This window comes from Achromobacter mucicolens (assembly GCF_902859725.1).
In the GTDB taxonomy this organism is placed as follows: domain Bacteria; phylum Pseudomonadota; class Gammaproteobacteria; order Burkholderiales; family Burkholderiaceae_B; genus Achromobacter; species Achromobacter mucicolens.
Genome location: NZ_CADIJP010000016.1, coordinates 1 through 57,273, shown reverse-complemented (window position 1 = coordinate 57,273; position 57,273 = coordinate 1). Strand labels below are relative to the sequence as shown.

Annotated in this window: 51 protein-coding genes and 1 pseudogene (1 of these 52 only partly in view); 21 read left to right on the top strand and 31 right to left on the bottom strand. The window is 65.5% G+C overall.

All coding sequences use genetic code 11. The features are described 5' to 3' along the window. Both HV786_RS19740 and HV786_RS19735 read left to right on the top strand, forming a co-directional pair. Window positions 1-1,307 carry the 3' portion of a M23 family metallopeptidase gene (locus HV786_RS19740; protein ID WP_056327841.1) on the top strand. Its footprint begins 103 nt before the window's first position, so only the last 1,307 of its 1,410 coding nucleotides appear in the window; its start codon lies off the left edge, out of view; its stop codon occupies window positions 1,305-1,307. An 85-nt stretch (window positions 1,308-1,392) separates the two neighbouring features. After that, window positions 1,393-2,526 carry an anhydro-N-acetylmuramic acid kinase gene (locus HV786_RS19735; RefSeq protein WP_175211620.1) on the top strand — a complete coding sequence of 378 codons (1,134 nt, stop codon included), beginning with the start codon at window positions 1,393-1,395 and terminating at the stop codon, window positions 2,524-2,526. A gap of 75 nt (window positions 2,527-2,601) precedes the next feature. Here HV786_RS19735 and erpA read toward each other — a convergent pair whose 3' ends face one another. From erpA to pmbA, 12 genes are all read right to left on the bottom strand, one after another. After that, window positions 2,602-2,973, bottom strand: coding sequence for an iron-sulfur cluster insertion protein ErpA (gene erpA, locus HV786_RS19730; RefSeq protein WP_056327840.1), 372 nt, complete (start codon window positions 2,971-2,973; stop codon window positions 2,602-2,604). Window positions 2,974-3,059: 86 nt separating this feature from the next. Then, on the bottom strand, window positions 3,060-3,806 hold the full coding sequence (locus tag HV786_RS19725) for a DUF6776 family protein (protein ID WP_128829908.1): 747 nt from the start codon (window positions 3,804-3,806) through the stop codon (window positions 3,060-3,062). Between the two features lie 42 nt (window positions 3,807-3,848). Continuing rightward, a complete protein-coding gene (gene argC / locus HV786_RS19720) occupies window positions 3,849-4,913 on the bottom strand; it encodes an N-acetyl-gamma-glutamyl-phosphate reductase (RefSeq protein ID WP_056327838.1) in 1,065 nt (354 codons plus the stop codon). 196 nt (window positions 4,914-5,109) lie between these two features. Then, the gene (rpsI, locus tag HV786_RS19715) at window positions 5,110-5,502 is read right to left on the bottom strand and encodes a 30S ribosomal protein S9 (protein WP_008163098.1); all 393 of its coding nucleotides are present in this window, start codon (window positions 5,500-5,502) and stop codon (window positions 5,110-5,112) included. Window positions 5,503-5,511: 9 nt separating this feature from the next. Then, the gene (gene rplM, locus HV786_RS19710; RefSeq protein WP_008163100.1) at window positions 5,512-5,940 is read right to left on the bottom strand and encodes a 50S ribosomal protein L13; all 429 of its coding nucleotides are present in this window, start codon (window positions 5,938-5,940) and stop codon (window positions 5,512-5,514) included. Between the two features lie 308 nt (window positions 5,941-6,248). Then, a complete protein-coding gene (locus HV786_RS19705; RefSeq protein WP_056327837.1) occupies window positions 6,249-6,959 on the bottom strand; it encodes an ABC transporter ATP-binding protein in 711 nt (236 codons plus the stop codon). Then, window positions 6,956-7,744, bottom strand: a complete 789-nt coding sequence (locus HV786_RS19700; RefSeq protein ID WP_062841598.1) for an ABC transporter ATP-binding protein — start codon at window positions 7,742-7,744, stop codon at window positions 6,956-6,958. Before HV786_RS19700 ends, HV786_RS19705 begins: the two co-directional genes overlap by 4 nt. After that, on the bottom strand, window positions 7,737-8,612 hold the full coding sequence (locus HV786_RS19695) for a branched-chain amino acid ABC transporter permease (RefSeq protein WP_056327835.1): 876 nt from the start codon (window positions 8,610-8,612) through the stop codon (window positions 7,737-7,739). Before HV786_RS19695 ends, HV786_RS19700 begins: the two co-directional genes overlap by 8 nt. A gap of 3 nt (window positions 8,613-8,615) precedes the next feature. Continuing rightward, window positions 8,616-9,497 carry a branched-chain amino acid ABC transporter permease gene (locus HV786_RS19690; protein WP_056327834.1) on the bottom strand — a complete coding sequence of 294 codons (882 nt, stop codon included), beginning with the start codon at window positions 9,495-9,497 and terminating at the stop codon, window positions 8,616-8,618. A 168-nt stretch (window positions 9,498-9,665) separates the two neighbouring features. Then, window positions 9,666-10,820, bottom strand: a complete 1,155-nt coding sequence (locus HV786_RS19685) for an ABC transporter substrate-binding protein (RefSeq protein ID WP_056327833.1) — start codon at window positions 10,818-10,820, stop codon at window positions 9,666-9,668. Window positions 10,821-11,075: 255 nt separating this feature from the next. After that, complete coding sequence (locus HV786_RS19680; RefSeq protein ID WP_128829907.1) at window positions 11,076-12,170, bottom strand: TRAP transporter substrate-binding protein; 1,095 nt, start codon at window positions 12,168-12,170, stop codon at window positions 11,076-11,078. Window positions 12,171-12,334: 164 nt separating this feature from the next. Then, entirely contained in the window at window positions 12,335-13,699 is a 1,365-nt protein-coding gene (gene pmbA, locus HV786_RS19675) for a metalloprotease PmbA (RefSeq protein WP_128829906.1), read from the bottom strand. 58 nt (window positions 13,700-13,757) lie between these two features. Here pmbA and yjgA point away from each other — a divergent pair, with 58 nt between their 5' ends. The 6 genes from yjgA (at window position 13,758) to HV786_RS19645 (ending at window position 18,728) form a co-directional block, all read left to right on the top strand. Next, window positions 13,758-14,309 (top strand): ribosome biogenesis factor YjgA, encoded by a 552-nt coding sequence (gene yjgA, locus HV786_RS19670; protein ID WP_056327830.1) that lies wholly within the window; start codon window positions 13,758-13,760, stop codon window positions 14,307-14,309. Window positions 14,310-14,326: 17 nt separating this feature from the next. Continuing rightward, the gene (locus tag HV786_RS19665; RefSeq protein WP_128829905.1) at window positions 14,327-15,001 is read left to right on the top strand and encodes an alpha/beta hydrolase; all 675 of its coding nucleotides are present in this window, start codon (window positions 14,327-14,329) and stop codon (window positions 14,999-15,001) included. A gap of 365 nt (window positions 15,002-15,366) precedes the next feature. Continuing rightward, window positions 15,367-16,371 carry an ABC transporter substrate-binding protein gene (locus tag HV786_RS19660; RefSeq protein ID WP_128829904.1) on the top strand — a complete coding sequence of 335 codons (1,005 nt, stop codon included), beginning with the start codon at window positions 15,367-15,369 and terminating at the stop codon, window positions 16,369-16,371. Then, the gene (locus tag HV786_RS19655) at window positions 16,371-17,186 is read left to right on the top strand and encodes an ABC transporter ATP-binding protein (RefSeq protein WP_056327928.1); all 816 of its coding nucleotides are present in this window, start codon (window positions 16,371-16,373) and stop codon (window positions 17,184-17,186) included. Before HV786_RS19660 ends, HV786_RS19655 begins: the two co-directional genes overlap by 1 nt. Before the next feature lie 3 nt (window positions 17,187-17,189). Then, complete coding sequence (locus HV786_RS19650; protein ID WP_056327827.1) at window positions 17,190-18,026, top strand: ABC transporter permease; 837 nt, start codon at window positions 17,190-17,192, stop codon at window positions 18,024-18,026. Window positions 18,027-18,035: 9 nt separating this feature from the next. After that, window positions 18,036-18,728, top strand: a complete 693-nt coding sequence (locus HV786_RS19645; RefSeq protein WP_128829903.1) for a cysteine hydrolase family protein — start codon at window positions 18,036-18,038, stop codon at window positions 18,726-18,728. Window positions 18,729-18,750: 22 nt separating this feature from the next. Here the strand turns inward: HV786_RS19645 and HV786_RS19640 are convergent, their stop codons facing one another. Then, window positions 18,751-21,192 (bottom strand): bifunctional acetate--CoA ligase family protein/GNAT family N-acetyltransferase, encoded by a 2,442-nt coding sequence (locus HV786_RS19640; RefSeq protein WP_175211618.1) that lies wholly within the window; start codon window positions 21,190-21,192, stop codon window positions 18,751-18,753. Window positions 21,193-21,326: 134 nt separating this feature from the next. On the opposite strand from HV786_RS19640, the gene gltX reads away from it, so the two are divergent. After that, window positions 21,327-22,733 carry a glutamate--tRNA ligase gene (gene gltX, locus HV786_RS19635; protein WP_128829902.1) on the top strand — a complete coding sequence of 469 codons (1,407 nt, stop codon included), beginning with the start codon at window positions 21,327-21,329 and terminating at the stop codon, window positions 22,731-22,733. 92 nt (window positions 22,734-22,825) lie between these two features. Here gltX and HV786_RS19630 read toward each other — a convergent pair whose 3' ends face one another. From HV786_RS19630 to HV786_RS19620, 3 genes are all read right to left on the bottom strand, one after another. Further along, a complete protein-coding gene (locus tag HV786_RS19630) occupies window positions 22,826-24,025 on the bottom strand; it encodes an MFS transporter (protein WP_128829901.1) in 1,200 nt (399 codons plus the stop codon). A 98-nt stretch (window positions 24,026-24,123) separates the two neighbouring features. Continuing rightward, complete coding sequence (locus tag HV786_RS19625; protein WP_128829900.1) at window positions 24,124-24,630, bottom strand: hypothetical protein; 507 nt, start codon at window positions 24,628-24,630, stop codon at window positions 24,124-24,126. 204 nt (window positions 24,631-24,834) lie between these two features. Beyond that, the gene (locus HV786_RS19620) at window positions 24,835-25,719 is read right to left on the bottom strand and encodes a LysR family transcriptional regulator (protein WP_128829899.1); all 885 of its coding nucleotides are present in this window, start codon (window positions 25,717-25,719) and stop codon (window positions 24,835-24,837) included. Between the two features lie 84 nt (window positions 25,720-25,803). On the opposite strand from HV786_RS19620, the gene HV786_RS19615 reads away from it, so the two are divergent. Together HV786_RS19615 and HV786_RS19610 are read left to right on the top strand one after the other, a co-directional pair. After that, the gene (locus HV786_RS19615) at window positions 25,804-26,643 is read left to right on the top strand and encodes an alpha/beta hydrolase (RefSeq protein WP_175211616.1); all 840 of its coding nucleotides are present in this window, start codon (window positions 25,804-25,806) and stop codon (window positions 26,641-26,643) included. A gap of 66 nt (window positions 26,644-26,709) precedes the next feature. Beyond that, on the top strand, window positions 26,710-27,675 hold the full coding sequence (locus tag HV786_RS19610) for a Bug family tripartite tricarboxylate transporter substrate binding protein (RefSeq protein ID WP_128829898.1): 966 nt from the start codon (window positions 26,710-26,712) through the stop codon (window positions 27,673-27,675). Window positions 27,676-27,738: 63 nt separating this feature from the next. Here HV786_RS19610 and HV786_RS19605 read toward each other — a convergent pair whose 3' ends face one another. Beyond that, entirely contained in the window at window positions 27,739-28,188 is a 450-nt protein-coding gene (locus tag HV786_RS19605; RefSeq protein ID WP_008159001.1) for an Lrp/AsnC family transcriptional regulator, read from the bottom strand. A 130-nt stretch (window positions 28,189-28,318) separates the two neighbouring features. Here HV786_RS19605 and HV786_RS19600 point away from each other — a divergent pair, with 130 nt between their 5' ends. The 5 genes from HV786_RS19600 to HV786_RS19580 all read left to right on the top strand — a co-directional run bounded on the left by HV786_RS19600 (window position 28,319) and on the right by HV786_RS19580 (window position 38,094). Further along, window positions 28,319-31,825, top strand: a complete 3,507-nt coding sequence (locus HV786_RS19600) for an indolepyruvate ferredoxin oxidoreductase family protein (protein WP_175211614.1) — start codon at window positions 28,319-28,321, stop codon at window positions 31,823-31,825. A gap of 304 nt (window positions 31,826-32,129) precedes the next feature. Further along, window positions 32,130-35,060: a ribonucleoside-diphosphate reductase subunit alpha gene (locus tag HV786_RS19595; RefSeq protein WP_128829897.1), complete on the top strand. Its 2,931-nt coding sequence runs from the start codon at window positions 32,130-32,132 to the stop codon at window positions 35,058-35,060. A 20-nt stretch (window positions 35,061-35,080) separates the two neighbouring features. After that, a complete protein-coding gene (locus tag HV786_RS19590; RefSeq protein ID WP_056327816.1) occupies window positions 35,081-36,280 on the top strand; it encodes a ribonucleotide-diphosphate reductase subunit beta in 1,200 nt (399 codons plus the stop codon). 351 nt (window positions 36,281-36,631) lie between these two features. Continuing rightward, a complete protein-coding gene (locus HV786_RS19585; protein ID WP_063951937.1) occupies window positions 36,632-37,345 on the top strand; it encodes a histone H1-like DNA-binding protein in 714 nt (237 codons plus the stop codon). A gap of 188 nt (window positions 37,346-37,533) precedes the next feature. Continuing rightward, complete coding sequence (locus HV786_RS19580; protein ID WP_056327927.1) at window positions 37,534-38,094, top strand: YggT family protein; 561 nt, start codon at window positions 37,534-37,536, stop codon at window positions 38,092-38,094. 4 nt (window positions 38,095-38,098) lie between these two features. Here the strand turns inward: HV786_RS19580 and HV786_RS19575 are convergent, their stop codons facing one another. From HV786_RS19575 to HV786_RS19515, 14 genes and pseudogenes are all read right to left on the bottom strand, one after another. After that, on the bottom strand, window positions 38,099-39,547 hold the full coding sequence (locus HV786_RS19575) for a D-alanine--poly(phosphoribitol) ligase (RefSeq protein ID WP_062841583.1): 1,449 nt from the start codon (window positions 39,545-39,547) through the stop codon (window positions 38,099-38,101). Window positions 39,548-39,563: 16 nt separating this feature from the next. Continuing rightward, the gene (locus HV786_RS19570; RefSeq protein ID WP_128829896.1) at window positions 39,564-40,691 is read right to left on the bottom strand and encodes an MBOAT family O-acyltransferase; all 1,128 of its coding nucleotides are present in this window, start codon (window positions 40,689-40,691) and stop codon (window positions 39,564-39,566) included. Window positions 40,692-40,698: 7 nt separating this feature from the next. Continuing rightward, the gene (locus tag HV786_RS19565; protein ID WP_128829895.1) at window positions 40,699-40,872 is read right to left on the bottom strand and encodes a hypothetical protein; all 174 of its coding nucleotides are present in this window, start codon (window positions 40,870-40,872) and stop codon (window positions 40,699-40,701) included. Next, a complete protein-coding gene (locus HV786_RS19560) occupies window positions 40,869-42,056 on the bottom strand; it encodes a D-alanyl-lipoteichoic acid biosynthesis protein DltD (protein WP_056327812.1) in 1,188 nt (395 codons plus the stop codon). The genes HV786_RS19565 and HV786_RS19560 overlap by 4 nt, the downstream gene beginning before the upstream one ends. After that, window positions 42,034-42,273, bottom strand: a complete 240-nt coding sequence (locus tag HV786_RS19555) for an acyl carrier protein (RefSeq protein ID WP_008159625.1) — start codon at window positions 42,271-42,273, stop codon at window positions 42,034-42,036. Before HV786_RS19555 ends, HV786_RS19560 begins: the two co-directional genes overlap by 23 nt. A 408-nt stretch (window positions 42,274-42,681) precedes the next feature. Next, window positions 42,682-43,185, bottom strand: a complete 504-nt coding sequence (locus tag HV786_RS19550; protein WP_056327811.1) for an outer membrane lipoprotein — start codon at window positions 43,183-43,185, stop codon at window positions 42,682-42,684. A gap of 205 nt (window positions 43,186-43,390) precedes the next feature. Beyond that, window positions 43,391-44,332, bottom strand: a complete 942-nt coding sequence (locus HV786_RS19545) for a carbohydrate kinase family protein (RefSeq protein WP_128829894.1) — start codon at window positions 44,330-44,332, stop codon at window positions 43,391-43,393. Window positions 44,333-44,344: 12 nt separating this feature from the next. Beyond that, complete coding sequence (locus HV786_RS19540) at window positions 44,345-45,397, bottom strand: DUF3426 domain-containing protein (RefSeq protein WP_254599497.1); 1,053 nt, start codon at window positions 45,395-45,397, stop codon at window positions 44,345-44,347. A gap of 321 nt (window positions 45,398-45,718) precedes the next feature. Next, window positions 45,719-45,823 (bottom strand): annotated as a pseudogene (locus tag HV786_RS27495) (MJ0042-type zinc finger domain-containing protein); the annotation flags it as partial. A 24-nt stretch (window positions 45,824-45,847) separates the two neighbouring features. Then, window positions 45,848-46,780, bottom strand: a complete 933-nt coding sequence (prmA, locus tag HV786_RS19535) for a 50S ribosomal protein L11 methyltransferase (protein ID WP_128829892.1) — start codon at window positions 46,778-46,780, stop codon at window positions 45,848-45,850. A gap of 111 nt (window positions 46,781-46,891) precedes the next feature. After that, entirely contained in the window at window positions 46,892-48,238 is a 1,347-nt protein-coding gene (gene accC / locus HV786_RS19530; protein WP_056327807.1) for an acetyl-CoA carboxylase biotin carboxylase subunit, read from the bottom strand. Between the two features lie 9 nt (window positions 48,239-48,247). Further along, window positions 48,248-48,703, bottom strand: a complete 456-nt coding sequence (gene accB, locus HV786_RS19525) for an acetyl-CoA carboxylase biotin carboxyl carrier protein (RefSeq protein ID WP_063951929.1) — start codon at window positions 48,701-48,703, stop codon at window positions 48,248-48,250. 88 nt (window positions 48,704-48,791) lie between these two features. Beyond that, window positions 48,792-49,226, bottom strand: coding sequence for a type II 3-dehydroquinate dehydratase (gene aroQ / locus HV786_RS19520; RefSeq protein ID WP_056327805.1), 435 nt, complete (start codon window positions 49,224-49,226; stop codon window positions 48,792-48,794). 89 nt (window positions 49,227-49,315) lie between these two features. After that, a complete protein-coding gene (locus tag HV786_RS19515; RefSeq protein WP_128829891.1) occupies window positions 49,316-49,849 on the bottom strand; it encodes a TlpA family protein disulfide reductase in 534 nt (177 codons plus the stop codon). Window positions 49,850-49,946: 97 nt separating this feature from the next. Between HV786_RS19515 and mpl the strand changes: the two genes are divergently transcribed. The 5 genes from mpl to HV786_RS19490 form a co-directional block, all read left to right on the top strand. Then, a complete protein-coding gene (gene mpl, locus HV786_RS19510) occupies window positions 49,947-51,317 on the top strand; it encodes a UDP-N-acetylmuramate:L-alanyl-gamma-D-glutamyl-meso-diaminopimelate ligase (RefSeq protein WP_128829890.1) in 1,371 nt (456 codons plus the stop codon). A 110-nt stretch (window positions 51,318-51,427) separates the two neighbouring features. Beyond that, on the top strand, window positions 51,428-52,027 hold the full coding sequence (locus HV786_RS19505) for a YqiA/YcfP family alpha/beta fold hydrolase (RefSeq protein WP_175211610.1): 600 nt from the start codon (window positions 51,428-51,430) through the stop codon (window positions 52,025-52,027). Between the two features lie 75 nt (window positions 52,028-52,102). Then, window positions 52,103-53,998: a ribonuclease catalytic domain-containing protein gene (locus HV786_RS19500; protein WP_128829888.1), complete on the top strand. Its 1,896-nt coding sequence runs from the start codon at window positions 52,103-52,105 to the stop codon at window positions 53,996-53,998. 1,190 nt (window positions 53,999-55,188) lie between these two features. Next, entirely contained in the window at window positions 55,189-55,860 is a 672-nt protein-coding gene (locus tag HV786_RS19495) for a response regulator transcription factor (RefSeq protein WP_056327800.1), read from the top strand. After that, the coding region (locus HV786_RS19490) for a sensor histidine kinase (RefSeq protein ID WP_175211608.1) at window positions 55,847-57,273 on the top strand (1,427 nt) is incomplete at its 3' end. The genes HV786_RS19495 and HV786_RS19490, both read left to right, overlap by 14 nt.

The following is a 57,273-nucleotide window of genomic DNA, read 5'->3' as shown; positions in this document are numbered from 1 at the left end:
GCACGCTTCTCGTCACCGCAATTGGTCTGTTCGCAGGCGCCGCCGCTCTCGGCATGGTGCAGCAACCCGACCGCACCGAACTCCCCCCCTCGCGCGTCATCCAGAGCATTCTGCCGCTGACCGCCGAGCAAGTCGAAGTCAGCACGCCCAGCGCCGCCCCCTACATCAGCGAAACCCGGATCCGTCCGGGCGACACGCTGTCGGCGGTGTTGCAGCGCCTGGAACTCGACGCCCCCAACCTCCAGTCCTTCCTGACCCACGACGCCAGCGCCCGCAGCATCTACAAGCTGTACCCGGGCCGCTCGGTGCAAGCCGCCACGGACGAAGCGGGCAACCTGGTGTGGCTGCGCTACATCCACACGCCCGGCAACGAGACCGACGGCCAGGTCGTGACGCGCATGCTGCACGTCGCCCCGTCCGGCGACGGTTACAAGGCCGAGGAAGTCACCGAAAGCACGGAACGCCAGACCCGCGTCGCGGTCGGCACCATCAAGTCCTCGCTCTTCGGCGCCACGGACTCGGCCGGCATTCCCGACTCGGTCACCATGCAGATGGCCGACATCCTCAGCGCCAAGATCGACTTCCTGCGCGACCTGCGCCAGGGCGATCAATTCCGCGTGGTCTACGAAGTGCGCTCGCACGACGGCCGCTACGCCGGCGCCGGCCGCGTGCTGGCCCTGGAATTCATCAACGGCGGCAAGACCTACAACGCCGTCTGGTTCAGCCCCGACGAAAAGACCGGCTCCTATTACGACTTCGACGGCACCAGCCTGCGCGGCGCCTTCCTGCGCACCGCCCTGAAGTTCAGCCGCATCAGCTCGACCTTCGGCATGCGCATGCACCCCATCCACAAGACCTGGACGGGACACAAGGGCGTGGACTACGCCGCGCCGTCGGGCACGCCGATCCACTCCACCGCGGACGGCACGGTCGAATTCTCGGGCTGGCAGAACGGCTACGGCAACGTGGTCATCGTCAAGCACCACGGCAAGTACTCGACCCTGTACGCGCACCAGAGCCGCATCGCCGAAGGCGTCACCAAGGGCTCGAAGGTGTCGCAGGGCCAACTGCTGGGCTATGTCGGTTCCACCGGCTGGGCCACCGGTCCGCACCTGCACTACGAATTCCGCGTCGACAACCAGCCCATCGACCCGCTGTCGGTGGACCTGCCCGTGGCCCGCGCGCTCGAACCCGCGGAAGTCCGCGCGTTCAACCAGGCGGTTGGCCCCTACAAGCAGCAGATCCAATTGCTGACGCAATTCCAGCAGACGCTGCCCGACGCGCTGACCAACGTGGCCAGCCGCTAAGGCAGGTCCGAAAAAACTGGCCCGCGCGCAGCGGGTGCGGCGGCGGGGCATCAAGCCCCAGCCGCCTTTTTCTTTGGAGGCGCCCGTGAATGCCACCCAGCCCATCCAGCAGGACCGCCGCACACTCTACATTGGCCTGATGTCCGGCACCAGCGTCGACGGCGTCGACGGCGTGCTGACCTGTCTGGACGAGGGCCAGGCGCCTCAGGTGCTGGCCAACGCCAGCCTCCCCATGCCAGAGAATCTGCGGCACGAGCTGCTGTCGCTGAACGAATCGGGCGGCGACGAACTTGCCCGCGCTGCGCTCGCGGCCAATGCGTTGGCGCGTGTCTATGCCCAAGCCGTGTCGGCATTGCTTGCGGATGCGGGCGTGGCCGCCAGCGACGTCAGCGCCATCGGCGCGCACGGCCAGACCGTGCGTCACCGCCCTGACCTTGGGTACACCCTGCAACTGAACGCACCCGCCCTGCTGGCGGAACTGACGGGCATTGCCGTCGTGGCCGACTTCCGTTCGCGCGACGTTGCCGCTGGCGGCCAGGGTGCACCGCTGGTGCCGCCGTTTCACGCCGCCATCTTCGGCGCCAGCCACGGGCGCGCCGTGCTGAACCTGGGCGGCATCGCCAACGTGACGCTGCTCGTGCCCGGGCAGCCGGCGCGCGGCTTCGACACCGGCCCGGCCAACGTGCTGCTGGACGGTTGGTGCCAACGGCATCTGGGCCGCCCTTACGACGCCGGGGGCCGCTGGGCGGCCTCGGGACAGGTGCTGGCGCCCTTGCTTGAACAACTCATCGGCAGCGAGCCGTGGTTCGGCCTGCCGCCGCCCAAATCCACGGGCCGCGACCTTTTCAACATGCAATGGCTCGACGCCCGCCTGGCGGAGTTCGACGGCGCCGCACCCGCGCCGGAGGATGTTCAGGCCACGCTGCAGCGGCTGACGGCCAGAACCGTGGCGGACGCCATCGACCGGGCGGCCGCGGGCACGCAAGAAGTCTTTGTCTGCGGCGGCGGCGCCCACAACGCCGGCCTGATGCAGGAACTGGCGTATTGCCTGCAACGCCCCGTCCGCGCGACCGACGCCCTTGGCGTGCCTGCGCAACAGGTGGAGGCCCTGGCTTTCGCCTGGCTGGCGCACGCGTTCATGACCGGCAAGCCGGCCGGCCTGCCCAGCGTGACGGGCGCGCGCGGCGCGAGGATTCTTGGAGCGCTGTATCCGGCCTGAGCGCGACCCATCACGCGCCCATGCAAAAAGCCCTTCGGCAAACCGAAGGGCTTTTTATCTTTCCTGCCTGGGTGATTACACCGAGAACGAGGAGCCGCAGCCGCAGGTGGTGCTGGCGTTGGGATTGCGGATGACGAACTGCGCGCCTTCCAGGTCTTCCTTGTAGTCGATCTCGGCACCGACCAGATACTGGAAGCTCATCGGATCGACGAGCAATTGCACGCCGGCCTTGTCCAGCACGGTGTCGTCTTCGTTGACGACTTCATCAAACGTGAAACCGTACTGGAAGCCGGAACAGCCGCCGCCCTGCACGAAAACGCGCAGTTTCAGTTCGGGGTTGCCTTCTTCGGCCAACAGGTCTTTCACTTTGGCGGCAGCCGAGTCGGTGAACACCAGGGGAACAGGCGGGGGGGCCTGAAGGTCGACGGTTTCGGTCACTGCATTCATGGTTCACTCCTGGCCGGTACGGCCAAAATTCAGTGAGCGGCGTCGCCGCTCGTATGGTGTCACTATAGCGCAGGGCTTGACCAGACTCAAAGTTCAAGCTTGACACTGCGCGAAGCGCGGACGGTTTCTCCCTCGAGGACGCTGACGGTCACGTTTTCGGGGACAAATCCGTCAGGCACGGCCAGGATGCCCTGACTGCGCTGATACTGGTCGAACTGCAGGGCGAGGGACGCGGCGGTCAGGTTTTCTCCGGTGGCCGTGACGGGGCCGGTCTCAGCCTTGAGCTGCATGGGCGCCAGATCCACCGTGACGGTTTCGCCCTTGAGCACGCCGGTGGCCTGAAAGCGCAGCGCGCCCGCAAAGGGCGTACCGCCATTGCGGCCACTGCGCATCAGCAGGACCTTGTACCGCAAACCGCCGCCCTCGCGGTCGATCTGCATGCTGCGAATGTCCACGGAGCCCTCAGGGCCGGGCGGCAGCAGCTGTTCATAGAAGGCAAGCTGGTCACGCACGCGGCCGAGTTCGGCTTGGGCGGCGTGAAGCTGGGTTTCGAGTTCTTGGCGGGCCGATCGCTCGATGACGAGTTCGCCATCGGCCTTATCGAGCTGGCCGCGAATGTAGCGCAGTTGCGTGGCCTGCTGACGCATGGCCTCGTCCTGCGCCTCGGCCTGCTGGACGCTGATGACCACGGCGTCCTGCGGACGATAGAGCTGGCGCGCGTGGAAGAACCCGGCGATCCCGCCCACCAGCACGCCCAGCAGCAGCATCGCGCACAGGCGCACGACTGCGCCGTGACTTCGCGATGGGGAACGGGCGGCGGGATCTGCGGGCATAAAGAGCAATATTGGCGGCCCGACAAACGGGCCGCCTTGGCGTTACGGCAGGATGGCGACCTGGTCCAGGCCCATCGTTTCGGGGATGCCGAACATGAGGTTCATGTTCTGCACGGCCTGACCGGCGGCGCCCTTGACCAGATTGTCCTGCACCACCATGACGATCAGCAGGTCGCCGTTGCCCGGGCGGCTGAGCGCAATGCGCAGGTTGTTGGACCCGCGCACCGAGCGCGTTTCGGGATGGCTGCCGGCAGGCATGACGTCGACGAAGGGTTCATCGGCGTAGCGCGCTTCGAACAGGGCCTGAAAGTCAGTGTCGCGCGCCTCGGGTTGGATGCGGGCGTAAATGGTGGAGAACATGCCGCGGATCATCGGCACCAGATGCGGCACGAACGTCAGGCCGACCTTGCCGCCGGCCAGCTTTTCCAGCTGGGCGGTGATTTCGGGGTGGTGGCGATGCCCGGCCACGCCGTAGGCCTTGAAGTTGTCGGACGCTTCCGAGAACAGCGAGCCCACCTCCGCCTTGCGGCCGGCGCCGGACACACCCGACTTGCAGTCGGCGATCAGCGTTTGCGTATCGACCAGCGCCTTGCCGCCTTCAAGCAGCGGCGCCAGGCCCAGCAGGACCGTGGTGGGGTAGCAGCCGGGGTTGCCGATGACGCGCGCCTTGGAGATGGCTTCGCGGTTCAGTTCGACCAGGCCGTATTGCGACTCGGCCAGGATGTCCGGGCAGGTATGGGGAATCTTGTACCAGCGTTCGAACGTGGGGATGTCCTGCAGGCGGAAATCGGCGGCCAGGTCGATGACGCGGGTGCCGGCGGCGATGAGCTCTTGCGCCTGCGCCATGGCCACGCCGTGGGGCGTGGCGAAGAAGACGACGTCGCAGTCAGTCAGCGAAGCCTTTTCCGGGGCCGAGAATGCAAGCTTCACACGGCCGCGCAGGTTCGGGTACATGTCGGCGACGGGCAGGCCGTCTTCCTTGCGGGACGTGATGGCAGTCAATTCCACGTTGGGATGCTGCGACAGCAAGCGCAGCAGTTCGACACCGGTGTATCCGGTGCCGCCGACGATACCAACCTTGATGCGGGTGTTCGATGCTTGGGCCATGATGAATGCTCTTCGGAGAACGAATAACGATTGTATCGCTCGGGAATCCCGGTAATGCGGCAGCCGTGCTGGAATTGCCACTGCAAACCTTTTTCCGACCGAACGCGTGGCGCGGAGTTCCGCGCGGGGCGGGCGATGACACGGCAGTGCCGGCCCAAAAACAAAAAGCCCGCCGAAGCGGGCTTTTTGCAGGGCATTAACGCTTGCTGAACTGCTTGCGACGACGCGCCTTGCGGAAGCCGACCTTCTTACGTTCGACTTCACGGGCATCGCGGGTCACGAAGCCAGCTTGCGACAGCGAGGGCTTCAGCGTGGCGTCGTAATCGATCAGGGCACGCGTGATGCCGTGACGGATGGCGCCGGCTTGGCCGGTTTCGCCGCCGCCGTGCACGTTGACCTTGATGTCAAACGATTCCAGGTGGCCGGTCAGTTCCAGCGGCTGGCGCACGACCATGCGGCCGGTTTCACGAGCGAAGAACTCGTCGACGGGCTTGCCGTTGACGACGATCTTGCCAGTGCCCTTCTTGATGAAAACGCGAGCCACCGAAGTTTTGCGACGGCCGGTTCCGTAATTCCAGTTACCGATCATGGCGTTTCCTTAGATATCCAGCGTCTTGGGCTGCTGGGCGGTGTGCGGGTGCTCGGCACCAGCATAGACCTTCAGCTTCTTGATCATGGCGTAGCCCAGAGGACCCTTGGGCAGCATGCCCTTGACGGCCTTCTGAATGGCACGGCCGGGAAAACGCTCTTGCATTTTCTCGAAGTTCGTTTCACGGATACCGCCCGGGTACGTCGTGTGGCGGAAGTACTTCTTGTCTTTCGCCTTGGCGCCGGTAACAACGATATCGGACGCGTTGATGATGACGATGTAGTCACCGGTATCAACGTGAGGCGTGAATTCAGGTTTGTGCTTGCCACGCAGACGACGTGCGACTTCGCTGGCCACACGACCGAGGACTTTGCCCTTGGCGTCGATCACAAACCAGTCACGTTGGACTTCATGCGGCTTGGCCACAAAGGTCTTCATGATGGTTCCTAAGAATAAAAATTTGCTCTGGCCGGAACATCCAGCCAGTGTTCTTTCCCAGACTAGGCCAAAATTTGCAGCCCTTCGGGTTGCAGCCCTTCAGGTACAAATTCCAGCCCATATCGCCCCCCGCCTAAGCGTTATGAATCCGCCCGTGCAAAGGTCAAAATGAGGGAAAGCCTGAAATTCTAACACGGCTGCTCAAAAAATGGGCAAGCGGACAGAATTCGGGCGATTCGCAGCGGCCATCCCTGGACAGCCGCCGCAAAATTCATCTGGGGACACATGCTGCCCCCCCCCCCTGCCCGTCAGGCGCCCAGGTAGGCTTCCAGGACGCGCGGGTGGCCGAGCAGTTCGCGGCCGGTGCCCGTCAGCGCCATGGCGCCGTTTTCAAGCACGTAGCCTTGCTGGGCAATCTTGAGCGCCTGGCGCACGTTCTGTTCGACCAGGAACAGCGTGAGGCCATCGGCGTTGATGGCGCGCAGCGACCGGAAAATTTCCTGCACGACGATCGGCGCCAGACCCATTGAAGGTTCGTCCAGCAAGAGCAGGCGCGGTTTGGCCATCAGGGCGCGGCCGATGGCCAGCATCTGCTGCTCGCCGCCGGACAGGTTGCCGGCCATGCCGCTGATCCGCTCTTTCAGGCGCGGGAACAGGTTGAACACGTATTCCAGATCGGACGCGACGTTCTTCAGGCCGCGGCGATAGGCGCCGAGTTCCAGGTTTTCCAGCACCGTCATGGTGGTCAGGATGGCCCGGCCTTCGGGCACCTGCACGATGCCGCGCGCAACCAGCTGGTTCGGCGCGAGGTTGGTGACGTCTTCGCCCTCGAAGAGGATGCGGCCGCGCGCCTTGGGCAGCAGGCCCGAGAGCGCAAGCAGCGTCGTCGACTTGCCGGCGCCGTTGGCGCCGACCAGGGCGGTGATTTCATTGGCGTTCAGGTCCAGGTCGATGCCGCGCACGGCTTCGATGTGGCCGTAGTTGACCTCGAGCCCGCGGACTTCCAGCATGGCGCTCATTTGGCGGCCTCCGCTTGTTCGGTGTCTTCGTCGTCTTCGCGGCCCAGGTAGGCCTCGATGACCTGTTCGTTGTTGCGGATGTCCTCGGGACCGCCGCACGCGATGATCTTGCCGAAGTTCAGCACCGCGATGCGTTCGCACAAGCCCATGACGAAGCGCATGTCGTGTTCGATCATGAGGATGGTGTAGCCGCGGTCGCGAATGGCCAGGATCTCGCGCATCAGTTCGGCGCGTTCGCCGGTGTTCATGCCGGCGACTGGCTCGTCCAGGAGCAGCAGCTTGGGCTCGGTGGCCAGCGCGCGCGCCAGCTCCAGGCGGCGCTGCTCGCCGTAGGACAGGTTGTCGGCCAGATCGTTGGCCTTGTGGTCCAGGCGCATCCAAGTCAGCAGCTCGTGCGCACGTTCGCGGGCGCGCTGCTCGTGTTCGCGGTAACCCGGCAGGCCCAGCAGCAGGCTGGGGAAACCGTAGTTCATGTGGCGGTAGGCGCCCACGACGACGTTTTCCAGCAGCGTCATCTCCTTGAAGAGACGGATGTTCTGGAACGTGCGGGCGATGCCCATGCGGGTGATGCTGTGCGGCTTCTTGCGCAGCACGCTCTCGCCCTGGAAGGTGATGGAGCCGCCGCTCGGCGGGAGCAGTCCGGTGATCAGGTTGAACACCGTGGTCTTGCCGGCGCCGTTCGGGCCGATCAGGCCGAAGATGGCGCCTTCGGGCACCGACAGGCTGACGTCATGCAGCACATGCAGGCCGCCAAAGCTCTTGGAGACGGAGGAGAGCTCAAGCATGGCGCTTTCCTCCCTGGCGGCTTTGACGCATCCAGCGCTTGAAGCGCGCCGGATCCCAGATGCCTTGCGGCAGGAACAACACAATCACCACCAGGATCACTCCATTCGCGATCAGGCGCAGATCCGCAAATCCGCGCAGCAATTCGGGCAGCGTCGTAATGATGAAGCTGCCCAGCACGGGGCCGGCCAGGCCGCCGATGCCGCCCAGGATCGCCATCGTCAGGATTTCGACGCCGCGGTCGAAGCCGTATTCGTTGGGACCGATGAAGAACGTCAGGTGCGCGTTCAACGCGCCGGCAAGACCGGCGATCACCGCGCCGGCCACGAAGGCCAGCATCTTGTTGGCGCGCACGTCGATGCCCATCATGCCGGCGGCGGTCTCGTCGCCGCGGATGGCGTCGAAGGAACGGCCGATCTTGGAGGCCCGCACGCGCCACAGCACGAACAGCACAATGATCACGGCCAGCAGCACATGCCACCACTGCGTGAGCTGGGGAATCCCGTTCAGGCCCAGTGCGCCGCCGGTGATGGACTCGGTGTTCAGGATGGTCACGCGGACCACTTCACCGAAGCCCAGCGTGGCCATCGCCAGATAGACCCCCGACAACCGCAGCGTCGGCAGGCCGATCAGGGCCGCGACCAGCGCCGGGGCGGCCATGCCGCCCGCCAGGGCGACCGCGAACGGCGCGTCGTAATTCATGGTGAGCAGCGCGGCCGTGTAGGCCCCGATGCCCATGAAGGCGGCGTTGGCCATGGCAAGCATGCCGCAGGCCAGCGTCAGCCAGATGGAGAGGGCCAGGAGTGCATTGGTGCCAAGCGTCAGCACCAGGTTGCCGTAGATGGCCCAGAAATTTTCGAATCCGCTCATACCTTAAGCCTTGCGTTGAACCACTTTGCCGAACAGACCTTGCGGGCGGACCAGCAGGATCAGGAACAGCAGGCCGAAAGCCACCGCGTCGCGCATGGTGGAGCCGATGTAAGCGACGGACAGCACCTCGGCGAAGCCCAGGAAGAGACCGCCCAGCATGGCGCCGCGGATGTCTCCCATGCCGCCCAGGATGATGACCGCGATGCCCTTGTGCAGCATCGGCTGGCCCATCAGCGGGAACAGCGCGTTCGAGTACAGGCCGATCAGCACGCCGGCCACGCCGCCCAGGGCGGCCGCGGCGAACGAGGTGGTGATGAACAGCTTTTCGACGTTGATGCCCAGCAGCCAGGCGGCCTTGGGCGATTCGGCGATGGCGCGCAGCGCGCGGCCGAACTGCGTGCGGCGCATCACGAACATCAGCACGGCCATCAGCGCGAACGACAGGAAGATGATCCCCAGTTCGATGACGGTCAGGTGCAGGCCGGCGACTTCGATGACTTCCTCGGGCACGGTGCCGTGCGGGAAGCGCAGATTGCTGGCGCCAAAGATGCTTTGGGCGCCGTTGTTCAGGATGATGCCGACACCGATGGTGGCGATCATGGGAATCAGGTGGGGTGCGTTGCGCTTGCGCAGCGGCTTGAGCACCAGGTAGTCGATGATGACCCCGGTAAAGCCGGCGACGAAGAACGCAACCATCAGCGCGGCCCACAAGGGCAGGCTGAATTGCTCGACCACGACCAGTGCTGCGTAGGCGCCAACCATGAAGACGGCGCCATGCGCCAGGTTGATCACCCCGAGCACGCCGAAGATCAGCGTGAAGCCCAGCGCGAACAGTGCATACACACAGCCCAGCGACAAGGCATTGACGAATTGTTGTTCGAACATGATGGGACTTTCCAAATCTGATAGGGCCGCCTCGCCGTGCCCACAGCGAGGTCTGGTGTGCTTCCGGGGAAGCTTTCTACTTGGTGAGGCCCTGCGATAAAAAGCGCCTTGCAGACGGCCGGGAGGCCATCCGCAAGGCGCATCCCCCCGCGCGGGGATGCGTACTGCTTACTTCTCGATGACGTACTTGCCGTCCTTGGTCACGCTGACGATCGGCGCCTGGTCGGCGTCGTAACCGGCCGGCTTGCCGGCGCGATCATTGGCCTGACGGAACTTGAACGGGCCGGTGGCGCCGGTCCAGGTCACGGACGGCAGGGCGTCGCGCAGGGCAGCGCGATCCTTGGGCAGTTCGCCGGTGAGCTTGGTGTTCTTCAGGGCCTGGGCGACGATGTACATGGCGTCATACGACTGCGCCGCGAACTGGTCGGGGGCATTCGTGAACTTGGCCTTGTAGGCGTCGATGAACTTGGTGTTCTCGGGGGACTTGTTTTCGATCGACCACGGGCTGCCGATCCACAGATTGTTCGACGCGCCGCCGGGGGCCAGGTCGAAAATCTTGACCGAGTTCATGCCGTTGCCGCCGATGACGGGCACGTTCAGGCCGAGCTGGCGGGCCTGGACCATGATCGGGGCGCCTTCGGCCAGCAGTGCGGACAGCACGATGGCGTCGGGGTTGGTGCCCTTGATCTTGGTGAGCTGGGCCTTGAAGTCCACGTCGCCCTTGGCGAACGTTTCGGTCGTCGTGACCGGGATCTTCTGGTCTTCCAGGGCCTTCTTGAAGTTGTCGTAGCCGCTCTTGGTGAAGACGTCGTCGTTGCCGTAGAGCACCGCCACGTTCTTCAGGCCGGTCTTGGCCTTGACGGTGGAGATGGTGGCGGGCAGCACGTCGGCTTCGGTGACCGAGTTGCGGAACACGTAGTTGCCGATGGAGGTGATGCCGTCGGCGGTGTTGGAGGTGCCGAAGACGACCGTCTTGGCGGCCTGGGCGACCGGGTCGGCGGCCTGGGCGGAGTTCGACAGGGTGGGACCGAAGACCATCAGGACGTTGTCCTTGAAGATCAGCTTCTTGAAGACGTTGATGGCTTCTTCTTTCTTGCCTTGCTCGTCTTCGATCACCAGCACGATCTTGTTGCCGTTGATGCCACCGGCCGCGTTGATTTGGTCAGCCGCGAGCTGGAAACCGTTTCGGATCGACACGCCGTACTGGGCGGCGCCGCCGGACAGGGCTTCAGCCACGCCCAGCTTGATGTCGGCTGCGTGGGCGGCCGGGACGATACCGGCGGCGATCAGCGCGGCCAGCAGCTTTTTGGTCTTGGATTGCATGGTTGTTACCACCTTAAAGTCTGTCTCGGAATATTGGTAATCCGGGCTGATGTAATCCTGCCGGATTGACGTCGATGCCGCCTAAAGGCCGCATGTATGCGCGTCAAGACCCGGGATATTACTCCTTTGTATCAGGCCGAAACTCGAATGCCGTTCAACAAAAGCCTCAAAACCGCCCATTTTTTTGTAAAAAACGTGTGGTTACTAGCACAAACCCTGAAACTCGCCGAATGCCATTCGGCACCGGCTTCCCTCCTAACTCCTGCCCGACAACGCGACGCCCAGATACTGGCCGAACGCGCCCTCGGTCAGGCGAAACCACGGCATCTCGCTGTCGCGAAAGCCCATGTAACTGTCGTGCAATGCCTTGAATCTGGGGTCTTTGGCGCTTAAGTCCTTGTAGACCTGTTGCGAGGCCTCGAACGCGGCGTCCATGATGGACCGGGGAAAAGCCCGCACTTGCGCGCCGTTGGCCGTCAGCTGAGCCAGCGCCTGCGGATTGAGCGCGTCATAACGCGCCGTGGCGGCGGTGTGTGCGGCCAGGGCCGCGGACTGCACCACCGATTGATAATGCTTGGGCAACTGGTTCCAGGCCTCGTCGTTGATGTAGAGCGAGAGCTGTTCGCCGCCCGCCCACCAGCCGGGTGCGTAGTAATACTTAGCTACTTTATTCAATCCGAGCTTGGCGTCCTCGTAGGCGCCCGCCCCGGCCACCGCCTGCAGCCCCTCTTTTTCGAAGGCCTGCGCCAAGGCGGCGAGCTCAACTTGCTGGGGCGCCACGCCAAGCCGGGACAGCACGTCCCCCGCCAAGCCGTCTACCCGCATCTTCAGGTCTTTCAGATCGCCTTCGCGCTTGATTTCCTTGATGTACCAGCCGCCCATCTGGGCGCCGGTATTGCCCAGGGGAAAGTTGATGATCTTTTCGGGCTTGAAGAGTTCGCGCGTCAGGCGCAGGCCATCGCCCTCGCTCATCCAGGCGTTCATCTGGCGCGCGTTCAGGCCGAACGGCACTGCCGCGTCGAAGCTGAACGCGGGATTCCTGGCGTGGTAGCTGCGCGAGGACACGTGGCCGCATTCCACCTTCTTGGTGGAGACCGCTTCCATCAGGTCGGCGGCGGCAACGACTTCGCCGTCCGGGAAGTGGCGGATGTTGAACTTGCCCGCGGTGGATTCGGCGACGAACTTGCAGAAGCTCTCGGCCGCGCCGACGCGCAGGTCCAGCGCGCTGGGAAAGCCCGAGGAAAGGCGCCAGCTGATCGAGGGCATGTCCTGGGCGAACGCGGGCGAGCTGACGGCGGCGCCGGCGACGGCGCCCAGACTGGCGCGCTTCAGGAATGAACGTCGTTGCATCACTTTGCTCCTATACAGCAACACCCGGGACTTCGAGCAATACCCGCCGGATATTACACGCAGGCGAACACAGGAACGGCTAGAGGAAATCCCGGAAAGGCAAGGGATTGCAAAGCGGGCAAAACAGGGTCCGGCGGCGCGCGGCGCGCCGCCGGCGGGCGGGATCAGGTGCCGGCGATGGCCATCTGCTCGATGAGGATGGAGCCGGTGGTCTTGGTGCCGCGCGAGATCGTGTCGGCGCCCACCGCGACGATCTGCTGGAACATGTCGGCCAGGTTGCCGGCGATGGTGACTTCCTGAACCGCGTGCTGGATCTGGCCGTTTTCGACCCAATAGCCGAAAGCGCCGCGCGAGTAATCGCCCGTCACGTAGTTGACGCCCTGCCCGATCAGCTCGGTGACGAGAAAGCCCGTGCCCAGCTTCTTGAGCATGGCTTCGAAATCGTCGCCGCGCTGGGTCTGCGTGGAGCTGAAGACCAGGTTGTGCGAACCGCCGGCGTTGCCGGTGGTGGTCATGCCCAGCTTGCGCGCGGTGTAGGACGACAGGAAATAGCCTTCCAGCACGCCGGCCGAGACCACGTTGCGGCGGCGCGTGCGCACGCCTTCGTCGTCGAACGGCGAGCTGCCCATGGCGCCGCGGATGTGCGGATCCTCGACCAGGTTGATGTGCTTGGGAAAGAGCGGCTTGCCCAGCGAATCGACCAGGAAGCTCGCCTTGCGGTACAGCGCCCCGCCGTTGACGGCCTGCGTCAGCGCGCCGACCAGGCCCAGCGCCAGCGGCGCCTCGAACAGGACCGGGAACTTGCCGGTGCGCACGCGGCGGGCCGACAGGCGAGACAGCGTGCGTTCGGCGGCGTAGCGGCCGATGGCCTCGGGCGAGGCAAGCTTGGCCGGATCGCGTTCGGAGGAGTACCAGTAGTCGCGCTGCATGCCGTTGCCGCGACCCGCGATGGGCGCCACGGACAGGCTGTGGCGCGAATACGGGTAGCCGCCCAGAAAGCCGCGCGTGTTGCCCATGACGAACTGGCCTTCGTACGTGCCGACGGTGGCGCCGTCGGTATTGGTGATGCGCGCATCGACCTCGCGGGCGGCGCGCTCGGCGCGCAGCGCCAGTTCGGCCGCTTCCTCGGTGGAAACGGTCCAGGCGCGATGCAGGTCCAGGTCGGGGAATTCGGTGGCCAGCTGGTCGGCGTCGGGCAGGCCGGCGGCCGGGTCGGCGGCGGTGTGGCGAGCGATGTGCCAGGCGGCTTCGACCGTCTGGCGCAGCGCGGCCTCGGAAAAGTCGGACGTCGAGGCCGAACCGCGGCTCTGGCCGGCGTAGACCGTCAGGTCCAGCGCCCGGTCGCGGGTTTGCTCAACAGTTTCGATGTCGTTCTTGCGCACCGAGACGGACAGTCCCAGGCTTTCCGAGACTTCCGCGGCGGCGTCGGAAGCGCCGATCTGGCGCGCGTAGGCCAGAGTTTGCTCGACAAGTTCGGAAAAACGCGCGTGATTCGCCGCCAGCGGCAAGGATGAGGAGGTTTTAACCATTGCAGTCCAATTTGCAGAGACGGTTATCATAGCCAAGTCTGTCATTGCGCAGTTTTCCATGAATTCCCATCCCCAAGAAGATTCCGTCGACGACGGTTACGACGAGAACGGCTACGACCGTCCCAGCAAGTCCCAGGTCAAGCGTGAAATGCACGCCCTGTTGGACCTGGGCAAGCAATTGATCGCGCTGTCGCCCGAACGTCTGAAGCAACTGCCGCTCGAAGAGCGCCTGTACGAAGCGATCCGTATGGCGCAGCGCACCACCGGCCGCGAAGGCCTGCGGCGCCAGGTCCACTTCGTCGGCAAGCTGATGCGCGACGCGCCGGCCGACGTCATTCGCAAGCAGCTCGACGTCTGGGAGAACGGCTCCCGCGAGGAAACGGCCGCCATGCACCGGCTGGAAACGCTACGCGACCGGCTGCTCGATGACGACGACGCGTTCACGCGCCTGCTGAACAACAATCCGCAGGCCGACGTGCAGCAACTGCGCACGCTGATCCGGGCCGCCCGCAAGGAAAAGCTGGCCAACGCCTCGCTGCTGCAGGGCCAGGAGCCGCAAAAGAAACACTACCGCGCGCTGTTCCAGGCCCTCAAGACGCTCACCCTTTAATTGCCTACCGCCCATCCATGACCGCAACCGACCTGCTCGACTGCATCGAGATCGAAACCGCCCCCAATCCCACGCACGCCGTGATCTGGCTGCACGGACTGGGCGCCGACGGCAACGATTTCGCGCCCATCGTGCCGGAGCTGCAGTTGCCCGCCGGACTCGGCGTGCGCTTTGTGTTCCCGAACGCGCCCGTGCAGCGCGTGACGATCAACAACGGCATGGCGATGCGGTCCTGGTACGACATTCTGGTGATGGACCTGGTGCGGGTGGAAGACGGCCGCGGCATCCGCGCCTCGGAAGCGGCCATCCACAAGCTGATCAAGCGCGAAAACGCGCGTGGCATTCCCACGTCCAACATCGTGCTGGCGGGTTTTTCACAGGGCAGCGCCATGACGCTGCACACCGGCCTGCGGCTGCACGAAAAGCTGGCGGGCATGATGGTGTTGTCGGGTTATCTGCCGCTGGTGGACAGCGTCGAGGCCGAGCGTCAGCCCGCCAACGACGCCACGCCCATCTTCATGGCCCACGGCCAGTACGACCCGGTCGTGTCGCTGGCGCGTGCCGAAGCGTCTTTGGCCGAACTCAAGCGGCTGGGTTACGACGTGCGCTGGCACACGTACCCGATGCCGCACTCGGTTTGCGCCGAGGAAGTGGCCGACATTTCGACCTTCCTGAACGAAGTCCTGGTGTGATGCGACACTCAGCCTAGGGACGATGACGGGCGGCGCCGCGCGCGGCCCGTGTCCCAGGCCGATGGGCGCCAATCGCTTCCCCGCCTACGATGGAATGAGCCCGCCTCAGCGGTTCGAAATCTAATTTTGTATACCAACTGGTATTCCAGCCTCGAATTTTCGGGGCAGCGGCGACGCACGTCCATAGAGAAAAACGCCAATCGCAAAAAGCTTGTCGCCCGCTTGTCTTGAATATAGTATTCGATCCAAGCCTCACCGGCCCGGGCGTGCACTGTTCGGGCTTCCCTGTTGTTGCAGTCGATCCATCCCATTGGCCGTGTTGCGCCGATTGTCGGCGTGGCATTCAAGACGCAGGAGAAAGTCCCGTGAAGACCTCGCCCTTGCCCCGCCTGGCAGGCGCGGCGCTGCTCGCGCTGCTTGCCCCTTTGGCCGCTCAGGCCGAAGCCCTGAATCCCCCCGTGAAGGTGCGATACGAAGAGGTGGTGCGATCCATCCTGTACGTGCCCAAGTACGTCGCGCTGTCGCAGGGCTACTTCAAGGACGCCGGCCTGGACGTGTCCATGAAGACGTCGCAAGGCACCGACAAGGGCATGACCGCCCTGTTGTCGGGCAGCGCGGACATCGTGCTGATCGGGCCAGAAGCGTCCATCTATGTGCAGAACAGCGAATCGCCGGTCAAACCGAAGATCTTCGCCGGCCTGACCGCCACCGACGGCTTCTTCCTGCTGGCGCGCAAGCCGATCGACAAGTTCGACTGGTCCATGCTCAAGGGCAAGGAGGTCATCGGCTTTCGCCCCGGATCGAATCCCATCGTGTTCCTGGAAACCGCGCTGCGCAAACATGGCCTGGATCCGCAGAAGGACGTGGAGCTGCTCAACAACATCGGCATCCCCGCGCGCGCCGGCGCCTGGATGGCGGGCCAGGGCGAATACGGCATTTTCCTGGAGCCCGAGGCGGGCGAGCTGGTGCGCAACGGCAAGGGGCACATCGTCGCGTCTGTGGGACATGAAGTGGGCCAGGTGGACTACACGGTGTTCACCGCCACCGATAAATACATCCGCGACAACCCCAAGGTCATCCAGGCCTGGACCGACGTGGTGGCGCGCGCCGAGAAGTATGTGAAGGACACGCCCGCGGCCACGCTGGCCCCGCAGATCATGACCTTCTTTCCCGGCATGGATCAGGCGGCGGTGACTGAGGCGATCGAGCGCTACAAGCAATATCAGATCTGGAAGACCACGCCGCTCGTGACGGCGCAGGCGATGACGCAGCTTCAGGACATGCTGATCGCCAGCGCGGTCATGAAGGACAGCGCACGCGTGAAGTACGAGGACGTGGTGATCGCCGACTTTGCCAAGAAGGCCCAATGATGGGAGCCGCCATCCACAACCTCAAGCCGGCGCCCGCCACGGCCAAGATCGAACTGCGCGACGTCTGTCTGTCGTACTTCACGCCGGAAGGCGAGACCGAAGCGCTGTCCAACGTGTCGTTCAGCCTGGCGCCGGGCGAGTTCGTCAGCCTGATCGGCCAAAGCGGCTGTGGCAAGAGCACCCTGCTGTCGCTGATCGCGGGCCTGATTCCCCCGACCTCGGGCGCGGTGCTGGTCGACGGACAGGCGGTGACCAAGCCGAACGCCCGCATCGGCTACATGCTGCAGCAGGACTACCTGTTCGAGTGGCGCACCATCCTGGACAACGTGATGCTGGGCGCCGAGATTCAGGGGCGGCGCGATGCGCGCAGCGAGGCGCGCGCGGTGCATCTGCTTGAAAAATGCGGGCTGGGCGCGTTCCTGTCGCACACGCCGCGGCAGCTCTCGGGCGGGATGCGCCAGCGCGCGGCGCTGGCGCGCACGCTGGTCACCGAGCCCGACGTGATTCTCTTGGACGAGCCGTTCTCGGCGCTGGACTCGCAGACCCGGCTGGCCATCTCCGACGAGGTCGTGGACATCCTGCGCCGCGAAGGCAAGACCGTGGTGCTGGTGACGCACGACATCGGCGAAGCCATCGCCATGACCGATCGCGTGATCGTGCTGTCGCGCCGGCCCGGGCGGCTCAAGAGCCAGTACCGCATCCATTACGGCGACGGCCAGGTCCGCCCCACCCCGTTCCAGGCGCGCTCGCGGCCGGAATTCAACACCTACTTCAAACAGCTCTGGGACGAGCTGGACGTCCATGTGGAGGGCTGAACCATGAACGCGCCGATTGCCAATACCGTCCCGCTGCGCGCCGTGCCCGGCCCCAGCGAAAAGTACCTGAACTACCTGCGCCGCGACCGCGCGCGCCGCCGAAACATCCGTGTGGCCCAGGCGCTGCTCCTGGTCGTTTTCTTATGCGCATGGGAAATCCTGCCGCGCATGCACATCGTGAATCCGCTGCTCACCAGCTATCCCAGCGCGCTGTGGCCCACCTTCATCGAACTGTGGAACCACGGCAGCCTGGGCAAGCACATCATGACGACGCTGTCGGCCACGCTGGTGGGCTTTGTGCTGAGCATGGTCATCGGGATCGTGGTGGCGGCCGCGCTGTGGTGGTCCGAGTTTCTCTACAAGGTGCTCGACCCCTTCCTGGTGGTGGCAAACGCCATGCCCAAGATCGCGTTCGTGCCCATCTTCTACCTGTGGCTGGGGTCAGACTATGCGGTGTACGGCATGGCGGTCGCCATTGCGGTGTTCGTGACCATCATGGTGGTGTATGCGGGGTTCCGCGGCATCGACCTGAACAAGGTCAAACTTGCCCACACCTTTGGCGCCAGCCGCTGGCAGGTGCTGACCAAGGTCGTGCTGCCGGGCAGCGTGCCGACGCTGATCGCGGCGGTGAAGATGAACATCGGTCTTGCGCTGGTGGGTGTCATCGTGGGCGAATTCCAGTCGGCGGATTCGGGGCTGGGCTTTCTCATCATGAACGGCAGCCAGGTGTTCAAGCTGAACATCGTCATGACCGCCATCGTGATGCTGGCGCTGATCTCCAGCGTCATGTACCTCATCATCTACCGTGTCGAGTCCGCCGTGGCGCGGCGCTACGGCTAAGGAGGCAGCATGCAATTCCCCCAATGGGTGAAGGATCGCGTCGTGGCCCGCCAGGGCTGCCTGCATCCGTATGACGAGCTGCCGGCCGCGCGCACGGCGGTGGTCGTGATCGACATGCAGCAGTATTTCCTGCTGCCCGGCTACCAGGGCGAATGCGCCCCGGCGCGGGAAATCATCGGCCCCATCAACCGCCTTTGCAGTGCGGTGCGCGACGCGGGCGGCGTGGTGGTGTGGGTGCAGACGGCCTCGGACAACGCGGATGTGTTCTGGTCGCATCACCACGGCGTGATGCTGACGCCCGAGCGCAGCGCCCGCCGCCTGGAGACGCTGCGCCGCGACTCGCCCGGCTTTGCGCTGCATCCGGACCTGCATGCGCAGGCCAGCGACCTGCGGGTCGTCAAGCGCTTCTATAGTGCGATGGCCCCGGGCTCGTCGGAGCTGGAGCCGCTGCTGCGCGGCCTGGGCGTGGACACGCTGCTGATCGCCGGCACGGTCACCAACGTGTGCTGCGAATCCACCGCGCGCGACGCGATGATGCGGGACTTCCGGACCATCATGGTGGACGACGCGCTGGCCGCCGTGACGCCGGCCGAGCACGAGAACGCCCTGCACGGGTGGATGCTGTTCTTTGGCGACGTGCTGTCTGTGGACGAGGCGGCCGCGCGGTTGACGCCCGCGCAGCCGTCCCGCAAGACCGCCTGAACCGTTCCTGCGGCGCCGGGCCTCAGGCCAGATTCAGCCAGACCCGGCGCATGGTCGGGTCTTCGGGGTCGGGATCGTTGGTAAAGCCCAGGCTGGTCATCAGCGCCAGCATGGGCCGGTTCGTCGACAGCACCAGGCCGTCGATGTATTCCAGCCCCTGCTCGCGCGCGGCGTCGATCAGCGCCGTCATGAGCTGACGCCCCAACCCGCGCCGCTGCCAGTCGTCGCCGATCACCAGCGCGTATTCCGCGCCCCGGCCATCGGGATTGCGCAGGTAATGCGCAAAGCCCACCAGCACCTCGCGCGGATGGCCGCGATTGGCGGGATTGGGCACCTGCGTTGCCGCCACCAGCGCCAGTTCGCGGTGATAGTCCACCTGGGTGTAGCGCGACACCATGCGCGGCGTGAGTTCGCGCATCATCGACACGAACCGCATGTAGCGCGAGCGCTCCGACAGGCCGCGGATGAATTCCTGCAACGCCTCGCCGTCTTCGGGGCGAATCGGGCGCAGCACCCACGGAATGCCGTCGGCAAAACGGCGCACCTGCACCAGCCGGGCTGGATACGGGTGGATCGCCATGTGCGGATAGCCGGTGGTCTGCGGCGACGCGCAGCCGGGCGTCTCGGTCAGCGTCATGCGCAGGCCGCCCGCGCGCAGGTGGGTTTCGCCTGCGTAGAGCGGATCGATGTCGAGCGTTTCGATATCGGGAAGCTCCGACACCAGCTCGGACACCAGCACCAGCGCCTGCTGCAGCGCCTCGGCGGCCATGTGGCCGACCCGCGGCGCCAGCACGCGGCGCCACAGCCGGCTGCGCTCGATGAGCTGGCGCGCCAGGTAGCCGTTGAGCGGCGGCAGGTCCATGCCGCGATCGGCCAGCGACAGCACCGCGTCCGGCCCGCCCGCGCCAAACCGGATGACGGGGCCGAACTTCGGATCGCGCCGCACCCGGATCGCCATCGGGCGGGATTCCGCTTCGCCGCGCGCCGCATCGGCAGAGAATTCGCTGAGCGGCACGTAGAAGAGCGCCAGCAGTGTGCGGATTTCGGACGTGTTCAGCTCGCGCCGGCATTCGGCGCGCACCCGCGCAAGGATCTCGCGGGCGGCCGTCAGGTCGGGCACGTGGCTCGCGGGTTCGGGCGGCTGCGTCTGCAGCAGCAGCTGCTGGTTGTAGTGGTGCGAGGCCAGCACGCCGAAGGCATCGGCGGCCGATTCAGGCGTACGGAATGCCGACGTGCCAGCATCGTCCAGCATGCGCCGCAGGGGCCGCATGCCCGCATCGCCCATGAAACAGGTCACCACCGGCTTCTTGGCCGACGGGGCAATCTGCGCCAGCTCGCGCGCGACGGCGGGCATGTCGGCCAGGGCGTCGGGCGCCAGCAGCACCAGCACGCCGTCGACGCCGGTGTCGTCCAGGACAACGTCGAGCATGGCGCGAATGCGCTCGGGCGTCATGGGCAGGTAGGTGATGACGGGGTTGGCGATGGCGGCATCCGGCTCCAGCATGTCGGCCAGCGCGCGCTGCGTGGCGGGCGCGAGGTCCGCGCGCAGCACGGCGGCATCCGGGCCGATGAGGTCCATGGCAAGCTGCGGAGGCCCGCTGCCGTTGGAGATCAGTGCAACGCGGCGGCCCTTGGGGCGGCGCGTGTAGCCCAGCACCTTCACGGCCGAGAACAGCTGCACGAAGTAGCGCACGCGCACGGCGCCGGCCCGGCGCAGGGCCGCGTCGAAGATGGCATCGCTGCTGTCGGCATCCGAGCGCCCTGCCTTGAGCACGATGACCGGCTTGATGCTGGCCGCGGCCCGCAACGTGCTCATGAATTCGCGCGCGGGTCCGACGTCTTCAAGATAGAGGACGATGCTGTCCGTGCGCGGATCGCTGGCCAGGTAGTCCAGCAGCTTGGGCAGGCCCACGACGGCCTCGTCGCCCAGCGACACGGCGGTGGAAAAGCCGATGTGCACGTCCTCGGCCCAATCCATGACGGCGGCCATGATCGAGCGCGACTGCGCCACCAGCGCCACGCGGCCGGCGCGGGCCAGCACCGGATGCTGGCTGAAATTCAGGCCCGCGTGCGGCCGCTGCGCGCCGAAAGACCGCGGCCCGAGGAGTTCGCAGTGGTTTTCCTCGGCCCAGGCGCGGCACAGCGCCAGCGTGCCGCGCGGGTACGGGTCGGGCAGTTCGTGGGGCAGCAGGATGACCGCGAGGGGCGACAGCGGCGCCAGCCGGCGCAAGGTTTCCGGCAGCACGGCGGGCGAAACGCAAACCAGGGCCAGATCAGGGCGGTCGCCCGCAGCCAGGCCTTCCAGCCTGTCCGGCAGGGCGGGCGCCGCGCCGGGCTCGACCGCGACGACCGTGGTCTTCGCCTTCAGGGCGGGAGACAGGGAACTTGCCGCGGGTAGCGGCCGGTCGGCCACGATCACCAGCGAGCCGGGTTCGAACATGGGCGCAAGAGCGTGTCTCAACATGGGGAGGTCGGGCCAGGGCCTGTTCACACTAATCTAAAATAGCGTTCATCGTATCAAGACAAGCCCGCTGTCCGCTTGATGAGGACACTGCCCGACGCCGCTTTGTGGCGCCGCAGCCGCTAACACTGCCACCTATGACTTCCAACGCCTCTACTCCCATTCGCACCCGCTTCGCGCCTTCGCCCACCGGTTTCCTGCATTTGGGCGGCGCGCGCACCGCGCTGTTCTCCTGGGCCTTCGCGCGCCATCACAAGGGCACTTTCGTGCTGCGCATCGAGGACACGGACGTCGAGCGGTCCACGCCGGAAGCCGTGCAGGCCATCCTGGACAGCATGGAATGGCTGGGCATGCAGCCGGACGAGGGCCCGTTCTACCAGATGCAGCGCATGGACCGGTACCGCGAAGTCGTGGCCCAGATGCTGGCCGCCGGCACTGCCTACCACTGCTACAGCTCGCCCGAGGAAGTCGAAGCCATGCGCGAGGCCGCCCGGGCCCGCGGCGACAAGCCGCGCTATGACGGCACCTGGCGCCCGGAACCCGGCAAGACGCTGCCCGCCATCCCCGAAGGCCGCAAGCCGGTGGTGCGCTTCAAGAATCCCCAGGACGGCGCGACGTCCTGGAACGACATGGTCAAGGGCACGATCAGCTTCGACAACACCGAGCTCGACGACCTGATCATCGCGCGTCCCGACGGCACGCCCACCTACAACTTCTGCGTCGTGGTCGACGACTGGGACATGGGCATCACGCACGTGCTGCGCGGCGATGACCACGTCAACAACACGCCCCGCCAGATCAACATCCTGCGCGCGCTGGGCGCCACGCTGCCCGAATACGGCCACGTGCCGATGATCCTGGGCCCGGACGGCGAAAAGCTGTCCAAGCGCCACGGCGCGGTCAACGTCATGGAGTACGACAACGAGGGCTACCTGCCCGAGGCCATGATCAACTACCTGGCCCGCCTGGGCTGGAGCCACGGCGACGACGAACTCTTCTCGCGCGACCAGCTGGTGTCCTGGTTCGACACCAAGCACCTGTCCAAGTCCGCGTCGCAGTGGGATCCCAAGAAGCTGAACTGGGTCAACGCCCACTACATCAAGCAGATGGACAACGCCGAACTGGCCGAGCGCGTGGCCACGCGCGTCGCGGCCCGCGGCGGCTACCCCGAAAAAATCGATCTGCCGGGCGTCATGGCTCTCTTGAAGGACCGCGCCGAAACGCTGGAGCAGCTGGCCGACGGCGCCATGCTGTTCTGCGGCGAATTCAAGGGCGCGCCGGCCGACCTGGCCGAGCAGCACCTGACCGCCCCCGCCCGCGAAGCGCTGGCCGATTTCGCGCAGCGCGCTCAGGATGCGGAATGGACGCGCGAAGCGCTGTCCGCGCTCATCAAGGGCGTGCTGGCCGACCGAGGCCTGAAGATGCCGCAACTGGCCATCCCGCTGCGCGTGGCCGTCACCGGCCAGACGCAGACGCCCGCGGTGGATGCGGTGCTGGCGCTGCTGGGCAAGGAAACGGTGCTCAAGCGGCTGTCTGCGATTTAAACCCGGGTGTCTGACACCTGCATAAGAAGGGCCTTTTCCTCCAATGATGAAAAGGCCCTTGTGTTTTCAGTCCAGCGTGACGCCAACGCCGTTCACGCCCGCTGCATCGCGGCCCTCGCCTTCAGCGCCCGGGCAAAGAACGCCCCAAGCAACGGCAGCAGCACGGCCGAACCGCCGAACAGCGCGGCCGCGCCGATCTCGTCCACCACGGCCCCTGCCAGCGCCACGCCCGCCGCCTGCCCCATGAAGAGGCACGAGGCAAACCACGCCACCGCCGTGCCGCGCGCGGACGGCACCATCTGCGTTGCGTTCGTCTGCAGCGTCGCGTGCAGCAGGTAATAGCCGAAGCCCGCCAGCACGCTGGCCGCCAGGCTCCATATCCAGACCGGTCCCAGCCAGTACGACAGAAACGCCACGCCCAGCACCAGCCCGCCCGCGACGGCCAGGCCGCGCTCGCCGAGCCGCTTGAGGATGCGGCCCGCGACAACCGTATAGATCAGTCCGCCCACCGCATACACGGCCACCAGCGCGCCGGCGGCGGTCAGCGAAATATCGAAGCGTTCGTGCAGGTACGAGGGTGCGAAGGCAAGTGCGCCGAATACCAGCAGCCCTTCGATGAACACCGTCGCCAGCACCACGCGCGCCCACGGCGCGCCCAGCACCAGCCTCGCTTGCGCGACGAAGCCCTGGCGCGCCGCGCCCGGATCGACCTGCGCAAAGCCGGCCGCGCGCTGGCGCCGCACTTCCAGATGCAGCAGCACGCCCACGATCAGGTAGCCCACCACCAGCGCCATGAAGGCCCAGCGCCAGCCGACGGTATCGGCAAAGAGCCCGCCCGCAAGCTGGCCGGCCGACATGCCGAGGATGGTGCCGGTCAGAAAGCGCGCCAGCGTCGCCTGCCGGCGTTCATAGGGAACGTTGTCGCCGATCCAGGCCATGGACAGGGGCACGATGCCCGCACCGGCCGCGCCGGACAAGGCGCGGCAAAAGACCAGCATGTCGAGCGATCCGGCCATGACGGCGCCGGCGCTGCCCAGCGCGCACGCCACGGTCGCCACGCTGACGACACGGTACTTGCCATAGCGGTCGCCCACCGGACCGAAGAACATCTGCAGCACGCCATAGGCCACGGCAAAGGCCGTGACGGCGCGCGCGGCCTGGCCGGTGGTGGTGCCGAATTCCGCCGCCAGTTGCGGCAGCATGGGATCACAGATTCGGAAAGCGCTGGCGCTGACGAAGGCGGCCAACGCGAGCAGCGCGATCGCGCGTGCTTCGGAGGACAGGGCGGGCATGGGAAACCGGCTGCGGGGCGAAAGTCGAAGCCCGCACCTTACCGCAGCCCGGCCCGCTTGGGCTGACCGCCGGGCGAAATGTCCGCCCGGCGCAACGGTCAGTAGGCCAGACGGTAGCCCGCGGGCATGCGGCGCGCGGTCAGCAGCATGCCGCCCGACTTCAGTTCGCGCAGCGACAGCTTGGACTGCTCGACCTTCTCGACGCGGTAGCGGTTCAGATAGATCGGATCGGTGGGATCCACCGGCTCGCCCGCCGACTTCGTGGTGCGCATCGTGTAGACGCCGTCCGCCACGCTCCAGCAGCCCGTCTCGCGCAGGGCGGGGCGAGTCTTGCGGCCGATCTTGAGCACGGATTCGTAGGACATGGTGCCGTCGGCGGACAGCACAATCAGCGACTGCATGTCGCCCGCCACATCGCGCGGACGGGTATTGGACAACCAGGTGCCGATCATCGGGTCGCCGGTCTTGGCGGGCGTGCAGGCCACCGGCTTGGGCGGTTCAGCGGGTTGGGCCTCGGTGATGGCGGCTGGCTTCCTGGCGGCGCAACCGGCCAGGATCACGATGGCGCAGGCAATGCCTGCCGTACGCAAAAACACACTGCTCATGACTTCCTCAAGACGTCCGCCGACGCGCCGCGCCGATCACACCGGCCCGTCCCAGGCGCAGCGGACTTCACGCACTCTAAATAGGCGTCAGGGAAGAATCAACGACGATCCGCGCCGTGTGCAAATGCGCAACAGTGCGGGCGTGGACGCGCCCGGAATCCGCGCGGAAACCGCAAAAATGCGTTGGTTTCTAGCGACAGCGGCTCACCCACGACGCGCCTTCGCGCGCAGCATTTCCTCCATGCGCGCGGCGGCCGGAGACAGGCTTCTCCCGGCCAGACGGGCAATGCCCAGCTCGCGTTCGATGCGTGGCCGCGACAAGGGCACAAACGCCAGTCCCGGCGAATCCGGCGGCACGCCCAGGCGGGCCAGCACCGTCACGCCCACGCCGCGCTCCAGCATGGCCAGCAGCGACATCATGTTGGAGACGAACACCTGCCGGTCCAGCATGAACGCCGCTTGCGGATGACCGGCAAGCTGGCGGTGCGCAATGGTGCCCACCAAAGGCAGGTCGGCGATCTCGCGCCACGTCACGGACTTGCGGCCAGCCAGCGGATGGCCGCGATGGCAGACGAGGCCAAAGGCGTCGCGCATCAGCGGTTCGAACGACAGGCGGCGGTCGCGCGACACGGTGCTGCACACGCCCAATTCCACCTCGCCCGCCAGCACCATGCGCTCGACCCCCTCGGAGTTGTCGTCGAACAGGCGCAGCGACACCGCGGGATACTGCGCCCGGTAGGCGGCCACCAGTTCGGGCAGCCAGTGCGTCGCCGCGGACGCGACGGACGCCATCGTCAAGCTGCCGGCGCCATTGTTGGCAAGCCCCGACAATGCGCCGGCGACCCGGTCGTGGTGGTCAACCAGTTCACGCGCCAGCGGCAGGCAGTCTTGCCCGAAGCGCGTCAGCGTGCCGCGGTTGCCGGGCTCGAACAGCGGCTGGCCCAGGCGTTGTTCCATTTCCCGGATCGACAGGGACAACGCAGGTTGGGATCGGAAAGCCCGGACGGCTGCGGCGCGAAAGCTGCCCAGCTCGGCGACCAGCAAAAAATGCCGGTAATGGGAAATGGAGAGATCGGGAAGCGGGCGCATGGAGAGGCGGATTAGTAGAACTTATCAATCCATATGAAAAATAAAGTTTTCTGATCATAGGCCGGCTCTTAAGATGGCCGCAATATGCCTACCGCCAACCTTATCTCTCCCCCCGCCACGGACCCGCTGGACTTTGGCGTGGCCGATCGGCTGCCCGTCCGCGATGCGGGGCATGGCCGCCTGCGCATCGGCGCCGCCTCACAAGACGGCCGGCCCGGCCTGTTGTTTGTGCCGGGCGCCTACCACGGCGCCTGGTGCTACGCGCACTATCTGGATTACTTCGCGGCCGCCGGTCTGGCGTGCGCGGCGCTGGACATGCGCGGCCACGGCGACCTGCCGCAAGACGCCGGATTTCCGAACGTCACCATTGAGGACCTGGGCCAGGACGTCGTCAGCGCACTGGATGCGCTGGATGCGCCGACCGTTGTCGTGGGCCACAGCATGGGCGCGTTGCCGGCGCTGCTGGCCGCCAGCCAGCGGCCCGTGGCCGGCGTCGTGCTGCTGGCGCCCTCGCCGCCAGGCGATCTGCCCGGTGCACATGCCTTGCCTGCCGTGCCCGAGGACGCGCCGCGCGCCGCCCCCGGCGAGGCGGAAATCCGCTCACGTTTTCTGGCGACCACGCCGGACCGGGACGTTCGCGCGGTGGCGCGGCGCCTGTGCGCGGAAAGCCCCCAGGTCCTGAACGACCGATACCTGCTGCGCGTGGCCGTCGGCACGGCATCGATCCGCGCGCCCGGCCTCTGCCTGGAAGCAGGCCTGGACACGCATGACCGGCATCCACCGGGGCAGGACCAAGCCATTGCGCGCCGCTACGGCTTTTCGCATGCCCTGCTTGCCGGACAACCGCACTGCATGATGTACGCAGACCATTGGCAGATCAGCGCCGGCGCCATCCTGGACTGGCATCGCAAGCAATTTGGCTGAGCCCCCGCAAGACAACGACGACCAAAACGATAACGACGCGCCCAGGCGCACTCAGGAGACAGAGACATGACCATTTTCCGCTTGCTGCGTCCGGCGCTCGCCGGCGCCTGCGTGCTGTGGGCCGCGGCCTCGCACGCCGCCGGCTGGCCCGATAAACCCGTGACGATCATCGTGCCCTCTGCGGCGGGCGGCGCGGCCGACCTGACCGCCCGCACCTTCGCCCAGTACTTGGGCGAGAAGACCGGGCAGACAGTGATCGTGGAGGATCGCCCCGGCGCCGGCGGCATCGTGGGCACCAACGCCAGCAAAAGCGCCGCGCCCGACGGCTACACGTTCCTCTTGTCCACGAACTCCACGCATTCGGCCAACCAGTTCCTGTACAAGACGCTGCCGTACGACGCGCAAAAGGATTTCGTGCAGGTCGGCATGCTGGGCACGTTCGGCACGGTGGGCGTCGTCTCGCCGGACAGCCCGTACCGGACCGTGCCCGAATTGGTCGAGTACGCCAAGAAACATCCGGGCGACGTCTTCTTCGGCTATTACAGTTCGTCCTCCCAGGTGCCGTCCGAACTCTTCAAGCAGCGGGCCGGCATCAACATCACCGGGGCGGCGTACAAGAACATCACGCAGATCATCACCGACCTGCGCGGCAAGCAGATCGGCTTCGCGTTCGTGGATTACCTGACCGCCATGGGCCAAATCGACGGCAAGGGCCTCGTCCCCATCGCCGTGACCGGCGCCCGGCAGCATGATGCCTGGCCCAGCGTGCCGACCATGGCCACCTACTATCCCGACTTCGTCGTGGCGGGTTGGCTGGGCCTGTCGGCGCACGCCCGCACGCCGCCGGAGATTGTCGCCAAAATGAACGCCTACCTGCAGGCCGCGGTGCAGGACGACGCGACGGCGCGCAAGCTGCGCGCCTTGGGATTGACGCCGGAAGCGATGGACGTGGCGCGCTTTGACGCGTTCGTGAAGGAAGACACGGCCCGCTGGAAGGAATGGATCCGGATCGCGGGCATCCAGCCCCAATAAACCCTCCCCTCCCGCACGATGGCGTGCCCTTTCTCTATATCTATATAGAGAAGGCGCGCCTTTCTACAGCGGCAGCCGCTGCTCGTGCTTGATTTCACGCAGCGCCACAATGGTGCGCGTCTGCCGGATGCCCGGCATGTTGAACAGGAACCGGTGCAGGAAGCGGTCGTAGGCTTCCGGGCTTTCCACCAGGATCTTCAACAGGAAGTCCGAATCGCCGGTCACGGCATAACACTCCAGGATTTCCGGGGCGTCGCGCACCGACCGCTCGAAGTTCTCGACCGTGTTGGCCGAATGCCGCTCCAGGCTGATCTGCGCAAACATGCAGCCCAGCCCCACCTTGCTGCGGTCGACCTGGGCGCTGTAGCCCTGGATCACCCCGCTCGCCTCCATCGCCTTCACGCGCCGCCATACAGGCGCGGCGGACAGCCCTACCTTCTCGGAAAGCTGCTGCGCAGAGGCCCGGCCGTCTTCCTGCAGCGCCTTGAGGATGCCGATATCGGTCTTGTCCATTCGTTTGTCTCCTGGTTTTCTTGGAATACGAAATGTTCATTGCGAATTATAGGGATAGCACGATCCAAAAACGCAATAAACCTGATCCCTCGCGAACCTATCATGGTGCCAAATACCAGGAGCATTGACTATGGACGGTACCCCCGCCGCCGCACCCGAGCTGGACCTTGATTACCAGCTTGCCGACAACCTGACCCGCGAGTCCGGACGCATCTTCCTGACCGGGACGCAGGCCCTGGTGCGCCTGATGCTCACGCAGCGCCGGGTGGACCGCGAACGCGGCCTGAACACCGCCGGCTTCGTATCGGGGTACCGCGGATCGCCGCTGGGCGGCGTGGACATGGCCATGTGGAAGGCGCAGAAGGCGCTGGACGCCAACCAGATCACCTTCCTGCCGGGCATCAACGAAGACATGGCCGCCACGGCGGTCATGGGCACGCAGCAGGCCGGCGTGCGCGCTGACCGCAATGTCGATGGCGTGTTCGCCATGTGGTACGGCAAGGGTCCCGGCGTGGACCGCGCCGGAGACGCGCTGCATCACGGCAATGCCGCGGGCGCCTCGCGCCACGGCGGCGTGCTGGTAGTGGTGGGCGACGACCACACCGCCGTGTCGTCCTCGATCCCGCACGCCAGCGAAGCGTCGCTGATCGGCTGGCAGATGCCCATCGTGCATCCGACGTCCATCGACGAATACGAGACCTTCGCGCTCTGGGGCTGGGCGCTCTCGCGTTATGCGGGCACGTGGGTCGCCTTCAAGGCCGTGTCCGAAACCATCGAAAGCGGCCATTCGTTCACGCCAGCCGCCATCCAGACCTACGACATGCCCGAGGATCCGGACATGCCGGCCGGGTCGCTGGAGTACTCCGCGCGCGACTTCCTGTCGCTGGCGGTCGAAACGCGCATGAACCAGCGCATGAAGGCCGTCGCCGCCTTCGCGCGCCGGCACAGCATCGACAAGCTGACCTGTCCCGCTCCCAAGGCGACGGTGGGCATCGTCACGGTCGGCAAGGCGCACCTGGACACCATGGAAGCGTTGGCGCGCCTGGGCGTGGACACGGTCACGGCGAATGCGCCCGTGCGGATCTACAAGCCCGGCCTGACCTGGCCGATGGACGAGGGCCGGTTGCTCGACTTCGCGCGCGGCCTGTCGCACATCCTCGTCATCGAGGAAAAAGGCGCGGTGGTCGAAAGCCAGATCAAGGACATGCTGTTCAACCTGCCCGAGCGGCCGACGGTCGTGGGCAAGAAGGGACTGGACGGCGAGCCGATGGTGCCGTCGGCCGGCCAGCTGCGCCCGTCGCTGCTGGCCGCGCCGCTGTCCGGTTGGCTGTCGCGCACCGCAGGGCTACCCGTGAACCGCGACCTGTCGGCCTTCGAATGCCAGGCGCCGCTATCCAACGACGCGGACGGCATGCGCCGCCGCCCTTACTTCTGTTCGGGCTGTCCGCATAGCACGTCGACCAAGGTGCCCGAGGGCAGCCAGGCGCTGTCAGGCGTGGGCTGCCACTACATGGCCGCGTGGATGGACCGCGACACCGGCGGCCTCACGCAGATGGGCGGCGAAGGCGTCGACTGGATCGGCCTGTCCCGCTATACGAAGATGCCGCATATCTTCCAGAACATGGGCGAAGGCACGTATTACCACTCGGGCTATCTGGCCATCCGCCAGGCCGTCGCGGCGCGCGCCAACATCACCTACAAGATCCTGTTCAACGACGCCGTCGCCATGACCGGCGGGCAACCGGTGGACGGTCCGATCTCGGTGCCCCAGATCTGCCAGCAGTTGCGCGGCGAAAACGTGGCGCGCATCGTCGTCACCACCGATGAGCCCGAGAAATACCAGGGCGTGGACCTGGGCCCCGGCATCAAGGTCCACCACCGCCGCGAGCTGGACGCGCTGCAGCGCGAGCTGCGCGAGATCCCCGGCGTGACGGTCCTGATCCATGACCAGACCTGCGCGGCCGAAAAGCGCCGCCGCCGCAAGAAGAACCAGTTCCCGGACCCGGCGCGCCGCATGCTGATCAACAGCGCCGTGTGCGAAGGCTGCGGCGACTGCGGCGTGAAGTCGAACTGCCTGTCGGTCGTTCCGCTGGAAACGCCGTACGGCCGCAAGCGCGCGATCGACCAGTCCAGCTGCAACAAGGATTACTCGTGCGCGGAAGGCTTCTGCCCGAGCTTCGTGTCCGTCATGGGCGGCAAGCCCAGAAAGAGCGCGGCGCCCAAGGCCGACCAGGAACGCCTGCAGGGCATGATTGCCGGCCTGCCGCAGCCCGCCCTTCCTGCCTTGGACCATCCCTATCGTCTGCTGGTCGCCGGCATGGGCGGCACCGGCGTCATCACCATTGGCGCCATCGTGTCGATGGCCGCGCACCTGGAAGGCCTGTCGGCCGCGGTGCTGGACCTGACCGGGCTGGCGCAGAAAGGCGGCACCGTCGTGAGCCACATTCGCCTTGCCCCGGCGGGTTCGGCCGCTGGCCCCGTGCGGCTGGACTGGCAGCAGGCCGACGCGGCCATCCTGTGCGATCCGGTTGCCGCTGTCGCGCCGGATTCGCTGGGCGCCTTGCGCCACGGCCACACTCAGGTCACGGTGAACACGTACGTGGCGCCCGTGTCCGAATTCACCCGCAATCCCGACGCCGCGATGCGCCCCGAGGCGCTGCTGGCCAAGATCCGTCACGCGGCGGGCGACGCGCACACGGCCGCGATCGACGCGCATGAAGCGGCGCTGGCGCTGTTTGGCGACAGCATCCTGTCGAACATGTTCATGCTGGGCTACGCCTGGCAGCGCGGCGGCGTGCCGCTTTCGCAGGCCGCCATCTATCGCGCGATCGAACTGAACGGCGTGGCGGTGGCGGCCAACCGCGCCGCCTTCGATAGCGGCCGGCTCGCCGCGCATCGCCCCGACGCCCTGGAAGGCGCGCTGCGCCCGCGGGCCCAGGTCGTGCAACTGCACATCCCCGAAACCTTCGAGCGCGCCGTGGCGCGCCGTGTCGAAGACCTGACGGCCTATCAGGATGCAGCATACGCGCAGGCGTACCGGAACGTCGTCGACGCCGTCGCGGCCCGCGAGCGGGCCCTGGCGCCCGATGCCAAGACGCCCCGTCTGGCGATGGCCGTGGCACGCGGCCTGTACAAGCTCATGGCGTACAAGGACGAATACGAAGTGGCGCGCCTCTATACCGGCGAGACGTTCAAGGCGCAGCTGGAAGGTCAGTTCGAGGGCGACTACAGCCTGCGCTTTCACATGGCCCCGCCCATCTTCGCCCGCAAGGATCCGCGCACCGGCGTGCCGCGCAAGATGACGCTGGGTCCGCGCACGATGTCGGCACTGAAATTGCTTACGCGCCTCAAGGGCCTGCGCGGCACCTGGTTCGATCCCTTCGGCCATACCGCCGAGCGCAAGATGGAACGGGCGCTGGTCACGGAGTACCGCCAGACCATTGATCAACTGCTTGCAGGGCTGACTGCGGACAACCTCGCGCAAGCGGCTACAATCGCCGCCCTGGCTGAAAACATTCGCGGCTTTGGCCACGTAAAGGCCGCCAATGTCGAGAAGTACCGGACCGATCTGGCCCGGCTCATGCAGAGCTATACAGCACCGGCCCCGCACGCCAGCGCCTTGCGGAAAACCGCATAAACAGCCGGTCTGAGTGGTCACTGACCTGGGCGCGCCTTGCGGGGCGCGCCTAGTGCATTTGGTTACAATCTTTTGTGGGATTCGTCTTATCTTCTTCTTGTCCCTGTAAACCTCGATCACTAGAATTAGTGGCCAACGAGGGGTGCTACACTACATCTTGTGGTCGCCTAAGCGCTGATTCCCGCCGGCCACGCCTTACGGACTAGCCTGTCCGGACGTTGCGACCCCCATTACAAGATCCAATTTTGACCAGACATGACGTCGTCATGTCTTCATCTACGCGCTTTTTCGCACAGGAGCTTCCATGCAGACTACGATCGCCTCTGTGACCCGGCCTTCGGCCGTGCCGCCCTCCCAAACCGACTCCCCCGCCGACGCCAACACCGGCAAATGGGCCAGCTACAACATCATCCGCCGCAATGGCTCGGTGGTTGGCTTTGAGCCCAGCAAGATCGCCATCGCCATGACCAAGGCCTTCCTGGCCGTCAATGGCGGACAAGGCGCCGCGTCCGCGCGTGTGCGCGAACTGGTCGAAACGCTGACCGGCCAGGCCGTCAACGCCCTGGTTCGCAACCGCCCCAACGGCGGCACCTTCCATATTGAAGACATCCAGGACCAGGTCGAACTGGCGCTGATGCGCTCGGGCGAGCATGACGTCGCGCGCGCCTATGTGCTGTACCGCGAAAAGCGCACGCAGGAACGCGCCGCCGCCGCTGCCGCCGAAGGCCAGCAGAAGGCTGACGCCGCGCCGCAGGAACACGTGCTGAACGTCACCGATGCCGGCGTGCGCCGCCCGCTGGACGTGGCCGAACTGCGCGCCACCATCGTCGCCGCCGGCGAAGGCCTGTCCGAGTTCATCGACGCCGAAGCCATCCTGAAGGAAACGGTCAAGAACCTGTACGACGGCATCCCCGTCGACGAAGTGTTCAAGTCCGCCATCCTGTCCGCGCGCGCGCTGGTCGAAAAGGATCCGGCCTACAGCCAGGTCACCGCCCGTCTGCTGCTGCACACGATCCGCAAGGAAGTGCTGGGCGAGGAAGTCTCGCAAGACGGCATGGCCACGCGCTACGCTGAATACTTCCCCACGTTCATCGCCCGCGGCATCGAAGGCGGCCTGCTGTCGCCCGAACTGGCCAGCTATGACCTGACCAAGCTGGGCAAGGCACTGAACGCCAAGCGCGATCTGCAATTCGGCTACCTCGGCCTGCAGACCCTGTACGACCGCTACTTCCTGCACATCCGCGGCACCCGCATCGAACTGCCGCAGGTCTTCTTCATGCGCGTGGCCATGGGCCTGGCGCTGCGCGAGACCGACCGCGAAACGCGCGCCATCGAGTTCTACGAGATCCTGTCCTCGTTCGACTTCATGAGCTCCACGCCCACGCTGTTCAACTCGGGCACGCTGCACTCGCAACTGTCGTCGTGCTACCTGACCACGGTCTCGGACGACCTGGAAGGCATCTACGATGCCATCAAGGAAAACGCGCTGCTGGCCAAGTACGCCGGCGGCCTGGGCAACGACTGGACCCCGGTCCGCGCGCTGCGCAGCCACATCAAGGGCACCAACGGCGAAAGCCAGGGCGTCGTTCCGTTCCTGAAGGTCGTGAACGACACGGCCGTCGCCGTGAACCAGGGCGGCAAGCGCAAGGGTGCGGTCTGCACGTACCTCGAAACGTGGCACCTGGACATCGAAGAATTCCTGGAACTGCGCAAGAACACCGGCGACGAGCGCCGCCGCACGCACGACATGAACACGGCGAACTGGATTCCCGACCTGTTCATGAAGCGCGTCATGGAAGGCGGTGAATGGACGCTGTTCTCGCCGTCCGACTGCCCCGACCTGCACGACAAGTATGGCCGCGCGTTCGAAGAAGCCTACGTGGGCTACGAAGCGCGCGTCGCCAGCGGCGAACTGAAGCTCTTCAAGAAGATGCCGGCGCTGACGCTGTGGCGCAAGATGCTGTCGATGCTGTTCGAAACCGGCCACCCGTGGATCACGTTCAAGGATCCGTGCAACATCCGTTCGCCGCAGCAGCACGTGGGCGTCGTCCACAGCTCGAACCTGTGCACCGAGATCACGCTGAACACCAACGAATCCGAAATCGCAGTTTGCAATCTGGGTTCCGTGAACCTGGTCGCACACATGAAGCCGGCTGCCGGCGGCGGTTTCGAACTGGACCACGACAAGATCAAGCGCACCGTCAGCATCGCGATGCGCATGCTCGACAACGTGATCGACATCAACTACTACGCCGTCGACAAGGCCCGCAATTCCAACGCGCGCCATCGTCCGGTGGGCATGGGCATCATGGGCTTCCAGGATTGCCTGCAGATGATGCGCGTGCCGTACGCATCGCAAGCCGCTGTTGAATTCGCGGATCGTTCGATGGAAGCGGTGTGCTATCACGCCTACTTCGCGTCGAGCCTGCTCGCCGAAGAACGTGGCCGCTATCAATCGTATGAAGGTTCGCTGTGGTCGCGTGGCATCTTGCCGCAAGACACGTTGAAGATGCTGCGTGATGAACGTGGTGGTCACGTTGACGTTGATGAATCGAGCACGCTCGATTGGGATACGTTGCGTACGCGCATCAAAGAACACGGCATGCGCAACTCCAATTGCATCGCAATCGCCCCAACCGCCACTATTTCCAATATCATTGGCGTATCTGCGTGCATCGAACCCACTTTCCAGAACTTGTACGTCAAATCGAATCTCTCCGGCGAGTTCACGGTCGTTAACGATTACCTCGTGCGTGACCTGAAGAAACTCGGTCTCTGGGACGAAGTCATGGTCGCCGACCTCAAGTACTTCGACGGCAGCCTGTCCCGCATCGATCGCGTACCTTCCGAACTCCGCGAACTCTACGCCACCGCGTTCGAAGTCGAACCGCGCTGGCTGGTTGAATGCGCGTCGCGCCGCCAGAAGTGGATCGATCAAGCCCAGTCGTTGAACATCTACATGGCTGGCGCATCGGGCAAGAAACTGGACGACACCTACAAGCTGGCATGGACGCGTGGCCTGAAGACCACGTACTACCTGCGCACCCTTGGCGCCACCAGCGCCGAGAAGTCCACGGGACGCGGCGGCGAACTGAACGCCGTCAGCGCGGGCAATCCGTCCACCGCCAACGCCGTTGCCGCAGCACCTGTTTTGCCGGAACCCGAAGTTCTCGGGGCGGTTTGCACCATGCGGCCGGGCGACCCCGGCTTCGAAGAGTGCGAAGCCTGCCAATAACCGCCTCCGGAGAATGAATCATGATTAATTGGGACGACGACACCACCGCCACGCAACCTGCACAACCTGCCGCGCCCGCGGCGGGCGGTCAGGCTGCCCCGGAAGTCCGGGCGGCGACGGGTGTGTTCGGCGACACCGCCATGCCCACGCCGGCCGCGCCTCAGCACGCAGCCGGCCTGGCAGCCAGCGGCGCGGCAACCTCGCAGCGCGTCAAGGTTGCCGACAAGCGCATCATCAACGGTCAGACCGACGTCAACCAGCTTGTGCCTTTCAAGTACAAGTGGGCGTGGGAAAAGTACCTGGCCACTTGCGCCAACCATTGGATGCCGCAAGAGATCAACATGTCGCGCGACATCGCCCTCTGGAAGAACCCGAACGGGCTCACCGAGGACGAGCGCCGCATCGTCAAGCGCAACCTCGGCTTCTTCGTGACCGCCGACTCGCTGGCCGCCAACAACATCGTGCTGGGCACCTACCGCCACATCACGGCCCCCGAATGCCGCCAGTTCCTGCTGCGCCAGGCATTCGAGGAAGCCATTCACACGCACGCCTATCAATACATCGTCGAAAGCCTGGACCTGGACGAAGCCGAGATCTTCAACGCTTACAACGAAGTGCCGTCCATCCGGGCCAAAGACGAGTTCCTGATCCCGTTCATCGACGCGATCGCTGATCCCAACTTCAAGACGGGCACGCCCGAAGCCGACCAGACGCTGCTCAAGTCCCTGATCGTCTTCGCTTGCCTCATGGAAGGCCTGTTCTTCTACGTTGGCTTCACGCAGATCCTGGCGCTTGGCCGCCAGAACAAGATGACCGGCGCTGCCGAGCAGTACATGTACATCCTTCGCGATGAATCCATGCACTGCAACTTCGGCATCGATCTGATCAACACCGTCAAACTGGAAAATCCGCATCTCTGGACGCCGGAATTCCGCGAAGAAATTCGAGAACTCTTCCGCAAAGCGGTCGAACTCGAATACGCTTACGCCGAAGACACGATGCCGCGCGGCGTGCTGGGCTTGAACGCACCCATGTTCAAATCCTACCTGCGCTTCATCGCCAACCGTCGTTGCCAGCAGATCGGTATCGAACCTCTGTACCCTCAGGAAGAAAACCCCTTCCCGTGGATGGCGGAAATGATCGACCTTAAGAAGGAACGCAACTTTTTTGAAACTCGCGTGATCGAATACCAAACCGGTGGCACGCTGAGCTGGGAGTAACGCAGTACGCCATCGAGCCCGGCGCGGGCACGCCCTTCTCTTTCAGATGGGCGTCGCGTTCGCGACAGGCTTGATGGCAAGCTCCTTGGTCAGGGTGTCTTCGAACACGTAGAACAAGCGGTCGGCGGCCTGTGATCAGGCCGCCTGCCGGCGCCATTTGAAATGGCTCGCGCCAAAAGGGGCGGGGGCCATATCAAATGGCTGTGCCGAATTCATTAGCGCAAACCGTAGTAGCTGTTGCTCGCACAGAACAGCGGCATGCGCCGATGAATAGCCCGGGCACGGTCCGCCGATTGGCGGGTCGGGGCACGGGTTTAAGTTCTGGGACCCCTGAACCTAAGGAGCATGACCATGGCAACAGCCAAGAAAGCCGTCAAGAAAGCAGCGGTGAAAAAACCCGCCGCCAAGAAGGCAGCAGCAAAGAAGGCCGCTCCGGCCAAGAAAGCTGCCGTCAAGAAAGTTGCAGTGAAGAAAGTCGCGGCCGCCAAGAAGCCGGCCGTGAAGAAGGTTGCCGCCAAGAAGGCTCCCGCCGCCAAGAAAGCGGTTGCCAAGAAGGCCGTAGCCAAGAAGGCCGTCGCGAAGAAGGCTCCGGCCGCCAAGAAGGCTGTCGCTAAGAAGGCTGTCGCCAAGAAGGCCGTTGCCAAGAAGGCAGTCGCCAAGAAGGCCGTCGCCAAGAAAGCCGTCGCCAAGAAAGCCGTAGCCAAGAAGGCTGTCGCCAAGAAGGCAGTCGCCAAGAAGGCCGTAGCCAAGAAGGCTCCCGCCGCCAAGAAGGCTGTTGCCAAGAAGGCTGCCGCCAAGAAGGCCCCGGCCGCCAAAAAGGCTGTTGCCAAGAAGGCCGTAGCCAAGAAGGCCCCGGCTGCCAAGAAGGCGCCCGCCGCCAAGAAGGCTCCCGCTTCCAAGCCGGCTGTTGCCGCCAAGAAGCCTGCCGCTGCGAAGAAGCCCGCTGCGAAGAAAGCCGCTCCGAAGAAGCCCGCCACGCCGCCCACCACGGCTGCTGCCCCGGGCGCGAAGACCGCGCTGAACCCCGCCGCGTCGTGGCCCTTCCCGACGGGTGGCCGTCCTTAATCCGGACGCGCCGAAGCGTTAGCTTCATCAGAGCCGCCTGGTTTGCACCGGGCGGCTTTTTTAATGTCTGCGCGTCATGCCATCCAAATGGCTGACCCCTGCACCGGGCCCGATGCACTAGGACCGTACGCAATTTTTACGTCTGGCCGTGCGACAATTGATTCCTCTTTTTTGGGGTGATCGCGTCCATGCTCGGTGAAATCTTCCGCTTCCTTCTCGAAATCGTGTTCACGCTGTTTGGCGCGGCGCTGATTGCCCGCGCCTGGATGCACGCGATACGGCTGCACCCGTTCAACCCGTTGGCGCGCGCGATCTACGGAGCCACCAACTGGCTGGTGCTGCCGCTGCGCAAGATCATTCCCGCAGGCAACAAGATCGATTGGACCAGCCTGGTGTGCGCGTGGCTGTCGGCGCTGGTCTATCTGGTCCTGTTGTGGCTGGTGGCCATCGGCGCGCTGATCCCCGCCGCGCTGCTGCCCGCCGCGATGGGCTCGGCCCTTATCATGACGGCAAAGTGGGCGCTGAACCTGGTGGTCTGGCTGACGCTGATCCAGGCCGTGCTGTCGTGGGTCAACCCGATGGCGCCGATGATGCCGCTGCTGCAATCGCTGACCGCGCCGCTGCTTGATCCCATCCGCCGCATCCTGCCGCGCACCTCGATCGACTTCTCGCCGCTGATCCTCTTGATCGCGGCCCAGATCCTGCTGATGGTCCTGGCTCGCCTGAGCTACGGCATGATGGGCGTGTGATCGCCTACACGGGAATCGCGCTGTAGATCTCGATCAGCTTCTTGCGGTCGATCTTGTGGTTGTTCGACATGGGCAGCGCCGGGCAGGCGACCAGTTCGGACGGCACCATGTAGGGCGGCAGGCGCTCGGCCAGCCGCTCCTTCCAGCCGGACAGGGCCTGAGGCGCCAGCAGCGCGGCTTGCTCGCCCGCTGCTTCCGAGCCCGTCACGAAACCAATCAGCCGCACCGCCGTGCCATCGGGACGGCGCAGGACGGCGCAAGCGCTAGCCTCCACGCCCGGTAGCCCATGCAGGGCTTCGTCGATTTCCGCCAGCTCGATGCGGTAGCCGTTGAGCTTGATCTGGTCGTCCATGCGGCCGCGGCAGAACAGCAGCCCGCCCTCTTCCATCAGCCCCAGGTCGCCGGTGCGGAACGCGCGGCGGCCGTCGTCGTAGGTGTAGAGCTTGGCCGCGTTCAGGTCGGCGCGGTTCAGGTAGCCGCGCATCACGTGGTCGCCCACGATGCAGATCTCGCCCTCGTCCACCAGCAGCACGCTGTCCGGTTTGGCGTGGCCTACCGGCAGCGGATCATGCGCGGCCAGCACGGCGTCAGTGACTTCGATCCAGGTGGTGGCCACCGTGGCTTCGGTCGGACCGTAGGTGTTCAGGATGGACGCATCCGGAAAGCGCTGCCGCAGCTTTTTCGCCAGCGCCGCCGGCAGGGGCTCGCCGCAGAATAGGAACGTGCGCAGCGTGGGCAGCGTCGCCGGAGAGAAGTCGCGGTTGGCCAGCTGCTGATGCGCGAACGACGGCGTGGACACCCACACCGTGATGCCGTGGGCGGCCAGCCGGGCCATCCACGGACCGGGCGCGGCAATCTGGTCGCGGGCGTTGAGCACGCAGCTTCCGCCCGACGCCAGGGTGGCAAAGACCTCGTACATGGACAGGTCGAAACTGAAGGGCGCCTGGTTCATGAACACGGGCGCCTCGCCCAGGCCAAAGCTGCCGAGCATCCAGTCGCCAAGCAGGCCGACGCTTTCGCGGCCGATCTGCACGCCCTTGGGGTCGCCCGTGCTGCCCGAGGTGAACATCACGTAGGCCAGGCCGCGTTCTTCCAGCATGGCGCCCTCGCCCGCCGTGAAGCTGCCGGCCGCGGCGTCGAACACGGCGGCCGCTTGCACGATCTCCACGATGCGGCGCAGGCGCTCAGGCGGATAGATGGTGTCCACCGGCACGAACGGCGCGCCGATCAGCAGCGCGCCGACCATGGCGACAAAAAAGGCGGCTTCCTTGTGGCCGTAGATCGCCACCGGCACATCGGGCGCCACGCCGTGCTTGCGCGCGGCGTCGGCCCAGGCGTGCGCCTCGGTGCGCAACTGGGCCCACGTCAGGCTGCGGTCGGCGGCAGCAACCGCCAGCGCGTCGGGCGCGCGCCCTTCGTCGGCGAACTGGAAGGACTTCAGATCGAAACGCATGCCGTGACTCCCGGCGTCAGATAGGGCTGCGGCCGCTGAACACGTACAGCGCCAGCGCGGCCAGAATCAGGGTGAGCACGCGCCCTAGAAAGCGCATGACGGGCTTGGCCAGCGCAGCCTGCAATGCAGGCCGGGTGCGCGCCGCATTGATCAGCAGGTTGTGCCCCACCGAATACAGGCCGAACATCAAACCGCTGACGATGTAATGCAGCGACAGTCCGTTCCACACGCCCATCGCCAGCAGGGTCGCGAAAATGCCGATGTTCTGCGCCGCCAGGCGATGACGGCCAAAGAAGCTGGTCTTGCTCAGCGCCTTGTAGATCGGCATGAACACGACATCGCGCAGCCATTCGGACAGGCTGATGTGCCAGCGCCGCCAGAAATCCTGCGGGTTGAGCGTGGCCAGGGGATTGCGGAAGTTGATCGGCAGCGTGAAGCCGAACAGCATCCCGATTCCGATCGCCATCGTCGAATAGCCGGCAAAGTCGAAGAACAGGTAGGCGCTGTAGAGCGAGGCATTGAGCGCCACGCCGGTGAACGAATAGTCGTGCGCGTCGAGCGTGGCCAGACCGTAGCGCCAGATCAGCTCGGCCAGGCCGAATTTCTGAATGACGCCCACCATGATGAGTTCCAGACCGATCAGCCACGTGTTCAGGTTGACCCCTTCGTATCCGCGCTTCAGATCGGCCTGGAAGGCGCGCCAGCGGTACATGGGTCCTGCCAGCAGCGTCAGCGGGAAGAACAGGTAGATGAAATAGTCGAGCGGCGAGACGCGTTCGTTGCGCGGCGCGAACAGCAGCACGTCGATGGCGCGGAACGTGGCAAAGGACAGCCCGAGCATCGCGCCCAGGTGCGAGACCCCGGTCTTGACCAGCAGCAACGGCGTCATCGTGATGATGACGGCGAGCCAGGTGGGGATGTAGTTGCGGCGCATTGCCCACAGCGCGCCGCCGGAAATGGCCAAGAGCGCAATGGGTTGATAGGGCCGCGCCCAGAACACCGCCATCCAGACGCCCAGGCAGATGACGCCGATGATATGGCGGTACCCGATGCGCAGCGGCATGCCGGACGAGCGGTACGCGACGAGACCAAGGCCGCCGAACAGCGCGCCGCCAAAGAAGCTCAAGCTAGCGAAGAGTTCCATGGCGCGCTCAGAACTGCTGGTATTGGAATTCGACCTTGATCGGTCCGCCGCTGCCCGTCGTGGGCTGCGCCTGCAGCACGAACACGAGGATCACGCCCACGTACAGGCACAGATGCCAGAAGAAGCGGCGCGCCCAGGGCGCGCCCGCATTGCGGGCTTCGTCTTTACGAAAGAATTTCATCGGGAAAAATACTCCGCAATTCCTTGATCGGCCATGGCCCAGCCGAGTTCGGCCAGGTGCATGTCGTCGCGCAGCATCCCCGGCTCGAAGGGAATGCTGTAGAGATCCAGGCACCCCATCTGATAGCGGGTGCACATGCCGGTGATGGCGGCCACGACGGGGTCGAACCGTTCGACGTCCAGGATGAGCTTGGGATTGAACGGCTGGATGACGAAGTACGCCTTGACCTTGCGCTTTTGCAGCAGGGCCATCACGCGCGACAGGTCGCCCAGCTCGGTGCGCGTGATCGGATCGACATCCGCGAACTCGTTGCGCGCCGGCGAGTACAGGGGCGCCAGATATTGCTGGTAGTAGTCGTCGCGCACATCGTAGGGGTTGTTGCCGCCCAGGGTGTGTTCGACTTCGCGCGCTTCGTGCGTAATCCGGGACCACTGCCCGGCATTCAGGCGGGCGGACATCGGCCACGACACGTACCGGTGCGCGGGCACCGACAACTTGCTGCGCGGCTTGTCGGGCGCCGGTTCCTTGCGGGCTTGCCACCACAACGCCAGCTTGTCCTTCAGCTCGGACACCTGGCCGTTGGCGATGAGCCACAGCAGCCCCCAGTTCGCGTTGTCGCTGATCCAGTTCTGCATCTGCTCGCGCGTGCTGGGCTGGTCCCACAGTCGATCCCAGACCGGCCCGGTGACGTGTTCAGCGAACGCGCTGCGCGGCAATTGGCCGCCGGAGGCGAACCACGCCGGCGACAGCATGATGACCAGCCGCGTGTTGGGCGTAAGCGAATCGGACACCGATTCCAGCACGCTGACGATGCCATACGACTGGAACATCGCATGGCCGTACGCGAGTGTCGGCACCTTCAGCTCTTCCGGGAAAAAGCGGTAGGGGACGAAACGCAGGTCGTGGCTGGAGAGCTCCGAGGATCCCAGCACCACCAGCGTGCCGTCGCTCAAGGCATTGCCCAGTCGGTTCAGGTTGACGTGCTGGGTGCCCCAGTCGGGGCCCAGGTTGGGCAGGTAATTGCTTTTGTTTGCCGCCAGCGCCGAGGGCGAGGACGCCGGGTTGACGACGCGGCTGAGCAGGTCATCCGCGCCGCAATACGTGCCTACCGCCAACGCCACCGCCGTCGCTGCCGCCGCGACGTGCGACAGGAACCGGGTATTACGAAGTATGGGCAGCGACATAGCCGGCAAGCACGCGGACCGACTGAAGGTGCTCTGCGATTTCGGGAGCCGGAATGCTGCAGCCGTACTCGGACTCGACCGCGAGCGTGATGTCCACGGCGGCGAGCGAATCGACCAGGCCGGTGGCAATCAGTTGCGTGTCGGGGGTGACTTTCTTCATGACGATCGACTCGACGATCTCGCCGATCTTGGTGTGGAGTTCTTGCTCGGTGTGCATAGATCTTGCAGCGTAACGTTGCCTGTTCGGCAAACCATCCCCCGCCCCGGGATTTCAGGCGCTGAGGATACAGAAAACAGCTGAAACCAAACTGAAAAATTCCAGCCAGCCAGAACGGCCGCCGGATGCACGTGGTTACATTAAATCCGGACTGCCGCGCCGTCGCAATCATTGCACTTCGGCCGTCGAATCGCCATGAAACTTATGGTGGAAATGGCGAGAAAAGGCTGGGAAAGGTAACGTTCGCGGGTAAATCCGGGGGGCCGCGTTGTGGCCGAGCGACATATTTTTACGTGTCGGCCTCCTGCTGCATTTGACCCTGATTCAAGGCGGCGGCCGCCGGGAGGAAAAAAAGCCCGCTTGCGCGGGCTTTTTCGTACAGCGAGCTTTCCAAACGGTCGGCGCGGATTACATCGGCGTGACGCGGGTCGGACCGGCGCCGCTGATGACCTGGACACGCTGGCCCACGCTGACGGGCACGTCGGCTTCCTGGGCGACGACACGCGTTTCGCCGTTGTCCAGGCGCACCGTGATCTCCAGGCCGGAGTTCGTCTGCGCGCGGTTTTCGACGGCGTTGCCGGCCAGTGCGCCGAGGATGACGCCGCCCACCGTGGCGATCGTGCGGCCCGTGCCGCCACCGATTGCGTTACCGGCCACACCGCCCAGCGCGCCGCCGGCCACCATGCCGACGCCGCTGGACTTGTCGTTCTGAATAACGATCGGACGCACGCCAGTGACTGTACCGGTGCGGACGATCTGTTCGCGCTGCGCTTGATCGTAGCTATAGACACCGCTGGAGGCGCTGCGATTGGCGCAACCGCCAAGCACTGCCATCGACGTCACCACGGCCGCGACAGCCAGCCAGCGGCCAGTGCGCGGCGTCACCAGGGAAATGGACTTTATATGATTCATTTGGACTCCTCATTCGGGCACGGCCGACGGTAACTGATGATACTCCGAGCGCAACGCCCGGCAAGTGCGCCAGCAACAGACTGAAACCCTCCGCCAGAAGCTGCAAAACGGCCCGGGAAACAACGGGCTACAGCCCGTTGCCATTGCGCATGGATTGCCCTTCGACTCGTGCTGCGCGCGGCGGTTCCCGGGAGTCCTTTTCCGGTCAGGCGGGCAGATGGATGCCGTACGTGGCGTGCAGCACGGCGTCGATCTCGGCACGCGTGGGCGCATGGTTTTGCGGGCCGCGCGAGGCAATCTTGATGGCGCCCATCACGTTGCCCAGGCGGCAGCTATCTTCCCAGTTCCAGCCGCTGGTCAGGCCATACAGCAGGCCGCCGCGCTGCGCGTCGCCGCAGCCCGTGGGATCGACCACCTGCGACGCGCGCACCGGTTCGATCCGGATGGTCTTGCCTTCGGTGTGCAGGGTGGCGCCCTCGGCGCCGCGCGTCACGACGACGGCCTGCAGGGAACGCGCGATGTCCGCGACGCTGCGGCCGGTGCGCTGCTCGACCACGCCGGCTTCATAGTCGTTGACCGTGAGCGCCTGGGTCAGCTTGAGCATGCGCTCCAGGTCCGCACCGTCAAAGAGCGGCATGGCCTGGCCCAGGTCGAAGATGAAGGGGATGCCGCGCTTGTTCAGGCGCTCGGCATGGGCGAACATGCCTTCCTTCGCATCCGGCGCGACGATGGCCCAGGCGGCGTCGGCGTCGCTCAGGTCGTTCTGCGCGGCAAAGGACATGGCGCCCGGGTGGAACGCGGTGATCTGGTTGTCGTCCAGGTCGGTCGTGATGAAGCACTGCGCGGTGAAGGTGTCGGGGATGACCTTGACGCGGCTGACGTCGACGCCCAGGTCCGACAGGCGCTGCATGTACTCGCCGGCGTCTTCGCCAACGGTGGCGACCGGCACGGGTTTGCCGCCCAGCAGGTTCATGTTGTAGGCGATGTTGCCCGAGCAGCCGCCGAACTCCTTGCGCATGCTGGGCACCAGGAACGACACGCTCAGCGACTGAATGCGGTCCGCAAGAATGTGTTCCTTGAAGCGTCCTTCGAACACCGCGATGGTGTCGAACGCCATCGAACCGCAGACCAGAACAGGGGTTGCCATGCTTGTCATCCTTTACGGAAAAAACTTGTCGAGTTGGTAGCCATTGACCTGAACGCCGGTCACTTCAATGGGGACGGAAATCTTCAGGGCGCCTTGCGGGCCGAACGGGCCGGCCAGCTGCTGCGGCGTGAGGTAGTCTTCGGGCATCAGCACCTTGCGCACGACCACCGTGTCCGACAGATCGTTCAGTTCCAGCACCAGCGCCGGCCAATATTGTGGTTTGTCGTAGCGGTTGTGCAGCATCACGGTCAGCACCAGGCGGGTACGGCCATCGTCGATGGCGGCGGCGCCCGTTGGCGGCTGCAGCGACGACGAGGAAATGCTGATGAGATCGCGCCGGCGCGCGTAGCCGACGGTGCAGTCCAGCGGCTTGCAGACGGTTTCCAGGACCGGGCGCAGCGCCGGCACGGAGTTGGCGATGTCGGTGCGATACGCGTACAGCAGTTGCAGCGCCAGTGCGATCAGGCCCACGAGGCAGGCGTAGCCCCACAGCTTGCGCACCAGGCCGCTGCGCTCGATGCGGTCCTGGTCCAGGAATTCGGGCGGCGCCCGGCCCACGTCCGTGGCGCTGGAGTAACGCGTGCGGGTGTCGCCCAGCACCGGCTCGTGCGCGTCGGCGTCCCGGTCGTCGTCGTGATCGTATTCGTCGTCGCGCTCGAGGTCCCGCACGTCGTCGTACGCGTCAGCGTAAGTGTCGTCGTGCTGGTCGTCGTGCTGGTCGTCGTGCTGGTCGTCGCGCAGATTTTCGCGCGGATCGTTGTACGGGTTGTCGCGCTCGCCGGTGCGCGCGCGGCCGGAGCGCCAATCCAACGTCGGCTCGTCCGATCGGCGGGCAACGATGGGTTCTTGGCGATACGCCGGGGCCTGATGCGAGGGCGCGGCACGGGGTGGCTCGGGCGCGCGCAGGAACGGCTCGCCGTCGTCGTCGACGTAATCGTCGTCTTCGATGTCGTCGTAGGCAGCGGCGGCTTGCGGCTCGGTGCGCTTGCGAATGTCATCACGGCCACGCAGCACCGCGGGCGGAACCGCCGGTGCGGACGGAATCGTGGGTGCGGACCGGACCATGGGCGCGGGCGGCGCCTCGGGTTCGTCTTCCCAAGGCAGGACGATACGTGGCTCTTGGGGCTGGGGCGGCTTGGGCGGCGCGACCGGCGCGACTACTGGCGCGGGCGGCTGGGGCGGCGCGACTGCTGGCGCCCGCACAGGGATGGCGGGCGGCGCATAGGCGGGCTCAGGAATCGGGGCGGCGGGCGGGTGCGGCTCGGGCGCGGCCAGGACCGGCGCGGCGACGGCCGCGGCGGAAGACGGCAACGGCGCACTGGCCGGCGCTGTCGCTACAACGGGCGCGCCCGGCGCGGACACCAGGCAGGCGCGGCCGTCGAACACGGTGGAGCAGGCGCCGCAACGCACCAACCCATTGCGGACCCGAAGCTGGTCGGGCACCACCTTGAAAGACGTGCCGCACTGCGGGCAGCGGGTGGTCAGAGCCATGAGGCGTGCTCCTGCTGCCGCAGCTTAAGGCTTGCGGCCGTGCAGGCACACCCAGCCGTCGCGCGCGCGCCAGACCGACATGGCAAGCCACGGCGCGTAAGCGGCGGCGACTTCCTCGGCTTGACGTTCGAGCACGCCCGACAACACCAGATGGCCGCCCGCGGCGACCCGGCCGGCCAACATGGGCGCCAGCACCTTCAACGGATTGGACAGGATGTTGGCGACAACCACTTCGAACGTGCCGTCGGCCAGCGCATCGGGCAGCATCGCCTGCAGTTCGACCTTGTTGACCTCGGCGTTGAACACCGTGCTTTGCACCGCCTGCGCGTCAATGTCGACCGCCTGCGTGGGGCCAGCGCCCAGCTTGCGCGCGGCAATGGCCAGAATGCCCGATCCGCAGCCATAGTCCAGCACGGTAGCGCCGGCAGGCAGCTCGGCTTCCAGCCAGGCCAGGCACAGGTGCGTGGTCGGATGGCTGCCGGTGCCAAAAGCCAGACCCGGGTCCAGTTCGATATGGATGGCGCCGTCCTGGTCGGGCGCGGCCGCGGCGTCCAGGCCGGGCACGTCGGGATTGTCGCGATGCCAGCTGGGTACGATCCAGAGCCGTTCGGCGATGTGGATCGGGCCGAACTGCGATTGCGTCAGGCGCACCCAGTCGGCGTCCGGCACGTCGCGCAGGCTCCAGCCGTCAAAGACCGACGCTTCGAGCTCTCCGGATTGCGCGGCCTCTTCCATGATCTGCGCGGGATCTGCTCCGTCCGGCAGCAAGGCGACGACGCGGTTGCGGTCCCAGGCCTGGACGTCGGGCTCGGTGCCGGGCTCGCCGAACAGGGGACGCTCGACGTCGGTGCCGAAGTCGGCGTCTTCGACTGAGACCGACAGCACGCCGGCTTCGAGCAACGCATCCGACAACGCTTCGGCCTGCGCCTCCGAGCAATGGAGCACGAGTTCACGCATGATTATTTCTCTTCCATCTGGTCAACGGGCCGCGGCATGCGCCGCGGCCCGATCAACCTTAAAACATCTACAAGGCAAAACGCAAAAGGGGCCGTGAGGCCCCAAAGTCGGTCAGGGACGCTGCGCCAACTTGTGTTCCAAATAATGGATGCTGGTGCCGCCTTCGATGAAGCGGGCGTCCTGCAGCATTTCGCGATGCAGCGGGATGTTGGTGGAAATGCCTTCCACCACCATTTCCGACAGCGCGATGCGCATGCGGGCCAGCGCCTGGTCACGCGTGTCGCCGTAAGTAATGACCTTGGCGATCATCGAATCGTAGTTCGGCGGCACGAAGTAGCCGTTGAACGCGTGCGAATCGATGCGAACGCCAGGACCGCCCGGCGTGTGCCAGTTCGTGATGCGGCCGGGGCTGGGCACGAAACGGAACGGATCTTCCGCGTTGATGCGGCATTCGATCGCATGGCCCTTGAACGCGATGTCGCGCTGGCGCAGCGTGAACTTTTCGCCAGCGGCGATCAGGATCTGCTGCTGCACCAGGTCGATACCGGTGATCAGTTCGGTGACCGGGTGTTCCACCTGGATGCGGGTGTTCATTTCGATGAAATAGAACTCGCCGTTTTCATACAGGAATTCGAACGTGCCCGCGCCGCGATAGCCCATCTTGCGGCAGGCGTCGGCACAGCGATCGCCAATGCGCTCGATCAGGCGGCGGGCAATGCCGGGGGCCGGCGCTTCTTCGATCACTTTCTGGTGGCGGCGCTGCATGGAGCAGTCGCGCTCGCCCAGCCAGACCGCGTTGCGGCCGCCGTCGGCCAGCACCTGGATTTCGATATGGCGCGGGTTCTCGAGGAACTTCTCCATATAGACTTCCGGGTTGTTGAACGCGGCGCCTGCCTCGGAACGCGTCATCGTGACGGCGTTGAGCAGCGCGGCCTCGGTATACACCACGCGCATGCCGCGGCCACCGCCGCCGCCTGCTGCCTTGATGATGACCGGATATCCGACTTCGCGCGCAGTGCGCAGGATTTCCTGCGGATCTTCGGGCAACGCGCCTTCCGAACCAGGCACCACCGGCACGCCGGCTTCGATCATGGCGCGCTTGGCGCTGACCTTGTCGCCCATCAGGCGGATCGTGTCCGGACGCGGGCCGATGAACACGAAACCGCTCTTCTCGACGCGATCGGCGAAGTCGGCATTTTCGGACAAGAACCCGTAACCCGGGTGGATTGCCTCGGAATCCGTGACTTCGGCGGCCGAGATGATGGCCGGCATGTTCAGGTAGCTTTCACGCGACGGCGCGGGCCCGATGCACACGGATTCATCGGCAAGGCGCACGTACTTGGCTTCGCGGTCGGCCTCGGAGTGGACGACCACGGTCTTGATGCCCAGCTCGCGGCAGGCGCGCTGAATGCGCAGGGCGATTTCGCCCCGATTGGCGATCAGGATTTTTTCGAACATGTTCAGCTATCAGCCAATGACGAAGAGGGGTTGACCGTACTCGACGGGCTCACCGTTTTCGACCAGGATTTCTTTGATGACGCCGGCCTTGTCGGCTTCGATTTCATTGAGCAGCTTCATGGCTTCAATGATGCACAGCGGGTCGCCTTCCTTGACGGTGGCGCCGACGTCGACGAACGGGGCGGCGCCCGGGTTCGGCGAGCGGTAGAACGTGCCGACCATCGGGGCCTTCACGACATGGCCTTGAATGACCGGGGCTGCGGGCGCGGCCGGTGCGGCGGCGGGCGCGGCGGCAGCCACGGGCGCGGCGGGCACGCCGGCTTCGGGCTGGTGGTAGGCCACCGGCTGCAGCGTCTGCGAGAACTTGACGATTCTGACCTTGCCTTCGCCTTCGGTGATTTCCAGCTCGGCAATGCCCGATTCAGCCACCAGGTCGATCAGGGTTTTGAGTTTTCGAAGATCCATAGAAGCTGCTTCCCGAGATAGTGTCGGCGTCGCCCCAGCGTCGGGTTCGCGCCGTATAAGATGTAAAAGCGTTGAATTTGATGCGAGATCAGTGCCGCACTGCGTATCGCAACGCGGCCTCGTAGCCGTCCGCGCCCAGGCCGCTGATCAGGCCCTGCGCCAAGTCGGACAGATAAGAGTGATGCCTGAACGGCTCTCGCTTATACAGATTGGACAAATGTACTTCAATAAATGGGATCGCGACCCCAGCCAGCGCATCGCGAATTGCGACGCTGGTGTGCGTGTATGCCGCTGCGTTGATGATGATGAAGTCCGTGCCGTCCTGCCGTGCCGCCTGAATGCGGTCAACCAGCGCACCTTCGTGATTGCTTTGCCACGCAGTCAGCGTGGCGCCCAATTCGCCCGCGAGCAACTCGAGACGCTCATTGATCTGGGCCAGGGTAAGACTGCCGTAGATATGAGGTTCCCGGGTGCCAAGCAGGTTCAGGTTCGGGCCATGCAATACCAGTATGTTTTGCGCCATGCGCGTGCCAAATTGTGGATTGCCAATTGTTGGCAAAACAGCCGATAAACCAGCTTTTTACGCCAATTCCTACTATTTGTCCAACAGACTTACGCCTTCAAACCCGCCAGCGTGCGATCCAGGTCATCGGGCTGGACTTCGCCCAATATCTTCCGGTTAATGCTGCCATCTGCGTTGAAAACGATAGTAAAAGGCAGGCCCCCGCTGGGATTTCCCAATTTACGCAGGGTATCGATGGCGCCTGCGCCAATCACCCATAGCGGGTACGAAACCTGTACTTTCTCGACAAATTTTTGCATGTTGGCTGCAGTATCGACACCGAAGCCGACAAAGCGCACATTCGGGTATTTTTTCTGCAAGGCGTCCAGCGCGGGCATTTCCTTTACGCACGGCGCGCACCATGTTGCCCAGAAATTGACCACGATGGGCTGCCCCTTCCAGCCGTCCAGCGAATGCGAAGCGCCGGCGAGATCGGGCAGCTTCATCTGCTTCAAGGCGGCCACCGGATCGCCGGCGTCGGCTGGCGCCGCGGCGTCCTGGGACTTGCGTCCCATCAGCGTGTAGCCGCCCGCGACAGTCGCGGCCACGGCCACCGCGGCGGAAAGAAGTAGGCGTCGATTCATGGCGCGATGATAACCGTTGCGGCCGTTTTACGCCGCACCGGCGCGGCGCCGGCTTGTCGCGGCGCTATATATACAATGCAGGGCAGGAGATTTATCAATGCACCTGCACATTCTTGGCATCTGCGGCACCTTCATGGGCGGGCTGGCGCTGATCGCGCGCGCCGCCGGCCACAAAGTCACGGGTTGCGACGCGGGCGTGTACCCGCCGATGAGCACCCAGCTTTCCGAACAGGGGATCGAACTGATCGAAGGCTTCGGCGCGGAACAATTGGCGCTCAAGCCGGACCTGTACGTCATCGGCAACGTGGTCAGCCGCGGCAATCCGCTGATGGAAGCCATTCTGGAATCCGGGGCGCGCTACGTGTCCGGTCCGCAATGGCTGGGCGACAACATCCTGCCGGGCGCGCATGTGCTGGCCGTCGCCGGCACGCATGGCAAGACCACCACCAGCTCGATGCTGGCCTGGGTGCTGGAAGCCGCGGGCCTGGCGCCCAACTTCCTGATCGGCGGCGTGGCGCAGGACCTGCACGTTTCCGCCCGCTACGATCCGGCGCGCCGCCCCTTCGTGATCGAAGCTGACGAATACGACACGGCATTCTTCGACAAGCGGTCCAAGTTCGTCCACTACCGCCCCCGGACCGCCATCCTGAACAACCTGGAATACGATCACGCCGACATCTTCCCCGATCTGGCTGCCATCGAAACCCAGTTCCACCACCTGGTGCGCACGATCCCCGGGTCGGGCCGCATCGTCCGGCCAACGCACTCGGACGCCCTGGACCGCGTGATTGCGCGAGGATGCTGGTCCGATACCGTCACGTTCGGGGCGGACGGCCATTGGCAGGCCTCGCCGCCCGATGCGGACGGCGCCTTTGAAGTCACCCGCGCCGGCGAGCGTGCCGGCACGGTGCGCTGGTCGTTGACGGGCGAACATAACCGCATGAACGCGCTGGCCGCCCTGGCCGCCGCCGAACACGTCGGCGTGCCGGCCGAACAGGGCATCGACGCCCTCACCCGCTTCGGCGGGGTCAAGCGCCGCATGGAACTGCGCGGGACGGTCAACGGCATCAAGGTCTATGACGACTTTGCCCACCACCCCACCGCCATCGCCACCACCCTCGAAGGTTTGCGCCGCCAGATTGGCGCCGCGCGCATCCTGGCCGTGCTGGAGCCGCGTTCCAACACCATGAAGCTGGGCACCATGGCCGCCCGTCTGCCCGAGGCCCTGGCAGATGCCGATCTGGTGTTCTGCTTTGGCGCCAACGAGGGCAAGCATGCGCTCGGCTGGAACCCGGACGAGGTGCTTGCGCCCCTGGGCGGCCGGGCTTCCAGTTACGATGACATCGGCGCACTCGTGGCGGCGGTCGCCGGCGCAGCCCGCCCCGGCGACCAGGTGCTGGTCATGAGCAATGGCGGCTTTGGCGGCATTCATGGCAAGCTGCTGGACGCGCTGCAGGCGCGCGGCTGAATCCGCCCGGCCGACCGCAAGCCGGGCCCAGCCGGACACGGCCACCCGCCAGTCCGGCTACAAGACCGGCCCCCGGCGGCCTCCCGCAACGCAGACGGAAACAGCAAGCAATGATTCTCTATCTACACGGTTTCCGGTCGTCGCCTGATTCTTTCAAGGCGAGCATGATGGCGGGCGCCATGGCCGAGCGCGGCCTGAACGAGGCCTGGGCCTGCCCGCAACTGCCCGCCAGCCCGCGCGAGGCGATCGACCTGGCGATGGGCATGGCGCGCGACCGGCTGGCCAGCGCCGCCTCGCCGCGCGAATTGACCGTCATCGGCTCGTCGCTGGGCGGTTTTTACGCCACCTGGATCGCCGAACAGCTGGGCTGCAAGGCCGTGCTGCTGAACCCCGCCGTCAACGCCGCGCGCGACCTTGCCACCCAGGTCGGCGAGCACCACATGTATCATTCCGGCGCGCCGTTCGTTTTTTTGCCCGAGTATGTGGCTGAACTGGCCGCCATCCATGCGCCGCGCATCACGCAGCCCGACCGGTATTTCCTGGTCGCCGCAACCGGCGACGAAGTGCTGGACTGGCGCGAAATGCGCGACCGGTACGCGGGCTGCCGCCAGCGTATCGTGCAAGGCAGCGACCACGGCCTGTCCGATTTCGCGGACTGGATGCCGGAAGTGCTTGAGTTCGCCCTAGGCGGCAAGCCGGTACGCCCTTGATAATCAATCTCGACTTTCAACACCCCTAAAGCTGCGCAAGGCGGCGCGAGGCCGCCGCCCAGGACGATCCCCACCATGTATGTGTTTTACGAAGACGACGGCAGCTTCAAGGCCGGCCATATCCTGTCCGAGACCGACGCCAGCCTGCAGGTGGAGTCGGAATCGGGCAAGCGCAGCAAAATCAAGCGCGCCAACACCCTGTTCAACTTCGCCTCGCCGGACCCGGCGACCCTGATGAGCCAGGCGGCCGCTACGGCTGAGACGCTGGACCTGCAATTCCTGTGGGAATGCGCGCCTCAGGAAGAATTCGACTCGCCCGCCCTGGCCGCCGATTACTTCGGCCACGCCCCCACGCCCGTCGAACAGGCCGCGCTGCTGATGCGCCTGCACGGCGCGCCGGCTTACTTCCATCGCCGCGGCAAGGGCCGCTACCGCCCTGCCCCGCCCGACATCCTGGCCGCCGCGCTGGCCGCGCTCGAAAAGAAGCAGCGTCAGGCCGAGCAGCAACAGGAATGGGTCGACGAAATGGCAGCCGGCCGTCTGCCCGAGCCGATCGCGCAGGCGGCCGAATCGCTGCTGATCCGCCCGGACAAGAACTCGCAGCAATGGAAGGCGCTGGACGCGGCATGCGCCAGGCTGGGCAAGACCCCGGACCGCCTGCTGCTCGAACTGGGCGCCTGGCCGCACGCGCTCGCGCTGCACAAGCGCCGCTTCCTGGCCGTCAACTTCCCGCGCGGACTGGCCTTCCCCGACGTGGAACTGCCCCCCATCGACCGCGAACTGCCGCTGGCCGATGCCGAGATCTACTCCGTGGACGACGTCACCACCACGGAAATCGACGATGCGCTGTCGGTCTCGACCCTGCCGGACGGCCGCGTGCGCGTCGGCATCCACGTCGCCGCGCCGGGCCTGTCCGTCACCCGCGACAGCGAACTGGACAAGCTGGCCCGCGCCCGCCTGTCCACCGTCTACATGCCCGGCGACAAGATCCCGATGCAGCCGGACAGCGTCATCCAGGCGTTCTCCCTGGACGCCGGCCGCGAAGTGCCCGCGTTGTCGCTGTACGTCATCGCCAATTCCGAAACCGGCGAAGTCATCGAATCGGAAACCCGCCTGGAACGCATCGTCGTGCGCGAAAACCTGCGCCACAACATGCTGGACACCCAGGTCACCGAGGCAAGCCTCGCGGACCCCGCAGCCGATCTGCCCTATGGCCACTGGCTGCGCCCGCTCTGGAAGCTGGCCCAGGCCTTGTCGGCGCAACGCGAAAATGTGCGCGGCAAGCCGGAAAACAACTCCCGGGTCGAATACAGCTTCTATCTGGACGGCAACCCCGACGATCCCGACACGCCCGTGCGTCTGGTCCCGCGCCAGCGCAACGCGCCGCTGGACCGCATGGTGGCCGAGTACATGATCCTGGCCAACAACCTGTGGGGCGGCCTGCTGAACCAGCACGGCGTGCCCGGCATCTACCGCTCGCAACAAGCGGGCCGCGTGCGCATGAGCACGCAGGCGCTGCCGCACGAAGCCATCGGCGTCCCGCAATACGCGTGGAGTACGTCGCCGCTGCGCCGCTATGTCGACCTGGTCAACCAGTGGCAGCTGATCGCCGCGGTGGAACACGGCGTGTCCGCCCGCCTGATCGCCCCCTTCAAGCCGCGCGACGCGGACCTGTTCGCCATCATCGGCGCCTTCGACGCGCAATACGCCGCCTGGGCCGAGTTCCAGAGCGCGATGGAGCGCTACTGGTGCCTGCGCTGGCTGAAACAGAACGGCGTGACGCGGACGGTGGCGCATGTGCTGCGCGAGGATCTCGTGCGGTTTGCGAATGCGCCGCTGGTGACTCGGGTCGGTGGGATGCCTGAGTTTGAGCGGGGGACGGCTGTTGAAGTGGATATCCTGGGGATGGATGAATTGTCTCTGGAGTTGGATTGTCGGTTTGTGGGCGAAGTTAAGGGGGAGTCTGCGTAGGTCGCGGTTGGTTTTCGTTGGTCGCGTAACGTCTTCGTAGGTCGCCCGACGCCGCGGTCACCGTGGGCACGATCGCCCACGATTGCGGTCCGGAGCCTTCGCTCCGGACTTGCCTAGGCGGCCCCCCCCGTCGTCATCTTCGTCCGCCTTCGGCTCCCTTCAGATTCCCTCGGGCGCATCGACGGCGCTCGCACCCACGGTGCCCGCGACGCCGTGCTGCCAGGGTCTTTGGTTTGCGCGCTACAAGACCTGTGGACAGGGCAGGAGATCTGCGGGGCCGCCGAATTGCTGCCGCCCGGGCGGCGGCAATCGGCATCGGGTCGGTCGGACGTCGTGGCGGTGTGCGCTTGCGCGCTGGCGGTGACTAGTTTGCTAATGGTCCGCCTCACGTTGGGGGTGGGCGGTGATGGGCGGCGCGGCGACGGGTCGCTACAGCTTGCCGATCGGTTCGCGCCGCCCATCGGGCACTTGAGTTCAAGGGACGATTAGCGGCGACTGGGGTTGTTATCGCGCGAGTGCTGCCATCCTTGAAACGCGCGTCAAGCTTGCGGTTCATCTAATCAGGTGTCTGCAGCCCTGGAAAAGAATCATCATTAAACCAAGCGTCAGCGCGTATGCCGCAAAGGTGTCTGGCACCCCTGAAGCGCTGCTTCAAGCTTCAAGACCATCTACACGGGTGTCAGACACCTGGTGAGACGCACGCACCTACGCGCGAAGCGTCATCATCCAAACGCTAGACGCCGCGTAAGTCTCCGGAGGCCGCCCGCGCGGCCGAACGGGGACGGGCAACGCAAGATGCTTCTAGCCCGAGATACTCTGCGCTAAAACGCCAAGCACGCCGACCACCCCGCCGGCCGTCAGATTTCTATTGCTCGAGTCCGGTGCGGTGGCGGCCCGGGGTGCGCGGGGCGTCGATAAGCCCGAGGGAATCTGAAGGGAGCCGAAGGCGGACGAAGATGACGAAGGGGGGGGCCGCCTAGGCGAGTCCGGAGCGAAGGCTCCGGACCGCAATCGTGGCCCCGCGCGCCCCGGGCCGCCGCCGTGCCGGACGCCTCAAGAACGCCAAAAACCCACCCAAGCAAACGCCCCTCCCAATCAGCCGGTAACCTGAAGAGCACCACCAACACCCCCGCGCATCAACGCCCCCCGTTAAACTCCCCAGAAAAAAGCACAACAAAGGAGGAGCAAACATGCGCATTCTGCTGGTCGAGGACAATCTCGATCTTGGCGATGCCGTTGAGAGCAAGCTGCGTTCGGCGGGTCATAGTGTGCAGTGGGTGCGTGATGGCGTGCAGGCGTTGCGTTGGGGGTTGGATGAGACCTGGGACGCACTCGTGCTGGATATCAATTTGCCCGGCAAGGATGGATTCACGCTTATCCGGGAGTTGCGGGCGGCGGGTCTTGAGGCGCCTGTGCTCGTCATGACCGCGCGCGCCGAGATCGAAGACAAGATCGACATGCTGGATCTGGGCGCTGATGACTATCTGGTCAAACCGTTCGATCTGCGCGAACTGGAGGCCCGGTTGCGCGCCTTGTTGCGGCGGCCCGCGGGGCAGACCACCAGTGTGGCGCATTACGGCAATCTCAGTCTGGATCTGGCGAATCGGCATGTCGAACTGGCCGGCACGCCCCTGGAGCTGGGGCGGCGGGAATTCCGGTTGCTTGAGATCCTGGTCGGCAAGCTGGGCCAGACCGTTGCCAAGGAACGCCTCATGAACCAGATCTTCGACCTGGACGACGGCTCACTCAATGCGCTTGAGCTGCTTATCTCGCGGCTTCGCAAAAAGCTTGCGGGCGCGTCCGTGGATATTGTCACCGTGCGGGGCGTCGGGTATCAGGCCCGCAGCCATGAACATCCCTGAAAGCTTTTCCATCCGGCAGCGCGTCTTCACCCTGGGCGCCGTGCTGCTCGCCTGCGCGCTCATCGGGCTCGTGTTCTTTTTGCGCGGTTATGCCCAGCGCGCCGCCGAGCAGGCGTTTGACCGGCTGCTCGCGGCCTCGGCGCTGACCATTGCCGGGTCCGTCCAGATCGAAGACAACGAAGTCACCGTCGAGCCGCCCGTGTCCTCGCTGGCCATGCTGTCCGGCGGCGAGCGTGTGTTCTATGAAGCGCGCACTTCAAACGGCAGGCTCATCACCGGGTACGGCGACCTTGCGCCCGGCCTGCCCCTCGCGCAGTCGGCCACGCCCGTTTTCACCTATCTGAGCTATCACGACGAACCCATCCGGGTCGCGACCGTTGGCCGCCTGGTATCGGCCAGCCAGCACGCCGGCTGGGTCACCTTGCGTGTCGCCGAGACGCTGGGCTCGCGCGAGGCGCTGGCGGGCGAGATTCTTGGGCGCAGCGTGCTGCCGCTCGTCGTCGTGTCCCTGGTCGCGCTGGGCCTGTTGTGGTTTGGCGTGCAGCGCGCCTTCGCGCCGCTTGCCGTCGTCGAACGCGAACTGCGGCGGCGCGCGCCGGATGACCTGGAGCCGCTTGTCAAACCCGTCCCGCGCGAAGTGCGGAGGTTGATCGAAGCGCTCAACGGCTTCATGCAGCGGTTGTCTGGCGCCATGGACACGCTTAACACCCTGGTCGCCGATGCCGCGCACCAGGTCCGCACGCCCCTTGCCTCGCTGCGGGCGCAAGCCGAGGTAGCGCTGGACGAGACCGATCCGCAGCGCCTGCACGCCCGGCTCGAACGCATCCATCTGAACGCCACCCACGCCAGCCAGCTCATCAACCAGCTGCTCATGGACGCCACCATCACCCACCGGCTCGGCAAGGGCGCCCGCGCGTTGGTCGGCGTGGCTGAAACCGTCAACGAAACGCGCCGCCGCATTGGTCCGTTGGAGGCGCAGCGGCTGCGCATCGCCATTGCGCCCGAAGTGCGCCGCGCGCGCATCGCCGGCGATCGCATCGCGCTGCGCGAAATGCTGCGCAACCTGGCCGACAATGCCCTGCGCTACGCGCCGGACGGGCCGGTTGAGATCCAGGCCACGCCCGTTGCCGGCTATCGCGTCGCGCTCACCGTCTCGGACCGCGGCCCCGGCGTGGCCGACGACGAGAAGGAATCCGTGCAGCAACGTTTCTCGCGCGGCCGCGCCGGGGAAACGCTGCCCGGATCCGGACTGGGACTGGCGATCGTGCGGTCCGTCGCTGTCGCCCACGGCGGGTCGCTGTGGCTGCTGGACCGACCCGGCGGCGGCCTGACGGCCCGCGTCGTCCTGCCGCTGGCGCGTGCCGGCGCCAACCGCGCGCTGATGGCGGCCGCCGCGGTCTGCGCCGCCTGCCT

Coding starts and splice junctions, on each gene's coding strand:
- erpA (WP_056327840.1), bottom strand. CDS start 2,973: ATGAATGCAGTGACCGAAACCGTCGACCTTCAGGCCCCCCCGCCTGTT.
- HV786_RS19725 (WP_128829908.1), bottom strand. CDS start 3,806: ATGCCCGCAGATCCCGCCGCCCGTTCCCCATCGCGAAGTCACGGCGCA.
- argC (WP_056327838.1), bottom strand. CDS start 4,913: ATGGCCCAAGCATCGAACACCCGCATCAAGGTTGGTATCGTCGGCGGC.
- rpsI (WP_008163098.1), bottom strand. CDS start 5,502: ATGATCGGTAACTGGAATTACGGAACCGGCCGTCGCAAAACTTCGGTG.
- rplM (WP_008163100.1), bottom strand. CDS start 5,940: ATGAAGACCTTTGTGGCCAAGCCGCATGAAGTCCAACGTGACTGGTTT.
- HV786_RS19705 (WP_056327837.1), bottom strand. CDS start 6,959: ATGAGCGCCATGCTGGAAGTCCGCGGGCTCGAGGTCAACTACGGCCAC.
- HV786_RS19700 (WP_062841598.1), bottom strand. CDS start 7,744: ATGCTTGAGCTCTCCTCCGTCTCCAAGAGCTTTGGCGGCCTGCATGTG.
- HV786_RS19695 (WP_056327835.1), bottom strand. CDS start 8,612: ATGAGCGGATTCGAAAATTTCTGGGCCATCTACGGCAACCTGGTGCTG.
- HV786_RS19690 (WP_056327834.1), bottom strand. CDS start 9,497: ATGTTCGAACAACAATTCGTCAATGCCTTGTCGCTGGGCTGTGTGTAT.
- HV786_RS19685 (WP_056327833.1), bottom strand. CDS start 10,820: ATGCAATCCAAGACCAAAAAGCTGCTGGCCGCGCTGATCGCCGCCGGT.
- HV786_RS19680 (WP_128829907.1), bottom strand. CDS start 12,170: ATGCAACGACGTTCATTCCTGAAGCGCGCCAGTCTGGGCGCCGTCGCC.
- pmbA (WP_128829906.1), bottom strand. CDS start 13,699: ATGGTTAAAACCTCCTCATCCTTGCCGCTGGCGGCGAATCACGCGCGT.
- yjgA (WP_056327830.1), top strand. CDS start 13,758: ATGAATTCCCATCCCCAAGAAGATTCCGTCGACGACGGTTACGACGAG.
- HV786_RS19665 (WP_128829905.1), top strand. CDS start 14,327: ATGACCGCAACCGACCTGCTCGACTGCATCGAGATCGAAACCGCCCCC.
- HV786_RS19655 (WP_056327928.1), top strand. CDS start 16,371: ATGGGAGCCGCCATCCACAACCTCAAGCCGGCGCCCGCCACGGCCAAG.
- HV786_RS19650 (WP_056327827.1), top strand. CDS start 17,190: ATGAACGCGCCGATTGCCAATACCGTCCCGCTGCGCGCCGTGCCCGGC.
- HV786_RS19645 (WP_128829903.1), top strand. CDS start 18,036: ATGCAATTCCCCCAATGGGTGAAGGATCGCGTCGTGGCCCGCCAGGGC.
- HV786_RS19640 (WP_175211618.1), bottom strand. CDS start 21,192: ATGTTGAGACACGCTCTTGCGCCCATGTTCGAACCCGGCTCGCTGGTG.
- gltX (WP_128829902.1), top strand. CDS start 21,327: ATGACTTCCAACGCCTCTACTCCCATTCGCACCCGCTTCGCGCCTTCG.
- HV786_RS19630 (WP_128829901.1), bottom strand. CDS start 24,025: ATGCCCGCCCTGTCCTCCGAAGCACGCGCGATCGCGCTGCTCGCGTTG.
- HV786_RS19625 (WP_128829900.1), bottom strand. CDS start 24,630: ATGAGCAGTGTGTTTTTGCGTACGGCAGGCATTGCCTGCGCCATCGTG.
- HV786_RS19620 (WP_128829899.1), bottom strand. CDS start 25,719: ATGCGCCCGCTTCCCGATCTCTCCATTTCCCATTACCGGCATTTTTTG.
- HV786_RS19615 (WP_175211616.1), top strand. CDS start 25,804: ATGCCTACCGCCAACCTTATCTCTCCCCCCGCCACGGACCCGCTGGAC.
- HV786_RS19610 (WP_128829898.1), top strand. CDS start 26,710: ATGACCATTTTCCGCTTGCTGCGTCCGGCGCTCGCCGGCGCCTGCGTG.
- HV786_RS19605 (WP_008159001.1), bottom strand. CDS start 28,188: ATGGACAAGACCGATATCGGCATCCTCAAGGCGCTGCAGGAAGACGGC.
- HV786_RS19600 (WP_175211614.1), top strand. CDS start 28,319: ATGGACGGTACCCCCGCCGCCGCACCCGAGCTGGACCTTGATTACCAG.
- HV786_RS19595 (WP_128829897.1), top strand. CDS start 32,130: ATGCAGACTACGATCGCCTCTGTGACCCGGCCTTCGGCCGTGCCGCCC.
- HV786_RS19590 (WP_056327816.1), top strand. CDS start 35,081: ATGATTAATTGGGACGACGACACCACCGCCACGCAACCTGCACAACCT.
- HV786_RS19585 (WP_063951937.1), top strand. CDS start 36,632: ATGGCAACAGCCAAGAAAGCCGTCAAGAAAGCAGCGGTGAAAAAACCC.
- HV786_RS19580 (WP_056327927.1), top strand. CDS start 37,534: ATGCTCGGTGAAATCTTCCGCTTCCTTCTCGAAATCGTGTTCACGCTG.
- HV786_RS19575 (WP_062841583.1), bottom strand. CDS start 39,547: ATGCGTTTCGATCTGAAGTCCTTCCAGTTCGCCGACGAAGGGCGCGCG.
- HV786_RS19570 (WP_128829896.1), bottom strand. CDS start 40,691: ATGGAACTCTTCGCTAGCTTGAGCTTCTTTGGCGGCGCGCTGTTCGGC.
- HV786_RS19565 (WP_128829895.1), bottom strand. CDS start 40,872: ATGAAATTCTTTCGTAAAGACGAAGCCCGCAATGCGGGCGCGCCCTGG.
- HV786_RS19560 (WP_056327812.1), bottom strand. CDS start 42,056: ATGTCGCTGCCCATACTTCGTAATACCCGGTTCCTGTCGCACGTCGCG.
- HV786_RS19555 (WP_008159625.1), bottom strand. CDS start 42,273: ATGCACACCGAGCAAGAACTCCACACCAAGATCGGCGAGATCGTCGAG.
- HV786_RS19550 (WP_056327811.1), bottom strand. CDS start 43,185: ATGAATCATATAAAGTCCATTTCCCTGGTGACGCCGCGCACTGGCCGC.
- HV786_RS19545 (WP_128829894.1), bottom strand. CDS start 44,332: ATGGCAACCCCTGTTCTGGTCTGCGGTTCGATGGCGTTCGACACCATC.
- HV786_RS19540 (WP_254599497.1), bottom strand. CDS start 45,397: ATGGTCCGGTCCGCACCCACGATTCCGTCCGCACCGGCGGTTCCGCCC.
- prmA (WP_128829892.1), bottom strand. CDS start 46,780: ATGCGTGAACTCGTGCTCCATTGCTCGGAGGCGCAGGCCGAAGCGTTG.
- accC (WP_056327807.1), bottom strand. CDS start 48,238: ATGTTCGAAAAAATCCTGATCGCCAATCGGGGCGAAATCGCCCTGCGC.
- accB (WP_063951929.1), bottom strand. CDS start 48,703: ATGGATCTTCGAAAACTCAAAACCCTGATCGACCTGGTGGCTGAATCG.
- aroQ (WP_056327805.1), bottom strand. CDS start 49,226: ATGGCGCAAAACATACTGGTATTGCATGGCCCGAACCTGAACCTGCTT.
- HV786_RS19515 (WP_128829891.1), bottom strand. CDS start 49,849: ATGAATCGACGCCTACTTCTTTCCGCCGCGGTGGCCGTGGCCGCGACT.
- mpl (WP_128829890.1), top strand. CDS start 49,947: ATGCACCTGCACATTCTTGGCATCTGCGGCACCTTCATGGGCGGGCTG.
- HV786_RS19505 (WP_175211610.1), top strand. CDS start 51,428: ATGATTCTCTATCTACACGGTTTCCGGTCGTCGCCTGATTCTTTCAAG.
- HV786_RS19500 (WP_128829888.1), top strand. CDS start 52,103: ATGTATGTGTTTTACGAAGACGACGGCAGCTTCAAGGCCGGCCATATC.
- HV786_RS19495 (WP_056327800.1), top strand. CDS start 55,189: ATGCGCATTCTGCTGGTCGAGGACAATCTCGATCTTGGCGATGCCGTT.